44 protein-coding genes, 1 tRNA gene, 1 rRNA gene and 2 pseudogenes (1 of these 48 running past the window's edge) are annotated in these 57,671 nt (G+C 34.6%); 26 read left to right on the top strand and 22 right to left on the bottom strand.

The genetic code is table 11. The features are described from left to right. Positions 1 to 756, bottom strand: the 5' portion of a protein-coding gene (locus A9G35_RS07745) for an ABC-three component system protein (protein ID WP_065636372.1). Its footprint begins 219 nt before the window's first position; the window shows 756 of its 975 coding nt (coding positions 1–756); the start codon lies at positions 754 to 756; its stop codon lies beyond the left edge, outside the window. Positions 757 to 866: 110 nt separating this feature from the next. Next, positions 867 to 1,580 (bottom strand): JAB domain-containing protein, encoded by a 714-nt coding sequence (locus A9G35_RS07740; protein ID WP_065636371.1) that lies wholly within the window; start codon positions 1,578 to 1,580, stop codon positions 867 to 869. A 153-nt stretch (positions 1,581 to 1,733) separates the two neighbouring features. On the opposite strand from A9G35_RS07740, the gene A9G35_RS07735 reads away from it, so the two are divergent. After that, complete coding sequence (locus A9G35_RS07735) at positions 1,734 to 2,480, top strand: hypothetical protein (protein ID WP_065636370.1); 747 nt, start codon at positions 1,734 to 1,736, stop codon at positions 2,478 to 2,480. Positions 2,481 to 2,748: 268 nt separating this feature from the next. Here A9G35_RS07735 and A9G35_RS07730 read toward each other — a convergent pair whose 3' ends face one another. Continuing rightward, entirely contained in the window at positions 2,749 to 3,186 is a 438-nt protein-coding gene (locus A9G35_RS07730; RefSeq protein ID WP_065636369.1) for a hypothetical protein, read from the bottom strand. 628 nt (positions 3,187 to 3,814) lie between these two features. Here A9G35_RS07730 and A9G35_RS07725 point away from each other — a divergent pair. Next, positions 3,815 to 4,570 (top strand): nucleotidyltransferase domain-containing protein, encoded by a 756-nt coding sequence (locus A9G35_RS07725; RefSeq protein ID WP_065636368.1) that lies wholly within the window; start codon positions 3,815 to 3,817, stop codon positions 4,568 to 4,570. A gap of 15 nt (positions 4,571 to 4,585) precedes the next feature. Continuing rightward, a complete protein-coding gene (locus tag A9G35_RS07720) occupies positions 4,586 to 5,650 on the top strand; it encodes a nucleotidyltransferase domain-containing protein (RefSeq protein ID WP_065636367.1) in 1,065 nt (354 codons plus the stop codon). Positions 5,651 to 5,772: 122 nt separating this feature from the next. On the opposite strand, the gene A9G35_RS07715 is transcribed toward A9G35_RS07720, so the two are convergent. The 4 genes from A9G35_RS07715 to treR all read right to left on the bottom strand — a co-directional run bounded on the left by A9G35_RS07715 (position 5,773) and on the right by treR (position 11,206). Further along, positions 5,773 to 6,288 carry a hypothetical protein gene (locus A9G35_RS07715; RefSeq protein WP_065636366.1) on the bottom strand — a complete coding sequence of 172 codons (516 nt, stop codon included), beginning with the start codon at positions 6,286 to 6,288 and terminating at the stop codon, positions 5,773 to 5,775. Positions 6,289 to 6,887: 599 nt separating this feature from the next. Further along, complete coding sequence (treC, locus tag A9G35_RS07710; protein ID WP_065636365.1) at positions 6,888 to 8,561, bottom strand: alpha,alpha-phosphotrehalase; 1,674 nt, start codon at positions 8,559 to 8,561, stop codon at positions 6,888 to 6,890. A gap of 76 nt (positions 8,562 to 8,637) precedes the next feature. After that, complete coding sequence (gene treB, locus A9G35_RS07705; protein ID WP_065636364.1) at positions 8,638 to 10,065, bottom strand: PTS trehalose transporter subunit IIBC; 1,428 nt, start codon at positions 10,063 to 10,065, stop codon at positions 8,638 to 8,640. A gap of 178 nt (positions 10,066 to 10,243) precedes the next feature. Then, positions 10,244 to 11,206, bottom strand: coding sequence for a trehalose operon repressor TreR (treR, locus tag A9G35_RS07700; protein WP_065636363.1), 963 nt, complete (start codon positions 11,204 to 11,206; stop codon positions 10,244 to 10,246). Between the two features lie 254 nt (positions 11,207 to 11,460). Here treR and A9G35_RS07695 point away from each other — a divergent pair, with 254 nt between their 5' ends. Beyond that, positions 11,461 to 12,096, top strand: a complete 636-nt coding sequence (locus A9G35_RS07695) for an NAD(P)-dependent oxidoreductase (protein WP_065636362.1) — start codon at positions 11,461 to 11,463, stop codon at positions 12,094 to 12,096. 156 nt (positions 12,097 to 12,252) lie between these two features. On the opposite strand, the gene A9G35_RS07690 is transcribed toward A9G35_RS07695, so the two are convergent. Further along, entirely contained in the window at positions 12,253 to 13,101 is an 849-nt protein-coding gene (locus A9G35_RS07690) for an enhanced serine sensitivity protein SseB (RefSeq protein ID WP_065636361.1), read from the bottom strand. A gap of 372 nt (positions 13,102 to 13,473) precedes the next feature. Here A9G35_RS07690 and A9G35_RS07685 point away from each other — a divergent pair. From A9G35_RS07685 to A9G35_RS07655, 7 genes and pseudogenes are all read left to right on the top strand, one after another. Continuing rightward, positions 13,474 to 16,054: pseudogene (locus A9G35_RS07685) on the top strand (type I restriction-modification system subunit M). Continuing rightward, the gene (locus A9G35_RS07680) at positions 16,051 to 17,301 is read left to right on the top strand and encodes a restriction endonuclease subunit S (RefSeq protein WP_065636360.1); all 1,251 of its coding nucleotides are present in this window, start codon (positions 16,051 to 16,053) and stop codon (positions 17,299 to 17,301) included. The pseudogene A9G35_RS07685 and the gene A9G35_RS07680 overlap by 4 nt, the downstream one beginning before the upstream one ends. 14 nt (positions 17,302 to 17,315) lie before the next feature. Next, positions 17,316 to 20,396: a type I restriction endonuclease subunit R, EcoR124 family gene (locus tag A9G35_RS07675; RefSeq protein WP_065636359.1), complete on the top strand. Its 3,081-nt coding sequence runs from the start codon at positions 17,316 to 17,318 to the stop codon at positions 20,394 to 20,396. Positions 20,397 to 21,134: 738 nt separating this feature from the next. After that, positions 21,135 to 22,382 (top strand): oligosaccharide MFS transporter, encoded by a 1,248-nt coding sequence (locus tag A9G35_RS07670; RefSeq protein WP_065636358.1) that lies wholly within the window; start codon positions 21,135 to 21,137, stop codon positions 22,380 to 22,382. A gap of 59 nt (positions 22,383 to 22,441) precedes the next feature. Continuing rightward, the gene (locus A9G35_RS07665) at positions 22,442 to 23,560 is read left to right on the top strand and encodes a glycoside hydrolase family 172 protein (protein ID WP_065636357.1); all 1,119 of its coding nucleotides are present in this window, start codon (positions 22,442 to 22,444) and stop codon (positions 23,558 to 23,560) included. 14 nt (positions 23,561 to 23,574) lie between these two features. Beyond that, the gene (locus A9G35_RS07660; protein WP_065636356.1) at positions 23,575 to 24,573 is read left to right on the top strand and encodes a substrate-binding domain-containing protein; all 999 of its coding nucleotides are present in this window, start codon (positions 23,575 to 23,577) and stop codon (positions 24,571 to 24,573) included. 292 nt (positions 24,574 to 24,865) lie between these two features. Next, positions 24,866 to 24,942 (top strand) — tRNA-Met (locus tag A9G35_RS07655). A 40-nt stretch (positions 24,943 to 24,982) separates the two neighbouring features. Here the strand turns inward: A9G35_RS07655 and metF are convergent. The 3 genes from metF to A9G35_RS07640 form a co-directional block, all read right to left on the bottom strand. After that, positions 24,983 to 25,858 carry a methylenetetrahydrofolate reductase [NAD(P)H] gene (gene metF, locus A9G35_RS07650; RefSeq protein ID WP_065636355.1) on the bottom strand — a complete coding sequence of 292 codons (876 nt, stop codon included), beginning with the start codon at positions 25,856 to 25,858 and terminating at the stop codon, positions 24,983 to 24,985. Between the two features lie 134 nt (positions 25,859 to 25,992). Then, on the bottom strand, positions 25,993 to 28,266 hold the full coding sequence (metE, locus tag A9G35_RS07645; protein ID WP_065636354.1) for a 5-methyltetrahydropteroyltriglutamate--homocysteine S-methyltransferase: 2,274 nt from the start codon (positions 28,264 to 28,266) through the stop codon (positions 25,993 to 25,995). Between the two features lie 174 nt (positions 28,267 to 28,440). After that, positions 28,441 to 28,995, bottom strand: coding sequence for a YagU family protein (locus A9G35_RS07640; RefSeq protein ID WP_065636353.1), 555 nt, complete (start codon positions 28,993 to 28,995; stop codon positions 28,441 to 28,443). Between the two features lie 75 nt (positions 28,996 to 29,070). Between A9G35_RS07640 and A9G35_RS07635 the strand changes: the two genes are divergently transcribed. Beyond that, positions 29,071 to 29,331 (top strand): hypothetical protein, encoded by a 261-nt coding sequence (locus tag A9G35_RS07635; protein ID WP_065636352.1) that lies wholly within the window; start codon positions 29,071 to 29,073, stop codon positions 29,329 to 29,331. A 62-nt stretch (positions 29,332 to 29,393) separates the two neighbouring features. On the opposite strand, the gene A9G35_RS07630 is transcribed toward A9G35_RS07635, so the two are convergent. The 6 genes from A9G35_RS07630 to miaB all read right to left on the bottom strand — a co-directional run bounded on the left by A9G35_RS07630 (position 29,394) and on the right by miaB (position 36,704). Beyond that, positions 29,394 to 30,575: a serine hydrolase gene (locus A9G35_RS07630; RefSeq protein WP_065636351.1), complete on the bottom strand. Its 1,182-nt coding sequence runs from the start codon at positions 30,573 to 30,575 to the stop codon at positions 29,394 to 29,396. Between the two features lie 14 nt (positions 30,576 to 30,589). Next, positions 30,590 to 31,696, bottom strand: a complete 1,107-nt coding sequence (gene mrdB, locus A9G35_RS07625; protein ID WP_065636350.1) for a peptidoglycan glycosyltransferase MrdB — start codon at positions 31,694 to 31,696, stop codon at positions 30,590 to 30,592. A gap of 2 nt (positions 31,697 to 31,698) precedes the next feature. After that, positions 31,699 to 33,639, bottom strand: coding sequence for a penicillin-binding protein 2 (gene mrdA / locus A9G35_RS07620; RefSeq protein WP_065636349.1), 1,941 nt, complete (start codon positions 33,637 to 33,639; stop codon positions 31,699 to 31,701). An 18-nt stretch (positions 33,640 to 33,657) separates the two neighbouring features. After that, on the bottom strand, positions 33,658 to 34,692 hold the full coding sequence (locus A9G35_RS07615) for a PhoH family protein (RefSeq protein ID WP_065610013.1): 1,035 nt from the start codon (positions 34,690 to 34,692) through the stop codon (positions 33,658 to 33,660). Between the two features lie 25 nt (positions 34,693 to 34,717). Then, on the bottom strand, positions 34,718 to 35,197 hold the full coding sequence (locus tag A9G35_RS07610; protein WP_034911954.1) for a hypothetical protein: 480 nt from the start codon (positions 35,195 to 35,197) through the stop codon (positions 34,718 to 34,720). A gap of 79 nt (positions 35,198 to 35,276) precedes the next feature. After that, on the bottom strand, positions 35,277 to 36,704 hold the full coding sequence (gene miaB / locus A9G35_RS07605; RefSeq protein ID WP_065636348.1) for a tRNA (N6-isopentenyl adenosine(37)-C2)-methylthiotransferase MiaB: 1,428 nt from the start codon (positions 36,702 to 36,704) through the stop codon (positions 35,277 to 35,279). A 400-nt stretch (positions 36,705 to 37,104) separates the two neighbouring features. On the opposite strand from miaB, the gene A9G35_RS07600 reads away from it, so the two are divergent. After that, on the top strand, positions 37,105 to 38,340 hold the full coding sequence (locus A9G35_RS07600; RefSeq protein ID WP_065636347.1) for an N-acetylmuramoyl-L-alanine amidase: 1,236 nt from the start codon (positions 37,105 to 37,107) through the stop codon (positions 38,338 to 38,340). A gap of 43 nt (positions 38,341 to 38,383) precedes the next feature. On the opposite strand, the gene rsmG is transcribed toward A9G35_RS07600, so the two are convergent. Together rsmG and mnmG are read right to left on the bottom strand one after the other, a co-directional pair. Next, positions 38,384 to 38,983: a 16S rRNA (guanine(527)-N(7))-methyltransferase RsmG gene (rsmG, locus tag A9G35_RS07595; RefSeq protein WP_065636346.1), complete on the bottom strand. Its 600-nt coding sequence runs from the start codon at positions 38,981 to 38,983 to the stop codon at positions 38,384 to 38,386. Then, a complete protein-coding gene (mnmG, locus tag A9G35_RS07590) occupies positions 38,961 to 40,853 on the bottom strand; it encodes a tRNA uridine-5-carboxymethylaminomethyl(34) synthesis enzyme MnmG (protein ID WP_065636345.1) in 1,893 nt (630 codons plus the stop codon). Before mnmG ends, rsmG begins: the two co-directional genes overlap by 23 nt. Before the next feature lie 698 nt (positions 40,854 to 41,551). Between mnmG and hda the strand changes: the two genes are divergently transcribed. Together hda and A9G35_RS07580 are read left to right on the top strand one after the other, a co-directional pair. After that, positions 41,552 to 42,235: a DnaA inactivator Hda gene (hda, locus tag A9G35_RS07585; protein ID WP_081300165.1), complete on the top strand. Its 684-nt coding sequence runs from the start codon at positions 41,552 to 41,554 to the stop codon at positions 42,233 to 42,235. 1 nt (position 42,236) lies between these two features. Continuing rightward, complete coding sequence (locus A9G35_RS07580) at positions 42,237 to 43,016, top strand: Cof-type HAD-IIB family hydrolase (RefSeq protein ID WP_065636343.1); 780 nt, start codon at positions 42,237 to 42,239, stop codon at positions 43,014 to 43,016. 23 nt (positions 43,017 to 43,039) lie between these two features. Here A9G35_RS07580 and A9G35_RS07575 read toward each other — a convergent pair whose 3' ends face one another. The 3 genes from A9G35_RS07575 to tusB all read right to left on the bottom strand — a co-directional run bounded on the left by A9G35_RS07575 (position 43,040) and on the right by tusB (position 45,114). Then, positions 43,040 to 44,146, bottom strand: coding sequence for an anhydro-N-acetylmuramic acid kinase (locus tag A9G35_RS07575; RefSeq protein ID WP_065636342.1), 1,107 nt, complete (start codon positions 44,144 to 44,146; stop codon positions 43,040 to 43,042). 4 nt (positions 44,147 to 44,150) lie between these two features. Further along, positions 44,151 to 44,714 carry a Sua5/YciO/YrdC/YwlC family protein gene (locus A9G35_RS07570; RefSeq protein WP_065636380.1) on the bottom strand — a complete coding sequence of 188 codons (564 nt, stop codon included), beginning with the start codon at positions 44,712 to 44,714 and terminating at the stop codon, positions 44,151 to 44,153. 118 nt (positions 44,715 to 44,832) lie between these two features. Continuing rightward, positions 44,833 to 45,114: a sulfurtransferase complex subunit TusB gene (gene tusB, locus A9G35_RS07565; protein ID WP_065636341.1), complete on the bottom strand. Its 282-nt coding sequence runs from the start codon at positions 45,112 to 45,114 to the stop codon at positions 44,833 to 44,835. Positions 45,115 to 45,241: 127 nt separating this feature from the next. Here tusB and tsaE point away from each other — a divergent pair, with 127 nt between their 5' ends. The 11 genes and pseudogenes from tsaE (at position 45,242) to A9G35_RS07510 (ending at position 57,628) form a co-directional block, all read left to right on the top strand. After that, the gene (tsaE, locus tag A9G35_RS07560) at positions 45,242 to 45,715 is read left to right on the top strand and encodes a tRNA (adenosine(37)-N6)-threonylcarbamoyltransferase complex ATPase subunit type 1 TsaE (protein ID WP_065636379.1); all 474 of its coding nucleotides are present in this window, start codon (positions 45,242 to 45,244) and stop codon (positions 45,713 to 45,715) included. Positions 45,716 to 45,780: 65 nt separating this feature from the next. After that, positions 45,781 to 46,485 (top strand): annotated as a pseudogene (locus tag A9G35_RS07555) (N-acetylmuramoyl-L-alanine amidase); the annotation flags it as partial. 20 nt (positions 46,486 to 46,505) lie between these two features. Continuing rightward, positions 46,506 to 48,362: a DNA mismatch repair endonuclease MutL gene (mutL, locus tag A9G35_RS07550; protein ID WP_065636339.1), complete on the top strand. Its 1,857-nt coding sequence runs from the start codon at positions 46,506 to 46,508 to the stop codon at positions 48,360 to 48,362. After that, positions 48,355 to 49,266, top strand: coding sequence for a tRNA (adenosine(37)-N6)-dimethylallyltransferase MiaA (gene miaA / locus A9G35_RS07545; RefSeq protein WP_065636338.1), 912 nt, complete (start codon positions 48,355 to 48,357; stop codon positions 49,264 to 49,266). The genes mutL and miaA overlap by 8 nt, the downstream gene beginning before the upstream one ends. 206 nt (positions 49,267 to 49,472) lie before the next feature. Next, positions 49,473 to 49,718, top strand: a complete 246-nt coding sequence (gene hfq, locus A9G35_RS07540; protein WP_065636337.1) for an RNA chaperone Hfq — start codon at positions 49,473 to 49,475, stop codon at positions 49,716 to 49,718. A 20-nt stretch (positions 49,719 to 49,738) separates the two neighbouring features. Further along, positions 49,739 to 51,034, top strand: a complete 1,296-nt coding sequence (hflX, locus tag A9G35_RS07535; protein WP_065636336.1) for a ribosome rescue GTPase HflX — start codon at positions 49,739 to 49,741, stop codon at positions 51,032 to 51,034. 7 nt (positions 51,035 to 51,041) lie between these two features. Beyond that, positions 51,042 to 52,274 carry an FtsH protease activity modulator HflK gene (hflK, locus tag A9G35_RS07530; RefSeq protein ID WP_081300164.1) on the top strand — a complete coding sequence of 411 codons (1,233 nt, stop codon included), beginning with the start codon at positions 51,042 to 51,044 and terminating at the stop codon, positions 52,272 to 52,274. 10 nt (positions 52,275 to 52,284) lie between these two features. After that, positions 52,285 to 53,211 (top strand): protease modulator HflC, encoded by a 927-nt coding sequence (gene hflC, locus A9G35_RS07525; protein ID WP_065636334.1) that lies wholly within the window; start codon positions 52,285 to 52,287, stop codon positions 53,209 to 53,211. A 19-nt stretch (positions 53,212 to 53,230) separates the two neighbouring features. Continuing rightward, entirely contained in the window at positions 53,231 to 54,529 is a 1,299-nt protein-coding gene (locus A9G35_RS07520; protein WP_065636333.1) for an adenylosuccinate synthase, read from the top strand. A 79-nt stretch (positions 54,530 to 54,608) separates the two neighbouring features. After that, the gene (gene purT, locus A9G35_RS07515; protein WP_065636332.1) at positions 54,609 to 55,790 is read left to right on the top strand and encodes a formate-dependent phosphoribosylglycinamide formyltransferase; all 1,182 of its coding nucleotides are present in this window, start codon (positions 54,609 to 54,611) and stop codon (positions 55,788 to 55,790) included. A gap of 300 nt (positions 55,791 to 56,090) precedes the next feature. Further along, a 16S ribosomal RNA gene (locus A9G35_RS07510) occupies positions 56,091 to 57,628 on the top strand. The last annotated feature ends 43 nt before the right edge of the window (positions 57,629 to 57,671 follow it).

Here is a 57,671-nt window from a genome sequence, read left to right as displayed (position 1 = left end):
TTCACGTAATTCACTATTTTCAGCTAAAGATAGAAAAGATTCAATTTCATTAACATCTTTGAGGTAACGCCGCTTAAGCTCATTAGCATAAGCCTCAGTCATATTATTTAGCTGATTTTTTCTAGCATAAGTGGTTCGCTCAATATTGATATCGGTTAAACTTCTTTCAAGTGTTCGCGCTTGATTTGCAAATGCCTGGATAACTTCTGCTAAATCGTCAGGACTAACAATTAACGGACTATCGATAGGATCTAGTTCAGCGATTCTCATTATTTCAGGATATCGTTTAAGATAAAGTTCTATCTGATTAATATCTATGATCTTTACTGATACTATATCGACTTCAATATAGTCTGAAATCGTTTTACATATTTCACTCTCTGCATTACCAGTTAAACGACGATTAGTAAACAAGACATAATTATCTAGCTCGCCTTGATCTTTTAACTTTTTGATACGAATCAGTTCACCACCAATCACGGTATTTGGGTTAGTTTTCTTTTCTTTATTATAAAAATCAGATTCAGAGCAATTACGATTATAGCCATTAGTATGTTTGGCTTGAATAATTGTTGTTCCAACCCAAGGTGAACTTCTACTGGGAAATAATTCGGCAGTACCAATAAATTTAGCGTCTCGCCCACCATCAGGCCCCTTAGCAAATCCTTGTGTAGAAATACCCATTATATGTTGGCAGATAACAACAACTAATTTTTCAAATTGCTCATCACTCATATCTTCATAAGCATATTTCATAAAATGTGTATTCCTTGCTACTAAAAATTTCAAATATTATAACTGTGTTTATATACATAACAATAATAAGCTTATTATTTTACGAGACAGTTCACATTTTTTGAAACTCATTACTCTTTCATCGTTTTCTTTTTCAGAATTTTTTGTACTTCTTTAGCATCAATTTCCATAATTGTAGCTATTTGTTCAATGGAACTATCTTTTTGAGATAGTGCATGTACTAACCTTTCTTTTTGCTCTCGTTCATGCTTTGCGACCAGTTTTGCAGTTCTAGCTTTTTCCTCAGCAGTTTTTACTTTATCATTTGCTACCGCCAACTTCTCTTTCGCAATTTGTTTTTCTTGTTTACGAATGCGTTCAACCACTTGGTAAGTCGGAACATATTTCAGGCTTTGTTCGAGTTCTTCCATTAGTTTGATGCTGCGAAAGCTGATATAGGTTTTTGGGGTGATAATTAAATGGTCGGTAAGTTCGATATTTAAAATATGGGCAACTTGAATTAAGCGGTCGGTGATGTCTTTATCCGCCGCTGAGGGGATCAGCGATCGGGACGGGTGATTATGCACCAAAATCACGCGAGAGGCGTTTTTCATCACCGCAACACGAAATACGTTCATTGGCTCAATGTTGACCGATTTATACGATCCAAGCGCAATTAGTTCAATATACAGGATATAACCGGCTTGATTCATACCAATAATCCAAAGATGTTCCTTTTCTTGGTCGATCTTGTTTTCACGCAATAACACACGCTGCATAATACTGTACACGTCGTCCGTGCTTTCAATATAGCGTTTGTCATGTTTGGTTAGTTTAATATCCATCTTATCGCCTTGTAAAATCACACAAAAATAATATAGCATATTCTGTTTATGCAAGGCAGTGGTTAATCAAATAATTCCACCTGTTCAGTTTTTAGGTTATATTATTTGTAAAAAATATTCAGGAGTCTATACCGTTTCAAAGGAGGATTAACAATGTATCACTCTATTTTACCCAACGAGCAGCATTCTGCTGCTGAGCGATTTTTGCAACGAGTGCCAGTGTTAATCGCAACAAGTCCATTATGTCGACGCCTTAAGCCTGTCGCATTACTGATTGATATTGCGCCCATGACATTAATTGCTCTGCCACATAGCTTGATTGCCAATAAATTTAACCTTTCACCACGAGCTGCTCAAAGGCGAGATAACGTTATTCGTCAGTGGTTAGCGCTGTATGAGCCTGATCTTTATCAAGCGGTACTTAACCTTACACAATCGATGCCGGCAGAAGTGTCTCGACAAGCTCAGGCATTTAAGTCATGGCTGGCCGAGCTACTTGATACGTCAGATATGCCTTGCGATTATTGTGGATCGCTAAGCACAGTTCGCATTGGGCACCGTCTTAATTTTCGTTGCCGAACTTGTCGCCGAACGTTTAATCCACTCAAAAAGTATTATCTTGATAAGTTATCTCATTGTGAACGGTGGTTGCCTTTTATTGATTTATTGCTACAAGGTGAAACATTTAAAACCATTAACCAGCAATTGGGAATCAATACCGATACCGCCGCTAAGTGGCAACGTTATTTTTTAGGAATAATGGAATTACAAGGATTTTTAGTATTGGCTAACTATTGTCAAATAAAGCGACGCCAACGTTGCCGTCAAATATGGTTAGACATTCACACAGGTGACACGTTTTTACCAACTGGTAAGTCACATTTTAGATCTAAGTCATAGTAATAATTAATGTGGTTGTAAAAAATATTCAGGAGTCTATACCGTTTCAATTATAACTCATTATGTTCAATCATTTTTTAATGGTAATAGGCAAAGGGCTTTAAAAACCTTAAAAGCGTTAAAAAATTCCGATATTAAAGCAGTAAAGGACAACATACAAACATTGATGAGCTTAAAATAAGACAAGAAATACAGGATGACAATCCAATCAGATGAGTTCCACAGTATAAAATAGTTGAGCGATTTTCTGGCTGATTTAGGCAATTGATTATTGCTTCAAAGTAAGCTTACTTGATATTTTTTGTATCCCACCAATAGAATAATGGCAGCATAATAAAATTGCCGGATATATTATAAAATTAAGGGTTATCATTGATGTGACACCTAACATCTCCATAATAAAATTTAGATTAAAAATCAATTTATTAGTATCTTCCACAATTAACATGAAGAAAATTGGAGACATTAAGGTAATGATAAAACCAATTGGCACTGCACAAATCACTAAACCTATCGGTTGTTTTATTTTATTTAAAAGAAAGATTGAAATCAGAATAAAACAGAAATAACACAAACCATAACATATCAAATAATATAATTCTGGTGTGCGATGTTTTGCGATAATCACTCGATAACACCATTGGTAACTTAGATAGGCACCTATAAAGTTAAACAATACGATAATTAATAAATTAATTATTTTCATTAGTTTTCCCTTTTTTATCTTCAATCTCTTTTACCGCTTCTTCCAAAGAGCTAGGTAACCGATAAAGTTCTTGTAGACCATATTCATGCAAAATGTGTACCTAGTTGTGTGAAATTGTCCATCCTTGTAGTAAATAAATAGCTTCGACATCTTGCTGACTATTTTTTCTACTTTATTGGTTAAATTGTTATATATGTCATTTTTACACCAACAAAAATGGGACTTTGGGTTGCCACTTACGCATAATGATGCCTCTGTTTCTTATTTAAACATGCGTTTGATTATATTGCATTAATTAATCAAATAGCAACTCTATTTTATTGATCTGATGGAGGATAAAAGATATGTGACATTGGCTAACTATTGTCAAATAAAGCGACGCCAACGTTGCCGTCAAATATAGTTAGACGTTCAAGCAGGTACCACATTTTTACCGACTGGTAAGTCGCATTTTAGATCTAAGTCATAGTAATAATTAATAAGGTTGTAAAAAATATTCAGGAGTCTATACCGTTTCAATCATAACTTATTATGTTAAATCATTTTTTAATGGTAATAGCCAAAAGGCTTTAAATGCGTTAAAAATTCAGATATAAAGTAGGGTAAAGAAAATAATAGGATAGCTGTAATGCAAAACCGCATAAAACAAAAATTAGCAGAATTAGCACAACAACATAATATCCATATACTTTATGCTTGCGAATCGGGCAGTCGGGCGTGGGGTTTTCCATCGCCGAATAGTGATTATGATGTGCGTTTTATTTATGTTCACCCGTTGGATAAGTATTTAGCCATTGATAACCCTGCTTCACATTTAACTTTTCCTATTGATGATGAGCTGGATTTGCATGGTTGGGATTTAAAAAAAACTTTACAATTGATCCGCAAATCAAATACTACCCCGTTTGAATGGTTGCAATCACCCATTATTTATCAACAAAATGCACCAATTGCTAATAAATTATGGCAACTTTGTTCCAATTTCTTTAATGCTAGGGGTAATATTTATCACTATTTAGGTATTGCCAAAAGTGCCTTACAAAGCAGTGAAGGACAACAAATCGGTATCAAAAAACTGTTTTATGTATTAAGACCTTTATTAAGTGCCAAATGGTGTTTAGAAAAACAGCAAATCGCCCCCATGGCCATTACGCCATTATTGACACTATTACCTGATGATTTAAGCCAGCAAATCAATGATATTATTGCCTTAAAAGCAACCATGACTGAATCAACGCCTATCACTATTGATCCCAAAATATTATTGTTTATTGAACAATCCATGATTGAGATTGAAAAAAGCGTACAGGCTATTGCTGAACAACATTTTAAGGCCGATAAGTTAGATCACTTTTTTATACAAACATTGATGAGCTTAAAATAAAACAAGGAAGACTAAATGACAATCGACGATTTAAAAGCACAAAACTTAATCTTATTTGAAGTGATCAGCGGTAGCCGTGCATTTGGTTTGGCTACTGAAACATCAGATACCGATATTAAAGGGGTGTTTTATCTACCTAAAAATAAGTTTTATGGACTCGAGTATATTCCGCAAATTAGTAATGAAACTAATGATATCGTCTATTATGAATTAGGTCGCTTTGTTGAGTTATTGCTAAAAAATAATCCGAATATTTTAGAAGTATTGGCTTCTGCATCCGACTGTATTTTATATCAGCATCCAATTATGCAGCAGTTAACCCTTGATCTATTTTTATCCCAACAAACTAAACAAACCTTTGCTCACTATGCTATGTCACAAATTAAAAAAGCTAAAGGATTGAATAAAAAAATCAATAATCCCATTGAGGTGAAACGTAAAACGGTTCTTGATTTTTGTTATATTATTCAAGGTCAGCATGCTTATCCCCTCACCAATTGGTTAAGTGAAAAGCGTTTTGAGCAACATTTATGTGGTTTAGTGAATATTCCACATAGTCGAGATTTATATGCAGTTTTTTATGATGCATCGGGGGATTGTGGCTATCATGGCATTATTCAAAATGATGATTCGACCGAACTTTGCTTGTCGTCGGTGAAAGTAGGCACCACAGTAAATGCTTACTTAAGTTTTAATCGTGATGGTTTTTCATCGCATTGTCGTGATTATAAGGCTTACTGGCAATGGGTTGAAAAGCGAAATGAGCAGCGTTATCAAAGTAATATTAAAAGTGGTAATGATTTTGATGCTAAAAATATGATGCATACTATTCGTTTATTGCAAGTGGCGCATGAAATAATGACTAAAGGCACCATTACCAATAAATGCGCTAATCGTGATGAACTGCTCGCCATTAAAAATGGTCAATTAAGCTATGATGAGATTATGCATATCTCAAAAACATTGTTAAGCAAAATTGAAACCGCATCGCTAACATCATCACTACCTGAACTGCCTGATTCAAATGAAATTATTGCTCGGTTAATTAAAATGCGGGAGTGGTTATATAATCGATATTAAGTAATAAAAAATTATAGAATATATACAATCTAAGAAAGGAAAATCAATTACCAAAATGGTCCAAATTATAAAAATGAAATATCCAAATCATTAAGGTTATATAGAAATAGATCCTTAAATTTTTACCTAAAATGCAAATTTTTGACTTCATAGCGAACACCTGACATATTTAAATTACTAAAAAAATAATCAATTTGGTCATGTGTGTATACTCCACTCATCACCCTTCTTTTTAATTTCACTTTTTTATTTTTAAAAGCTATAAATAATATATATGCAGAATGCCATGTCTCCCTCCTAGGCTTGAAATATCCGATCTTAATGATTTTAACTTCAAGATCCCGGCAAATTGGAATATAAATTTTTGGTCTAAATTTTCGTAAAATAATAATGTTTTGTTTTGTGATGTGGAAAGTTGGAGTCAAACATAGCCATACTAAAATAGTAGCAGGAAAAAACCACACAACGTCCATTAAAAACAATATTTCATCATTACCTATAAATAAATTTATAGCAGCCAGAAAGGTAAAAACTACTAACAAAAGAGACCAAAATAAAACACCAAAAGCCAGTGCGGTTAATATAATTTCTATAAAAGATTTTTTTAATGGTTTATTTTGTTTTCTTCTTGTGTTCATTTTTTTCTATGTTTTTTAACGATGATAAATCTACCATTTTCAATGGTATTCTTACTGATCGAATTATAATTTATAATTTATTATTTTATAATAATTATTTTTATATAGCAAATTCTAAAAATCAAAATTATCCCAATAAATATGATTGAAGAATATTTTTTAGTATAAAACGAATGTATTATTGCTCTATTTCTCGATAGCTTTACTAATTAGATCATTTAACATGCTCTCTATAACACTTTATCTCAAAACAGCCTAATATTGATATTCATCACTTATGCTAATTAATCACTGTTCTAGTTGGATAGATAGACATTCTGATTACCCGTTTTTTATAACAGGAAAGTTATATTTACACATAAAAAGTATGATTTGTCAATCATTTAACGTGATTTAGATTAGCTGTTAATTAACTAACATATAGGAATTGATGACCAATATGAACTATCCACAACTTTTGATGAACAACATATTATTAAGTTTCAATCAAAAAGCCAACGCGATGGTTGGCATTTTCTTATTCCCCAGTTTGTCCAACATTTCTTAATTCAATAGAACAAAATGATTTAGCGTATATTCTAGTAACCTGATGCCACCGATTAACTATTTAGGTGCAACCAATACATAGCCTGATAAGGTTGTAACACCATTTCTGGCTTTAATACAGTTTGGTTTTCATAATTACCTAGTAATCTTTGCCAATGACTATTTTCTAACGCTTTAGGTAATTGCCATTTAACCGTATTTTCGGTCAGATTGGCTATCACGAGTAACGTTTGATTATGCCACCACCTGATATAGCACCAATAATCAGCAATATCTGGCGTTAGATCTTGATAATCACCAAAAATAAAAATCGGGTATTTTTTGCGTAATTTAATTAAGGTTTGATAGCAATAAAATATCGAATCAGGATCATCGAGTGCCGCTTTGACATTAATTTGAGGATAATTATTAGCAACCTCAATCCAAGGCTTACCTTTAGTAAAGCCAGCATTGGCTGAATTATCCCATTGCATTGGCGTTCGGCTATTGTCTCTGGATTTGCTAGCAAGGATTGCTAAAATTTCTGATTTAGGCATACCATCTGCTATTTTTTCTTGATAAATGTTAAGACTTTCCACATCTTTATATTGTGAAATATCAGTAAAATGAGGATTGGTCATACCGATTTCTTCACCTTGATAAAGATAAGGTGTGCCTTGTAAACCATACAGTAGCATGGCTAACATTTTGGCCGATTGTTTGTGATATTGGTTTTCATTACCAAGGCGTGAGACGATACGAGGCTGATCATGATTACACCAAAAAATTGCATTCCAAGCCTTACCGTGCATACCTGTTTGCCAATAGCCAAGGATTTTTTTTAGTTCAAGTAAATCAGGTTTAGCTAGCGTCCATTTTTCCCCATTTGGATAATCAATTTTTAAATGATGAAAATTAAATGTCATGGTCAACTCTTTGCCATCCAATGCGGCATATTTTTGACAGTTTTCTAATGTAGTTGATGACATTTCGCCAACTGTTTTAAGTTGATTGGGTTGAAACACATCACGGCTGATCTCTTGTAAAAATTCATGAATTTTAGGACCATCGGTATAAAATCGACGACCATCGCCATTTTTATCATCAGGAAAATCTTGCTGTTTTGAAACTAAATTAATCACATCAAGCCTAAGCGCATCGACCCCTTTATTCGCCCAAAATTGACACACTTTCTTGATTTCATCACGAACGGTTGGGTTTTCCCAGTTGAGATCGGCTTGTTCTTTAGCAAATAAGTGTAAATAGTATTGCTCCGATGGTTGATGCCATTGCCATGCTTTACCGCCAAATTTTGACCGCCAATTGTTAGGCTCTGAGCCATCAGTTTTAGCGTCTTTCCAAATATAAAATGAGCGATAAGGGCTTGACTTATCTAGGGCCGATTTAAACCATGGGTGCTCTGTTGAAGTATGATTAAACACCATATCCATCATAATGCGAATACCACGCTCGTGCGCTTGTTTAACCAGTAGCTCAAAATCAGCCATTGAGCCATAGCTCGGATCTATATCATAATAATCCGACACATCATAACCGTTATCAATTTGTGGGGATGGATAAATCGGCGTTAACCAAATAGCACTAACCCCTAAATTTTTAAGATAATCGAATCGGCTAATAATGCCTAATAAATCACCTGTTGAACCTACGCCACTGGCTTGGAAACTTTTGGGATAGATCTGGTAAATAGTACCATTTTGCCACCAAGGGATATTAATTTTATTCATTGCTTGCTCTTTATTATTTATTTTTCATAAATTAACCGCTCAATAACAAGAACGGTTAATGGTTATTAGCTCGTGTTTAACGAATATCTAACGTACCTTTTTTAAGTTTTATTTTATACACGATCGAAGTTAAAACAATCGGAACCACAATTGCCACAATCATCGCCAAAGCATAAATCGACCAATATATCGGCTTTATCGATAAAATACCTGGCAAACCGCCAACCCCAATACCATTAGATAACACACCGAATAAACCACAAATTAACCCAGCTAAAGCTGAACCAACCATGGCGCACAGCATTGGGAATTTATAGCGCAAATTAATACCATACATAGCAGGCTCAGTTACCCCAAGATAACCTGATATGGCAGCAGGAACCGACACTTCACGCTCATTATGTTTTTTACTAACTAAAATAATACCCACAACAGCCGAAGCTTGAGCAATATTAGATAAAGCAATAATTGGCCAAATCGGCGTACCGCCCATGCTTTCAGTCATTTGTAAGTCAATTGCAAGGGTTGTATGGTGAATACCAGTAATAACCAATGGTGAATAAAAGAAACCAAAAACAGCAGCGCCAATAAAGGCATAATCACCAGTCATTAAATATTTAACAATAAAAGCAATACCATTACCTAACATTCTTCCAATTGGACCTAAAAGGAAATGTGCTAAAAACACAGAAACAAGAAGCGCAACAATCGGCACAATCACTAGATTCAAGTAATCAGGTACAATTTTGCGTAATCGTGTTTCGATCCAACCCAACGCTAAACCTGCAAAAATAGACGGAATCACCTGCGCTTGATAGCCGACTTTTTCGATACTAAACCAACCAAAATCCCAAACATCAGGTATTTTACTGCCAAGGTCATAAGCGTTCATCAATTGTGGTGAAACCAAAGTGATGCCTAAAACAATACCTAAAATTGGCGATCCTCCCATCTTTTTCACGGTAGACCAACAAATGGCAACTGGTAAAAAGTGGAAAATCGCCTCGCAAGGCAACCAAAGTATACTGTAAATTGGCGCTAGCCAATGATAGGTTTGTATCAGCGGCTTACTATCAATAGTTGGCATTTCGCCAATAATATTACGTAATCCAAGTAATAAACCACCAGCGATTAAAGCTGGTAATAATGGCACAAAAATTTCCGCTAAGTTAGAAATAAACCTTTCAAAAAAAGACATATTCTTTTTAGCTGCAACTTTAGTTTGCTCTTTGCTTGCTTCATCTAAATTTAATTGCTGGATCAATACTTTGTAATAACTATCAACATTGGTACCAATGATAACTTGAAATTGCCCAGCATTATTAAAACAACCTTTCACAAAAGGCAGTTCTTCTATAGATTGGACATCAGCTAGCTTAGGATCAACTAAGGCAAACCTCAATCTTGTTAAACAGTGAGTGACACTGGCAATATTTTCTTTCCCACCAATCAACTCGATTAATTGCATTATCGATTGGCTAGTTAATTGGGAATTTTTAGCCATAAAAGGTCTCCTTTAAATTAGAATTAGCCTTTTTATTTCACTAATAATCTGGCTATTTTAAATATAGATTAAGCATAGATGGAATTAAATAATTAATAAATGGGAACGTTCCCTTTTTTGTGATTAATATCACAAATTAGAGCAAAATAAGCACAAATTAAATAAAAATAACTACTGGTTAGCTTATTAAATGGCAAGGAATAGTGATACTTTTCAGCTCAAACTGATTTTGTAACATATTAAGTAACTCTTGAGCCGCACAACTACCTGCTTTATCAAAACCGAGTTCAACTGCACAAGTCTTAGGGAAAAGAAAACTCAGTAGCTCACTATTACCAATGCTAGCTACGGTAATATGTTCAAGCTGTTTTTCGTGTAAATACTTATTTAATCCTAATGCGATGCTATCTGTTGCACAAACGATAGCCGATGGATTTTTAGTTAACACCAACTGGGCAAGATCATAACCTGAACGATAACTTAATTGACCTAAAACCGCATTGGGGCTAAGTTGATATTGCTGGCAAAAATCCAAATAGGCTTGATAACGCAATGCGCCAGTAGTTTGGTCTTGTTGCTCAACACCAATATAACCAATCTTTTGATGTTGTTGCGATTGATATAAATGAGCAAGCAATAATCTAACTGCACCAATATCATCATAACAAATACAAGTATGATCTTGGAATTTTCTTGCGATCACTACACTATTATTTTGCCAGGTGGATAATAATGACAGCTCTAGTCCAGTAAATGCAAAGATAACTACGCCATCAGCTTGTTTACTTTTAAGCATAGATAAATATTCTTTGACTTTGTCCGTACTAAATTGGCTTTCCATAATGATAGGATCATAACCATGCCGATAAAAAATAGGCAACATACTTTGAACAGCTTGATTTTCAGAAAGAGAATCAAGGCGAGTTACAATAATCCCAATCACTTTATTCCCATAACCACGCATAGCTCTTGCCGATTTAGACGGCGTAAAGTGATACTGTTCAATGATTGCCAAAACTTTATTACGCGTAGCTTCTTTAACCATAGGATCATGATTAATCACTCGAGAAACGGTAGATTTACTTACCGAACAAAGCTTTGCAATATCTTTAATGGTTAAGTTGTTTGAAGATATACTCATAATAATTTAGCCAACAAAAATCAATAAAATCATACTAATCTATTTTATAAAAAATAGCGATTTGAGATTGTTGATATCAGTTTGTTAAATAAGCATTGTTAACTAATAGCTAAAACCAAAATAAGATGTAATATACAATATCAAAAAAACACTATAGCCTTATATTTAGTACCAGCTTTACAGTAGAAAACTAAAGACTAATCTAAAACCATTCTTATATCAGTTAATTCTTAAACGCTTAAAAGGAGCAAAATATGAAAATTGCAGTCATTGGTGCAAGTGGTAAAACAGGGCAGCTTTTAGTAAAAGAGGCGATTTCACGAGGTCATGACGTTACTGCAATTGTGCGTAAGCCAAATCAACATCTTGCTCCAAAAGCAGCAGTGCTAATTAAAGATCTGTTTGAATTAACCTATGCTGATTTAAAACCTTATGATGTGATTATTGATGCATTTGGCACATGGTCACTTGAATCACTGCCATTGCATCAAACCAGTTTAAAACATTTAACTGATATCTTGAGCGGTAAAGCTAATCGCCTATTAGTTGTTGGTGGTGCAGGAAGTTTATACGTTAATCCACAACATTCAATTCGTTTGGTTGATACACCGGATTTTCCTGATGAATTTAAACCATTAGCAACCAATATGGCAAAAGCACTTGATCAGCTTAGAAAATGCAATAATGTGCAATGGACATATTTAAGCCCAGCAATTGAGTTTAACGCTGATGGCGAAAGGACAGGGCATTATATTATAGGGGGCGAAGAAGTGTTATTTAACAGCAAAGGAAAAAGCCAAATTAGTTATGCCGATTATGCCATTGCCATGATTGACGAAGCAGAAACAGCTAAACATATTAAACAACGCTTTACTGTGGCTAGTGAGTGATATTGTTAAGATGTTTAAAAATAACGCATTGTTTACAGTGGTTTCTAAAATTACTTTAAACAATGCGAGTAATTCCTACATCTAATACTAGTTTATTTAAACTTTTCCTAATGCAAACATATGAAAATAGCCATATTTATCGATTTATCTAACAATTTATTTACCAAATAAACGATTAAAAAACCCCTTTCTTTTCTTTTGATAAAATGGTTTTTCATCCTTGATTGCTTGTTGACCAAATTCGGTATCCACGACAATAAAATCAATAAACATATCTTTAGCAAGGAAAGCTTGTGCTGCTTGGCCTAAATCATTAAATATCGCTTTTGTATCTACACCTTTTTGGATATCAACAACAACTAAATAACTTTGTTGCTGATTTTGCACCATTAATCTTAAATAGGCTGCGTTAACTTCTGATTTATTTTGTAAATGCTCTTTGAGCTTACCAACCAATATATGAGGATATTGTTCAGGAGTACCAATAATAACTTCAGTATCTTTAGAAAGATAAATTTCTTTTCCGTTTTCTGTTGAAGGCGAGTTATCAGTAAGTACTTCTGACAACATAGAACGATCTAATTGAAAACTATTGCCAAATGGATTAATAACGACCCCTTTACACCCATCTGAATCGTTAAGTAATGTTTGATAATAGGATAAATCTACAACTAATGTTTGTTGATCTTTAATATTTTGCCATTTTCTTAATTCATTCCAATCAGTAAATGCAGGAAGAGCAGGAAGAGCAGGAAAAAAATTTTTATTTTCAACATTACTGATTGCTACAAAAGAAAGAGTATTGCCTTGTTGCAAGGTAATCGTGTTATCGTCATTACATCCAATATTATCTGGTAAATTCATTGTAATAGGAGCCAATAACTTTGCAGATTTTAAGTGATCAAATAAATTTTTTTTTGTTTCTAACGACGGTGTTTGATTAAATGTTTGTAATGCTTCGATTAATTTTGGATTGGTTACAGGTTGGCTAACATCAAAACTCATAACTTAATTTCCTTATTCATTATTCCTTATTATTTATTAACTGCTCATAACAGAATTTATTTAGTATAATAGAAAAAAGAATATCAACAAATTTTATTTTTTTTCAAAGAATTTATTGTCGATTTTCATTTTTTCAAACTATACAACTTTTCAAACTATATAACAATTCAAGCACCCGATAAAATTTGCTTCCTTGCCTTATAATGTCTAGTTCTATTATGTTTTATACGAATAGGTTTTTTACTTATTTAGCTAGGATTTGAAACTAATTACCGCTAAAATACGACGCTATTGTGTTGGCTATGGGATAAATCAAAAATAAACCGATGATACTTTCATGCCAAAGTAAATGAGTTAATGAGGTTGAACGTTGTGATTACATCTGATGAGATTAAAAGTCGCTTATGGGATGGTGCCAATGAACTGCGTGGTTCGATGGATGCCAGTCGTTATAAAGACTATATGTTAGGTTTAATGTTTTATAAATTTTTAAGCGATAAAACATTATCATCATTTAAAATGATGATAACCAGAGATGAGATCACGCAGTCCGAGCTTATCGCTAATTATCATAAAAGCATGGCTGAACGTGGTCCTCAATTAGAAAGCATACTGCAAAATACACTAGGTTATTATGTTTTACCCGAACACCTTTATCAAACTTGGATTGAAGATATAAATAAAGGCAATTTTGAAGTGCAAAAAGTGATCGACAGCTTAAATCACTTTGAACGTTCAATTGCTAATAGCAAAGATGCCGATGACTTTAAGAATCTGTTTTCTAATTCAACCTTAGATTTAACCGATACCGCACTTGGTAGTAATTTACACGAGCGCAGTAAAAATATTAAAGCTTTAATCTTATTATTTGCCGATCTTGATATGGTCGCTTTACAAAAAGGCGATGTATTAGGCGATGCTTATGAATATCTGATTGGTAAATTTGCTATGGAAGCCGGTAAAAAAGCCGGGGAATTCTATACACCACGCCAAGTAAGTGAAGTAATGGCACAAATTGTTGCCAAAACACCCAATATTCGTTCTATTTATGACCCGACGGTTGGATCTGGCTCATTACTGCTAACAGTTAAAAAAACATCTAACCAAACAAGCGCAACAAAGTTTGACCTATTACGGTCAAGAAAAAAATACCGCTACTTATAATTTGGTGCGGATGAATTTATTACTGCATGAAGTCAAACCCAATAAAATGACCATTAGAAATGGCGATACTTTAGCTCATGATTGGCCTGAAGATCCTGAGCGTCCTAGTGAGGGCGTCCAATTTGATGCGGTAGTCATGAATCCACCTTATTCAGTCAAAAACTGGAATCGCGCAGGATTAAAAGTGAGCGATCCCCGTTTTGAAATAGCAGGCGTATTGCCGCCCGATTCAAAAGGTGACTTTGCCTTTTTATTACATGGACTATTCCATTTAGGACAAAGTGGCACTATGGCAATCGTGTTACCACATGGAATCTTATTCCGTGGTGCAACTGAAGGTGAAATCCGCAAACGATTATTAGAAAAGAATTACATTGATACCGTAATCGGCTTGCCAAGCAACCTGTTTACCAATACAGGCATCCCCGTTGTGGTTTTAGTGTTAAAAAAGAATCGTCAACTGACTGATCCGGTATTAATCATTGATGCATCAAATACCTTTATAAAAGTCGGTAAGCAAAATGTCTTGCAAGAAAAAGACATCGCCAAAATTGTGGATACTTATGTATCACGTCAAGAGCAAACTGGCTATAGCCATTTAGCCACTCGTCAAGAGATTATCGCCAATGAATACAACCTCAATATCCCCCGTTATATTGATGCCATTGATGATGATATTGCTCACGACGTCGAAGGTCATTTATTAGGTGGCATACCACAGCACAATATTGAGCAACTTGCTGTTATCCGTGCCACCACGCCCGACTTATTGCAGGCGGCATTAGCGCCGGTACGTCCGCAATATTTCACCTTAAAAGAAGAGATTAGCGAATTAAGCACTAAAATCTTAAATGATGAACGGATACGACAGCAATCGGCACAATTAGCGCAGCAAACGCAAGCTTATATTGACAGCTATTGGTCACAAATCATTGCAGTTAATGATGCAGAGCAAATTCACCCACTAATGGAAGCGATGTTAAACGACATAAAAAGCCTACTAGCTAGCTTTAATCATCTTGATATCTATGACGGCTATCAGATTATTGCCGAAATTTGGCAAAATGCATTACTCCATGACGCTGAAATTATTGCCGCCACTGATTTTTATACCGCAGCACGTAACCGAGTACCGAATATGGTCAACAAAGGTAGCGGTGCTAAAAAACGGTCTGAGCAAGATGGCTTTATTAGCAGCCTAATTCCAAGCGAATTAATTGCCAGTGAATTATATGCCGATGAGCTAACCAATATCGACAACAATAAACAGCAAATCCAAACGCTAGAAAGCGAACTTGCGGATCTGGTCGAAGCGGCCAAAGTCGAAGACAACCCTGAGTACGATGCGCTGTATGAATCGTTGAAAAAGAACGATGACGACGAACCATTAGACTCATTTGATAATAAAAAACTCAAACAAGAGTTAAAAGATACACCAAAAGATAGTGAAGCCTATGTAATACTTAAAAAAGTCGATAAATTAATCAGCCAAAAATCGACATTAAGTAAAAAAATCAAAACGGAAGAATTGGCATTAAAAGAAGCGGTACAAGAACGGATTTTAAACTTAACGGATCAAGAAATTGACAGGCTAATGTACAAAAAATGGTTTGGCAATACCATTGCGTTACTGAGCGAATTAATTGAAAAACCGATTAAAGCCGAATTAAAAACCCTACAAATGTTAAACGAACGTTATCAAGATACCTTAACTTCGATTGATAAAGAGATCGAACAACTCGAAGCCGAGTTACAAGCGATGATGCAAGATCTGGTGGTAACGCAATGAGTGAAAGTAAAAAATTAATTCCTAGGCGACGGTTTAAGGGGTTTGAGGGTGCTCAAATGTGGGAAAAACTTAGACTTGGTGATCATGCTATTATTAAAGGAAGATTAGGATGGAAAAGTTTAAAACAGGAGGAATATGTAGATCAAGGACCAAGCATGATAGCAGGTAAACATATTACTGAAGGTATCATCAATTGGAATAAAGTTGATCATATTCCACAATGGCGTTATGACGAATCACCTGAAATTATGTTAAAAAATGGAGATATAATTTTTTCAAAAGATGGTTCTTTAGGTAATCCTGCGTTAATAACAAACTTAAATAGTTTAGCAACTATTAACTCTACAATGATGTTAGTTAGATTAAAAAAGAATATTAGTTCAATATTCTTTTATCAGATAATGTTGAGTAGCCAATTTAAAAATCTTATTAGATTAAAAGTATCGGGAAGTAGTATACCTCACTTATTTCAGGCTGATATGACTGAATTTAAATTCAATACACCTGAAGTGAATGAACAAATCCAAATAGGCGAATTTTTAAAAAAACTTGATAACCTTATTAATACTCAACAAAAAAAACTAGAAAAAGCCAAAACCCTAAAATCTGCCTATCTGAGGGAAATGTTTCCAAATGAGGGGGAATTAAAGCCTAGATTGCGGTTTTTATCTTTTACAGAAGACTGGAAATTACAAAATCTAAGGGCTTTGGCACTAATACAAACAGGTTTTCCCTTCAATAGTGATGATTTTAAAATGGATGGTTTATATCTTGTTATTACTAACAGCAATGTTCAACATGAAACCCCTTTTGTTGATAATTCTATAGGTAATCGAATTAATATAAAAAACAAGAATTTTTTTAATAAATACATTCTTAATCAAGGAGATATCCTAATAACTATGGATGGTTCAGTTGGTCGTTCTGCAAAGGTTGCTAATAAAAATATGATTTTAGCCCAACGAGTTGGACGTTTAATTGCTTTTGATAATTCTGAATTCCTTTATCAAGCTTTGAATGCTGGGAGATTTTTAAAATCAATGATTAAAATGGCATGTGGAGGAACAATAAAACATATTTCCCTAGGAGAAATTAGTAGCTTTGAATTATTATCAACTATAAAAGAAGAACAAACCAAAATCGGTAATTTCTTTAAATTACTCGATGATAAAATAGCATTAGAACAAAAAAAATTAGATAAATTAAAAAATATCAAACAAGCTTATTTAAACGAAATGTTTGTATAAAAAGGAGCTAAGGAATGAGTCAGGTTGTAAAAGATGCCGCAGAAAAAACCTTTCAAGAAAATTTTGTCAGGGAATTAGAAAAACAACAATGGCAGGTACCTGACTTTTTAGATGGTAATCGACGTAAAGTAACGGTTAATGATTTAGTCACCCACTGGCGGAGTGAACTTAATCGGCTTAATGCCGATCAACTTGAAGGTGTTGAGTTAACCGATAACGAATTTAACCAAGTAATGGCAAAGGTTAACCAACTACAAAACAGCTACCAAGCGGCAAAATTGCTCGCCATGGAAGAGTCGAAAGGCAAAATCGATGGCATCTATCGCGATGATAATCCGCTTATCACCCGTAAACAAATTACCTTAACTATCTTTAAAAAAGCCGAAGTGCGTGGCGGTGACTCCAGTTATCGCATTGCCCGCGAAGTGCAAACACCTAACGGTAACCGTTTTGATTTGGTGCTGTTAATTAATGGGTTACCGTTAATTAATATCGAACAAAAACGTACCGATAAAAACCTTGACGAGGCATTCGAACAGTTTAAGCGTTATTATCGAGATGGCGAATATAGCAACAATTTTATGGCTTTTTCGCAAATGATGGTAATAAGTAGCGAAATCGAAACCCGTTACTTTGCCACGCCCAAAACAATTAATGACTTTAATCCTAGCTTTGTGTTTCATTGGGCGAATAAATCAAATCAACCGATCAATCATTGGCAACAAGTAATAGAACAATTTTTAATGATCCCAATGGCGCATCAAATGGTGGGCGACTACTTAGTCATTGATGAAGCCAAAGAAGAAGAAAACCGCCGACATATGCTAATGCGCCCTTATCAGGTCTTTGCTTTACAAGCGGTTGAAGGGGCGGCATTTGGTTGGGATAATCCTGACAAAAAACCACATGGCGGATTTGTTTGGCATACTACAGGTTCGGGGAAAACCATCACCAGCTTTAAAACAGCCCTATTTTTATCGACCCGTGCAGGTTTTGATAAAGTGGTCTTTTTGGTGGATCGGCGTGAACTTGATAGCCGTACCAGTGAAAACTTTAAGGCCTATGCCGCTTTTGAGCCAGTAACGGTTGATGATACGCACAGCACCGCGCAGCTTAGAAAACACCTTAGCTCGCCACACAATGGTATTGTGGTAACCACTATCTTTAAACTGCATAATTTGGTTAAAGCCTTAGAGGAAGGCAAGGATAGTCACTTAGCTGATAAAAAAATCGTCTTTATTGTTGACGAAGCGCACCGTTCCACCATGAAAAATATGATGGGCGAAATAAAAAGCCATTTTAGAATAAATGGGCTATTTTTTGGATTTACAGGTACGCCGCTTTTTGACGAAAACAAAATTAAAGGCAAAATAAACGAAAACAGCGAAGTGATTAACACTACCGAAAAGCTATTTGGTCCTAAATTACATCAATATACCATTGATGAAGCCATTGCTGATGGTAACGTGCTTGGATTTCATGTCGATTACATCAATACGGGTGAATTTAGCAGTTATGACAATTTACGCGATAAGCTTATTGAGCGTATAAAAATCGAAAAGCCAGAACAATCCGATCGCGAAATCGCCCGATTAGTACATAGCTGGAGCGAAACCGAAGTTGAAAAGCAAGCCATTGATAAAGCGCTATTAGTTTATCATGATCAAACCCATATACCGCAAGTGGTTACAGAGATTTTAAGCAACTGGCAAGCGCAATCGCAACAGCAACAATTTAATGCTATTTTAACCGTCGCTTATAAAGAGCGGGTGATTGCCTATTATCAGGAATTTAAAAAACAACTTGCAAGCCAACAGCAAAAAATCAATATTGCCATGACCTTTAGCTTTGGTAACGAAAATGATCCAGATAATGTCGATCCCGAAATTATCAGTGCCATGTTTAACGATTACGCTGCATTTACTGGCATTAAGTTTATAGCAGGTGATAAAAAACATGGTGAACAAGCCTATTTTGAGGATGTGGTCGAGCGTGCTACCCGTGGCGGTAGTGGTCGTAATAGTAAGAATATCGATTTAGTGATTGTTGCAGATCAGCTATTGACAGGCTATGATTCTAAACGACTCAATACTCTTTATGTTGACCGCACCTTAAAGCTACAAAATTTAATTCAGGCTTATTCACGCACCAATCGCGTGTTTGGTTCTAGCAAAGAGTTTGGCACAATTGTAAATTTCCAAACCCCTCGCCTAACCGAACAAATGGTTAACCAAGCCCTTGAGCTATATGGTAGTGGTGGTAGCAGTAGCAAAGCGATTGTTGAAACCTATGCCACTGCTGTGCGAATTTTAGCTAACGATTTGGAGCAATTAGTTTTAACCTTAGCCGATCCAACCCAATGGCAATTAATTCAACATGATGATAAAAAACTAACTGAATTTAGCAAAGCATTTAAAATAGCGGCTGATCAGCTTAATATTGTCCAACAATATTATGAATATCAATGGGATAATGCCACTTTTGGTATGACCGAGCACCGTTGGTTGCAATATGTTGGTGCATTTAAAAACTTAACCGCTAAAGAAACTACCACTAAAACGCCAACCATTGTGCCCACTTTAATTGGTAAAACCAAATTAGCAGGCACACAGGTGATTGATGCTGCGCATATCCTTAGCTTAATTGGATCTAAAGTGTCGCATGTTGATGGTGTACAAACCATTAACGACGAAACTAGGCGCATTATCTACGAACAAATTCAAGAATTAAGCCAAATGGGCGAAGATCAGCAAGCAAAAATATTAAAGGAATTTGTCGATACCGAATTATTAACCGGTCGCCTATCTAGCCAAGTCCATTTTGATCAAGCATTTACCAATTGGAAAAACGATAAAATCAAACATGCCGCAAACGAATTTGCCAACGAATGGGGTATTGATAGCAAGCTATTATTACAAGCAATAACGGAGTTTGAACTATCAAAATCAGACATTGTGCCTTATTTTGCTGAAATTATTCAAACGATTGACTTAAGCAAAGCGAATAAAGATATTGATAACTTATTTATGCTAAATTTAGCCTTACATGACGAACTTCCACGTTGGATGACCGAGATTAAACAGCAATTTAGCTAATTACGTTAAAATAAAATCAAACAATTAAAAGTAAAGTTAAAGCTGGTGATATTTTTAGGCGTTTTTCCTTAAATCGCTTAAGCTTTTGTTTTCTCTCTTTTGCACCACTAAATATTTGTTGATTATGCATATCTCAATTCAACGTTCGTATCACGCTTTCGGCTTTTCCATTAGTTTATAGGCTGGTGATTTTTGTCAAAAAGTTTCAGGAGTGCCCTGCGTTTATGTAAAAATGTTAAAAAATCAAATAAATAATAAAAAACAAATATTCTCTAGTTTGCGGTTTTGTTTACCGTCTAAATTTATTTTTAATAGATTTTTTATTTTAAACAAACATTTAAAACCCTAACTCATGGTTTTATAACGTTCATTTTTACTACTTAAAGGGACAAAAATTTCAGCCGGCTTTCTTTAACACGTTATAAATGGTCTAACAACCATTATGCGCTTAGCTAAATTAGTGACAGTTATTTTTCTTTATGATATCAGTGCCCTATTGCTTGTTTGTGATAGAGCGTTAATTTTATTTTTATGGTATTTATAACACGAATTTTTCAAATTACTGTAAATAACCTCATAACTTCCTACATTTAAAATAATAAAAACGCAGATATTTCACTATTACATTGAACAAAATAAATTTGATGCTGATCACATTTATCCAATAAACCTTTTAAAGCTAAATTTTTAGCTCTGCATACTCAGTTGTGTAGTGGTTCACTCTTTCAAGGATAAATTATGACAAATGTATTTTATAATAAACCAACTTATTGGTTTGCTTCATGTTATAGCTTTATATATTACGCAGCTGGTAGCTTTGTGTTTTCTTTTTATGCCATTTGGCTTAGTAAAGAAATTGGGTTAACAGCAAAGCAGACTGGCATCATTTATTCATTTAACTATTTTATTTCATTAATCATTATGATTATTTACGGAATTTATCAAGATAAGTTAGTACTAAAAAAACATCTTATCTGGTTTCAAAGTATCATAATTACCTGTGCTGCACCTGCATTAATTTATGTTTATGAGCCATTATTACGACATAGTTTTTATATTGGTGTAATTTTTGGTAGCTTCTTTTTAGGTTTTGGATGGGTTGCGGGTATGGGGTTAATTGATTCATATTGTGAAAAAATTAGCCGAGCATTTGGATTTGAATTTGGTCAGTGTCGAACTTGGGGGTGTATTGCTTATGCGGTGAGTACTTTTATAGCTGGTATTTTAATTAGTATCAATCCTCATCTTAATTTTTGGGCTGCTTCGATAGTTGGTGTCTGTTTTATGATTCTAAATCTGAATTTTAAACCAGATCTCAGTAAAACATCTGATGTTATATTTCAAAAGAAAGATAAACTAACCTTTAATGAAATTATTTCAGTCTTTACCTTAAAAAAATTCTGGATATTTGTAATTTATGTATTAGGCACTTACAGCCTTTATAATATTTATGATCAGCAATTATTTCCTGTATATTTTACCCAACAATTTAATGATGTGAATGATGGTTATCGTTTGTATGGATTATTAAACTCTTTTCAAGTTTTTTTAGAGGCGGCCGTCATGTTTTGTGTGCCGTTTGTGGTCAATCGTGTTGGTGCTAAAAATGCATTAATTTTTGCAGCATTTATTTCAGCTTCCCGTATTTTCTTAACTGGTCATGTCAATAGTATTGTAATAATTTCTATTATCAAACTCATGCATTGTCTTGAAATTTCAACAATTTTGGTATCAGTGTTTAAATATATTGATAACAATTTCAATGCTCGTCTTTCTGCAACAGTGTTTTTAATTGGTTATCAAGTTGCTGGATCTGTTGGTGTGATTTTGTTCTCAACTTATGTGGGTAATACTTACGATACATCTGGTGCAGCAACAACATTCAATAATCTTGGCTTGGTAGTTTTAGGATTTATGATTTTTGCCATTATCTTTTTAAACCGTGATAGAAAATTGGTTAATCAAAACATAAGCAATATTAAATAAAACAAATCACTTTTAGACATGAATAAATAGAATTTAATAACACTTACTAAGGATTTAAAATGAACATATTTAATTCAGTAACACAATTTAATTTTGAGCAAACTAGAACAATTTCGCCAGAAAATCTGACTGGTGATAAAGGTAAATCATGTATGAAAGCTAGTGTTTTAGGTCCAAGTCGAAAAGGGCAAGGGTATATTTCAATTCCTGCAGGTAAAACTGTAACTATTGCTGAAATAACTGGGCCTGGTGAAATCCGTCATATGTGGTTTACCTTAACAGATAGGACTCATCATGGTAGTTTTGTGCTACGTGATGTTGTAATTCGGATTTATTGGGATGATGAAAAAATACCTTCGGTCGAAAGCCCAATAGGAGATTTTTTTTGTAATGGTTTTGGGGCAAGATGTGATATTAATTCACTACCAATAGTGGTTAATCCAACCGGTGGTTTTAATAGCTATTTTAGAATGCCATTTAATAAAAAAGCAAGAATCGAAATCCAAAATGAGCATGAAGGTGATTTGCAACATTTCTTTTTTACAATTAATTATGCTGTGATGCCTAAACCGTTTGAACAACCTCTATATTTCCATGCTCAGTGGCGACGACAACGCATGACAAATTATGCGCAAGATTATGTCATACTTAATAATGTTCAAGGGTATGGTTACTATGTTGGAACTTACCTTGCTTTGACTGCGTTAGAGCGTTATTGGTGGGGAGAAGGTGAATTTAAATTCTATCTTGATGATGATAGTGATTATCCAACTCAACATTCCACTGGTTCTGAAGACTATTTTGGTGGTGCTTGGGCATTTCATAATCGTGATAGTCAAGGTAAACCAAAAGCAAAATGTTTTCAAACATTATTTATGGGCTACCCTTACCAAACTAATCGAGACGCAACACGTGACTTTTTCCAAACGGGTGATTCAAATCCTGTGCATGGTTTTGGAGATGATGGTTTACCTTCACATGGTTTATATCGCTGGCATTTACCAGATCCTATTGCTTTCCACAAAAATATCAAGCTAGCCTTTCAACAAATTGGGAATGATGATATAAGATTATATGAACGTAGTGATGATATTGCGAGTGTTGCATATTGGTATCAAAATCCGTCAGTTAATCACAATCCAATATTTCCAAACAAGCAACAGCGTACTCCACGGTAATTTTAAGGTGATGTATGGCGAGTAATAAATTAAAAATCAATGATATTGCTCGTTTGGCTGGCGTGTCGGCAACAACCGTCAGTCATATCTTTAATAAACGGGATAAAAAATATCGTATTTCACCACTAACAAGGCAACGAGTTTTATCTATTGCTCAGCAATATAGTAATCAATCTCATATTCGCCGATATTTAATTAAGGCCAATAGTACCAATACTGTTGGCGTAATTGTTCCAGATATGTCAAATTCGTTTTTCTCGATGTTTTTGTACCATCTAGAATCATCCTTTCGTCATAAAAATATCCAATTATTAATTACTTGTAGCCATTATAATAGAGAGGTTGAAGTCAAAGTAGCACAAAATTTAGTTGAACGTAAAGTTGATGCAATGATTGTGGTGACTTCATTAGATAGTGATAAATTTTATGCCGATATTAACCAAAATACACCCGTTCTATTTTTTGATCGCTATTTGAAAAACACAAAATTACCTTTTATAACAAGTGAAGCTTCACAATCGGTTGCTAAATTAATTGAACCATATGCAAAACAGTTTGATGAATTTTATTTTATTGGTTGTGATATTGGGCTAACCTCTATTCAGGCACGATTAGAAGGTTTTAAGCAGGGACTTGAAAACGCAGGTTTAGTGGTTAATCCTGATTGGTTGGTGAGTGATGTTTATTGTCCTGATAAAGGATATGATTTACTCAAAAATGTGCATAAGAAATTAGGTCGATTACCTAAAGCTATTTTTACTCCGTCATGTAATTTATTACAAGAAGTACTTAACTATCTGGTTGCTGTTAATGCTGATCCCAAACAGGTTTGTTTATGCTCTTACGATTATAATATTTATTTTGATTACTCGTACTATCCAATAGATGCAATAGCTCAAGATTTTGAAAATATGGCCAATGCTTGTGTTAATATGATTTATAATTTATTGAATTTTGAAGAATTAAAATGTTCTGCACTATTTATTGAGCCTAAGATAAAACGCCATAGATGAGTCATAAAGAAAAATAACCGTTACTGATTTAGCTAAATGCTTTATGGTTACTACAAGCCATTTATAACTCGCTAAAAAACCAGATTAAAGCTTTTTTCTTTTAACCTACTGAATATTTGAGCTATCTTTGGCGTTAGTGAAAGGCTAAAGTTATTGTTAAAAAATCTTATTTAATTTTGTATTTATGTAAGAAAATAATCTATATTCACTTAAGAATGTTTAAAAATATGCCGTTTAAGTTAAATGGGTATTGCTTTATTATTTAATTACTATAATATGGTCACCTCTTTGACGCGGGGTGGAGCAGCTTGGTAGCTCGTCGGGCTCATAACCCGAAGGTCGTTGGTTCAAATCCAGCCCCCGCAACCAATTCTAAATCATTGTTTATACTTTCCTGTTTTTATATTCACTATTCCGATTTTGGCACCGCTAGCAATGTAGATACCGCTTCGCTAATGCGTCTTGCTATATAGCTATTGTTCATAGTGTATAAGTGAATTCCATTGACATTTTGCGAAACCAAATCAACAATCTGATCGATTGCATAAGCAATACCGGCATCACGAAATGCTTCTGGATGGTGTTCGTATTTTTCCATCATTTGTTTGAATTTTTTAGGTAAATTCACCCCACACATAGACACCATGCGCTCAATTTGGTTTTTATTGGTTACTGGCATAATGCCTGCTTCTATTGGAACATTAATGCCAATATCGCGAGCTTTATCTAAAAATGTATAAAAATAGTCATTATCAAAAAATAGCTGTGAAATAAGTTGATCGGTACCTGCATTGACCTTTTCTTTTAAGTGAATTAGATCTTGTTTTAGGGTTGATGCTTCAAGGTGTCCTTCAGGATAACATGCACCAATCACGTTAAAATCACTGTTTTCTTTAATGAATGTCACCAGTTCGCTGGCGTATCGAAAATCATCTTTAGGTTGCACATTTGGGCTGATGTCACCACGTAAAGCAAGCACATTATCAATTCCTGCACATTTAAGATCGTGTAGGATTTTTTGCATTTCAGCTTTATCAAAATTGATCCCCGGCAAGTGAGCGACGCTTTCAATGCCATAAGTGTGCTTGACTGAGTGGGCAATATCAATTGTGGTTTGGCCATTTAAGCTACCACCTGCACCATAAGTGACACTGATAAAGTCAGGTTTGAAGTAGCCAAGTTCCCGTAAGGTGCTATAAATTGTCTCTAATGGCGAGGTTTTTTTAGGCGGAAAAACTTCAAAAGAGAATACGGTTTTTTTATTAAATAATAGATTTGTTTTCATTTATTTTATCCATTGGTTAGGTCGCTTATTTCCCTTATTGACGTTTCCGCCGCCCAAATAGGCGGCGGAAGTGTAAAGCTAGGCAAAGTTCAACGTCTTTATAAAAAAGCACAACAACTTTGTAAAAACAGTGCCTAATTCAGTGTTTTTCTAACTTCTAAAGTAGCTTGAACAAGGTGTTGCAAGCTTTCAACCACTTCTTTTTCGCCACGAGTTTTTAAACCGCAATCTGGGTTGATCCATAATTTTTGGTTATCAATCTTCGCTAGTAACTTTTCAATCGTTGCTTTGATTTCAGCTACTGGTGGTACACGTGGTGAATGGATGTCGTAAACCCCTGGCCCCACTTCGGTTTTAAAATTGTTTGCATTTAGTACGTCAATCAATTGTAAATTAGAGCGAGAAGCCTCGAACGAAATAACATCAGCGTCCATTGCATCAATATCTTTAATAATGTCAGCAAATTCGCTATAACACATGTGGGTGTGGATTTGGGTATCAGCTTGTACTTTGCTGTGTACCAATCTAAATGCAGGAATCGCCCAATCAAGGTATTCACTGTTCCAATCGGCTTTACGTAGTGGTAGTTTTTCTTTTAATGCAGCTTCGTCAATTTGAATAACTTTAATACCTGCAGCTTCAAGATCTAACACTTCATCACCAATGGCTAATCCAATTTGGAATACTGATTCTTTTTGTGAAATATCTTCCCGTGGGAATGACCAATTTAGAATAGTCACAGGGCCGGTTAACATGCCTTTTACTGGTTTATCAGTCAGGCTTTGTGCGTATTTTGAATATTCAACGGTAATCGGTTTAGAGCGCGAAATATCACCCCAAACAATTGGTGGCTTAACGCAACGCGTACCATAAGATTGTACCCATGCTTTTTCAGTAAAGACAAAGCCATTTAAACTTTCGCCAAAATATTCGACCATGTCATTACGTTCAAATTCACCATGAACTAACACATCAATGCCTATTTCTTCTTGTAATTTGATGCACTGCGCAATTTTTTGTTTATTAAATTCGGTATATTCATTTAAGCAAATTTCGCCTTTTTTGAATTTTGCACGATTTAAACGTACATCAGGCGTTTGTGGGAATGATCCAATTGTAGTGGTTGGTAATAGTGGCAAATTAAAGGCCTTTTTCTGCGCCGCTTCACGCACTGAAAATTCAGGTAAACGAGTAAAGTCCGAATCTTTTAATGCAGCCACTTTTTGGCGTACCGCTTGGTTTGCGCCCTCACGCTCACGAGTAAATAATGTTTGGTTAGCTTTATAAGCGGCATTATTTTCAGAGTTTGCTTCTTTAAATAATTGACCAAGTTCAGCAAGTTCTTGTAGCTTTTCTTGAGCAAAAGCAAAATAAGCACGTTGTTGAATGGTTAATTTGGTCTCATTTTGCAATGTATAAGGAACATGCAGTAATGAGCATGAAGTATTTATCACAATATTTGCGGCTTTTTGTTTGATTTTACCTAGTAATGCTAAGGTTTTTTGGTAATTGTTTTTCCAAATATTTTTGCCATTAACCACACCTGCAAATAACACTTTATCAGCAGGGAAGCCATTATTTTCAAGCAAAGTTAATGACTGTTTACCTTCAACAAAATCAAGTCCAATACCATCAAAAGGTAAAGCGATAAGTTCTTTATAACAATCACGTACATCACCAAAATAAGTTTGTAAAACAATCTTAGTTTGTCCTTTTACCGATAAAATGGCTTGATAAAGTTCGGTAAATAAAGCGATATCGTCTTTATTTAGATCCGTCACTAAAATGGGTTCGTCAATTTGGACCCATTCAGCACCAAGCGTTGTAAATTTTTGGATGATGTCTTTATAAGCTTTAATAATATCGGCTTTAAAATCACCAAGCTGTTTTTTACCTAAATACTGCGCTAATTTAAAAAATGTTAATGGCCCAACCACAACTGGTTTGGTTTGAATGCCTAGTGCTTTAGCTTCTTGATATTCGTCAAATGGTTTACAGCCCGCTAATTTGATTTGTACTGAATCTTCAATTTCAGGTACTAAATAGTGGTAATTGGTGTTAAACCATTTTTTCATAGCCAGCGCGCGCACATCACCTTTTTCGCCCTGATAACCACGTGCCATGGCAAAATAACGGTCAAGTTCAGGTAAACCTAAATCTTGGTAACGTTTTGGAATAACATTAAGTAAACATGCTGTATCTAACACCGCATCATAGAATGAAAAATCATTAGATGAGATAAAAGCAATTTTTTGAGCAGCTTGTTGTTTTAAATGCTCAGCTCGTAACGCTTTGGCTTCGTTTAATAATTCGGCTTGAGTTTTATTACCTTTAAAATAGGCTTCTGTTGCAAATTTAAGTTCACGAAGTTTACCAACTCGAGGATATCCAATAACAGCAGTATTCATTTTTTATTTCCTTTTTATCGTTTTTCTTTAGTGATAAAAAAGATAACAAAAAAAATTGATATTGAATAATTCTTGTTTTTTATTGGTTGATATAGTTTTTTTTTATATCAAATAAAATAAAAAATCCCACTATCACTAAATAGTAGGATTTATTATTAATTCTATAACTTTAAATCATTTTTGACGCCATTCACCATGAATAGGTCTTGAAAAGTGGGCAAGTACCGCAATCATACAAATTTCAATTGAAACGCCCCAATAGATATGACCTAAAATTTCGCTCCAAAGCTCATAACCATTTAAATTCCATAACCAACCAACTGTGCCTTCGGCATCATAAGCAGGGTGACGAAAACCAAGTAATGGAATTAAAAAACCATGCATCACAACCGTAATAACTATGCCATAAAGTGCACCGTACCATAATCGAATTTTATTACAATAATATGCACCAGCCACATAAACAAAGGCAAAAGCAAAACTAAATAACCAGTGGTAAAGCGTAACAGCACCAGAAACAGTTGCTGTTTGATAAATATAATCAAGTGAATGAGAATCAATTCCAAGCCAGCCAAGCCATGCATCGATATGTGCCGCTGGAGGCGAAATTTCACCTGGTACTCGTGGAGGCATATTAACTTCTGATCCCCATTTAACTAAAGCACTAATAAAGCCACCAATGATTGTTGTCCAAATAATGACTTGACGATTTGTTTTATTACCAAACATACCTAGGTTTCCATTGTTATAATAAATATATATCCAAATTATACTCCTGTGTAATTTTGGATAAAAGAAGAATAAATGAGATTAAAGGGGGTAAAATTTATTGTAATAATTGGTGGAATTATTGATAAAATGCTTCGGGATAGAAATTTAGATGAAAAATTGCCAAAGAAGATGCTAGTCGGCGAAAACATTTCACCAATAAAAAAATGTTATGATTTTTTAAAAATTATTTTAATCATCAAGTATAAACAACTCGGTGTTTTCCTACTACTTAAACGTTATACTTTCCTGAAACTTTTTGACAGACTTGGTCTATTTTTTTATTCTGTTGATTAGATAATATTATTTTGATAAGGTTGTTCTGTAAGCTTATTTTTACAGAACAACGATAATGAAAACTAGTTAAATAACTTATGGAACTGCAAACCTATCCAATCCCATATTTCACCAAAGAATCCTGTTTCTTCAATATCCTGTAAAGCAACAAGCGGTTGTTCGTTAATAACTTTTCCGTCTAATAAAAACTGCATTTTACCCACTGCATTGCCTTTAGTGATTGGAGCATAGATATAACCATCAATTTTATATTCAACTTGTACATCGGCAGCGCGTCCTTTTGGTACGGTAATAAATGCTCCATTAACGGCACCAAGTTGGATTTTATTTTGATTACCATACCAAATTGATTCAGTAACAACTGGATTACCTGCTTTTACTGGATTTGCGGTTTCAAAAAATCGAAATCCCCAAACTAAGAGTTTTTTACTTTCTGCTTCACGACCTTTAAATGTACGCCCTCCCAGTACTGCTGAAATTAAGCGAGTGTTGCCTTCTACCGCTGAGGCAACTAAATTGTAGCCTGCGGCATTAGTATGACCCGTTTTTATACCATCAACGTTTAATGTTGTGTCCCAAAGTAATCCATTTCGGTTTAATTGTGGTTTGGACAAAGTGTAGGTAAATTCTTTTTGTTTATAAATAGAATATTCTTCGGGTAAGTCGCGAATTAATGCTTGCCCTAAATATGCCATATCTTTGGCTGTGGTGTATTGTCCTGGCGCATCAAGTCCGTGTACAGTTTCAAAATGTGTATGGTTTAGTCCAATTTTTTTTGCATAATCATTCATTAGGTTAACAAATGCACCTTGACTACCTGCTACATGTTCAGCCATGGCAATACAAGCATCATTGCCTGATTGAATAATTATGCCTTTGTTAAGATCAGAAACAGAAACCGTTTTACCGACTTCTAAAAACATTAATGATGACCCTTTTAATACTGGGTTACCCGTTGCCCAAGCATCTTTACTAACAACAACCATATCATCATTTTTTATGCGTCCTGATCGTAACGCTTGACCAACCACATAACTGGTCATCATTTTAGTTAAACTTGCCGGATCGCGCTGCTGCTCAGCATTATATTGTGCTAAAATTTCGCCTGATTTTGCATCAATTAAAATATAAGCTTCTGCGTCTAATTGTGGAATAGCAGGAATAGGGAAAGGCATTTGAGCTGATACTGATGAACAAATTGTAAGCGCTAATAAAGCAAAAGATAATTTAAATTTCTTTTTCATTTATTTAAATTCCGTTAAATATTTTTAGATAACATATATCGATGAGTATGAATAGACATAATAATGCCAAAACCGGCCATTAATACCACTAAAGAAGAGCCACCATAACTTATTAGCGGTAATGGTACACCAACTACTGGCAAGATTCCACTGACCATACCAATATTAATGAACACATAAATAAAAAATACTAAAATAAGCCCGCCAGAAAGGATTCGACCAAAGGTAGTTTGCGCCCGTGCAGCAATAAACAGCCCACGCACAATTAGGCATAAAAACAGAATTAATAAAATGATGGAGCCAATAAAACCAAACTCTTCAGCAATAACTGAAAAGATAAAGTCAGTATGGCGTTCAGGTAAAAACTCTAGTTGTGACTGCGTGCCTTCAAGCCAACCTTTTCCCCATATACCGCCCGATCCAATTGCTGTTTTAGATTGAATAATATGATAGCCAGCTCCATTTGGATCAAGTTCAGGATTAATAAGCATAAGTACACGTGTTTGCTGATAATCATGCATTAAACAAAACCACATAATCGGTAAAAATATAGCAATTAAAATAAGCGCAATAAGAATATAACGCCAATTTATACCTGCTAAAAAAATAATAAAAATACCAGACATGACAATCAAAATAGCTGTTCCTAAATCAGGTTGCATAGCAACCAGTAATGTCGGTACGCCAATGATAACAAGTGTTTGTAGCGTAGTTTTTAATGGTGGTGGACATCCATCACGATGAATGAATTTAGCAACCATTAGTGGTACGGCAATTTTAGCAATTTCAGAGGGTTGAAATCGCAATATACCTAAATCTAGCCATCGCTGGGCACCTTTGCTGGTATAACCAAAAATATCCACCAGTAATAAGATTAAAATACAAACGACATACAAATAAGGCGCCCACTTCTCGTAAGTTCGGGGAGAAAACTGCGCCAATACAATCATGACTACAAAACCAAGCAATATTTGTATTACTCGCTTTTCTAGCATATCAATATTTTTTCCTGTTGCACTCCAAAGAATATAAAGACTATAACCAAGTAATAATGTAATGAATAAAAAGAACAGGGGATCAATATGTATTTTTTGCCAAAAACTTTTTTTTATATTATTCATTATTAGTCCTCTGTTCCTGTATTGGATGATAATTCATTAATAAGCTCGGTGGAATTATTGCCTAATAGGTAAAAATCTAAGATTTTACGCGCCACAGCGCCACCATTCGAGCTGCCTCCTCCTCCGTTTTCTAAAACAATGGCTAATGCGATTTTTGGTTTATCATAAGGGGCGTAAGCAATAAACAATGCATGATCACGCAAGTGCTCTGGAATTTTATGGGCGTTATAGATTTCATCTTGCTTTAAGCCATAAACTTGTGCTGTTCCCGATTTTCCTGCTGCTTGATATTTTGCATCAGCATAAATTTTACGTGCTGTTCCTCGTGCACCAAACATAACTCGATGCATACCTTCTTTAGCTAGATTCCAATAATCTGATTTAATATTAACTAAACTATTATCTTCTAGATATTTTTCAGGATTAATTGTTGGTTGATGTTCATTTGAATTTAAAATATCACTCCTTTTATATAATAAAAAATGAGGAGTATAAGTTTTACCATTATTAATTAATGTCGTTAATGCTTTAGCCATTTGGATAGGCGTTGCAGTCCAATAACCTTGTCCTATACCAACTGGAATAGTATCGCCTTGTAACCAAGACTTTTTATGTCGTTTTATTTTCCATTCACGACTAGGCATAACTGCTCGTGTTTCTTCATTTGATGATATATCAATGCCAGTTCGCTGACCATAACCAAATTTACTCATCCATAAATTTAGGCGATCAATGCCCATATCATAAGCGACTTGGTAAAAATAGGTATCAACCGATTCTTCAATTGCTCTTAATACATCAACTCGACCATGTCCCCATTTTAACCAATCACGATAACGCCGTTCAGTACCAGGTAGTTGCCACCAACCAGGATCATTAACCACGCTTTTTGGTGTAACCACGCCTTCACTTAAAGCGGCAATAGAAATAAATGGTTTAACAGTAGAAGCGGGAGGGTAAGCACCCAGTAAAGCGCGATTAAAAAGAGGTTTGCTTGGATCTTTAAGCAATTCACTATATTTAGTGCTTGATATTCCTCCTACAAAAAGGTTGGAGTCATAACTTGGGCTTGAAACTAAGGCTAAAATTTCACCATTATTGGGATCAATAGCCACTACAGCAGCTTTACGCCCAGCCAATAATTGCTCAATATAGAGTTGCAATTTAAGGTTGATAGATAAATAGATATCTTCACCTGATTGAGGTGATTTTTTATTCAACTGTCGAACAATGCGTCCTCGACTATTGACTTCAACCTTTTCATAACCAGGGGTTCCGTGTAATACGTCTTCGTAGTACTTTTCTATTCCCATTTTACCAATATTAAAAGTTGCCACATAATCACTTGCTTTATTTTCATCTTCTAATCGCTGTTTATCTTGGCTATTAATTTTAGAGATATAGCCAAGAATATGGGTCAGTGATGATCCATAAGGATAATAACGATGCTGTATACCTACAATAGAAACAAACGGAAAACGATGTTGATCTACAACAAAACGAGCTATTTGTTTTTCGGTTAAATTATCTTTTAGCGGTACTGGACGATGAGCTCTATAATTGCGTCGTTCTTTTTGAAATGTTTCAATATCTTCATCTGTCAAATCAACAATTTTTTTTAATTGCTCAAATTGTTCATTGAGGTTTTTAGTTTTATCAGGAATAATATTTAATTGATATGTAATATTATTAATCGCTAATGGCGTACCATTACGATCATAAATCATGCCACGATTAGGTGGAATAGGAATAATTTCAATACGATTATCATTAGATTTAGTAGTGTAATAGCTATAATTCAAAATCTGTAAACCAGCTAAGTTTGCAATCAATATGATAATTAAAATAATAATGACAATAAAAGAAAACAGTGCTCGGCGTAAAAACAAATTTGCTTCCGCGGAATGATCTCGAATCTTAGTTTTCTTTTTTTTACTTGAGATAGAGATAATAGTACTCCTCTAAATACTTCTTTCTGTATGCTGCAACTTATGTTGCATATGTTGCTGTTCTTCCCATTTTTCGTAAGCATTAACAATTCTAGCAACTACTGGGTGGCGCACGACATCTTCACTATTAAAAAAATTAAAACTAATTTCATCAACTTGGCTTAATACTTCTATTGCATGACGTAACCCAGATTTTTGATTACGCGGTAAATCGATTTGAGTAATATCACCTGTTATTACCGCTTTCGAATTAAAACCAATTCGAGTTAAAAACATTTTCATTTGTTCAATCGTTGTATTTTGGCTTTCATCAAGAATAATAAATGCATCATTTAATGTTCGTCCACGCATATAAGCGAGTGGCGCCACTTCAATCACACTTTTTTCAATTAATTTTTCGACTTTTTCAAAACCTAACATTTCAAATAAAGCATCATAAAGTGGACGTAAGTAAGGATCCACTTTTTGGCTTAAATCGCCTGGTAAAAAGCCAAGTTTTTCACCAGCTTCGACTGCTGGTCGAGTTAGTACAATACGACGAATCTGTTGTTTTTCGAGCGCATCAACTGCAGCGGCTACCGCTAAATAAGTTTTACCTGTTCCAGCAGGCCCTATACCAAAAGAAATGTCGTAATCCAAAACATGAGCTATGTATTGTGCTTGGTTCGCTGTTCGGGGTTTAATTATACCTCGCTTAGTTTTTATCATCACTAGCTTTCCGCCTTGATGATCAACATAACTAGGTAAGTGTTCACTCACTTTTTCAAGCGCACCTGTCTCTTTGATAGCTAAATGAATTTGTTCTGGTTCAATATCAATTATTTTGTCTTTGATTTTGGTTTGTTTATAAAGAGATTGCAAAATATCAATAGTCGCTCGAACACAAATATCATCACCAGTTATTGAAAATAAATTACCTCGATGATTAATTTCAATACCAAGCCGACGTTCTAACTGTTTTATATTGTCATTATAAGGACCACAAAGACTATTAAGCCGCTGATTATCAGCGGGCTCAAGTATGGTTTCTTGTGTTGTAATATTCAAAAATAAAACCTCTATTCAATTAATTTTAATTGCTCAGACGCTGTTCACATAAAGAACATTTTTCAACGCCTTTTATAAAATCCATTTTACATTGATGACAAGAAACTATATTTCCGTTAACAACATTATTTACTGCACTTGTTGATTGATTTTCATCAAATCCTTGTGATTTCAATTTATTAACCAACATTGAAATAGGTGTTCCACTTTTTAACTCTTGTTCAACATATGAAGCTATTTGTTCTTCAAATGTTGGCGGTACATAGTCGAGCACATTTTCGTTATAATCGTTATTGCATTGATTACATTTTATATAACGACCTAAGGTAGAGTAACTAAAAATAGGAATAAAAAATAATGTAAAATATTTTGCTACTTTTATTTGTGTGTATTTCTGTTGTTTTTCGTCAGTAGTAATATTTTGTTGTGAGCAACAATTAGGACAATTAAATTGTCCACCACGTTCGTTGACTTCTCTTCCACGAGTACCAAAAATAATAAACATTTTTTCTTTCCTATTTTCTTATTTAATAACTTTTTAATTTCTATTTAAAATAAATAACTAAATATTTTACGTTTTGTTTTTATGGTTGATAAATACCAACACCTAAATCATTTTCCTTTCGGGTTCGAGATATAACTGACATTGGTGATTCGCTTACGCGTAGATCCATTTCATCTTCAGTTCTAACTACTTTGCCACGCAATGAATTTGGATAAACATCGGTAATTTCAACATCAACAAATTTACCAATCATTTCAGGGCGACCTTCAAAGTTAACAATTCTATTATTTTCAGTTCGGCCTGTTAATTCCATAAGATCTTTTTTGGATGGACCTTCAACCAAAATACGTTGCACGGTATTTAACATACGACGGCTAAATTGCATAGCTTGTTGGTTAATTCGCTCTTGAAGAATGTATAGTCTTTGTTTTTTTTCTTCTTCCGAAACATTATCTTCCATTTCAGCAGCTGGCGTACCTGGACGTGCTGAATAGACAAAACTGTAACTTAAATCAAAATTAACATCGGCAATTAACTTCATGGTTTGTTCAAAGTCTTCTTGTGTTTCACCTGGGAAACCAACAATAAAATCGGAGCTAATTTGAATATCTGGTCGTACTTTGCGTAGTTTTCGAATAATTGATTTATATTCAAGTGCAGTATGCGTACGTTTCATTAAGTTTAATACACGATCTGATCCACTTTGTACTGGTAAATGTAAAAAATTTACTAGTTCTGGTGTGTCACGATAAACATCAATAATATCATCTGTAAATTCGATTGGATGGCTAGTTGTAAAACGAATACGATCTATACCATCAATGGCTGCAACTAAGCGTAGTAATTCAGCAAAGGAACAGATATCACCATCGAATGTCGGTCCACGATATGCATTTACATTTTGACCTAATAGATTGACTTCACGTACACCTTGCTCAGCAAGCTGAGCTATTTCATAAATAACATCATCACAAGGTCGACTAACTTCTTCACCTCGAGTGTAAGGAACTACGCAATAAGTACAATATTTATTACATCCTTCCATAATTGAAACAAATGCTGTTGGACCTTCACTACGTGGTTCAGGCAATCGATCAAACTTTTCTATTTCTGGAAAGCTAACATCAACCACATGATTACCGTTACCACTTTTTATTTGTTCTATCATTTCAGGCAATCGATGAAATGTTTGTGGTCCAAAAATAATATCTACAAATGGTGCTCGTTTGCGTATATGTGCGCCTTCTTGTGATGCTACACAACCGCCTACACCTATAATGATATTTGGATTATGCTGTTTTAAGTTTTTCCAACGACCTAACTGGTGGAAGACTTTTTCTTGAGCTTTTTCTCTAATAGAACAAGTGTTAAGTAATAAGATATCAGCTTCTTCAGCGTTGTCTGTTAAGGTTAATCCGTGAGTAGATTCAAGGAGATCAGCCATTTTTGTCGAATCATATTCGTTCATTTGGCAGCCCCAAGTTTTGATATGTAATTTTTTGCTCATCAATAACTCAGCTATATTAATTGTTAAAATGAAAACGGGTTTAAATCCGCGATTTTAGCGTGCCATATTGTAATCTTTTGTTATTGTAGGGTCTATAATAAATTAGAAAATTACAATACAAAACGCTAGATAGCTTTTTTGAGTTCTTTTTTTATAGGTTTTTTTATTTATGTTATTACGAAATGTATTTTTAATGCTAAACTAAATAAAACTAATAAAATCAAAAGTATTAAAATGATAGAATTTTTTATTAAATATTAATTTAGCTATAGCATAAAATATCGATCTATTATTTATAAAAATATTAGACGAAGATAAGAATCATTCTTTTTAAGATCTTTATCTTTTATGTTATTATTCGCGACTAACTCATATAGAAAGTAAAGTGTTTAGATCAAGTATGTCAAAGACATTTAGTCCTACAAAGCGCCTATTAGTTAAAGGTATTATTGCGACTTGTTTATTATCTGTCACTCGTATAGGCTTTGCTGCAACAATGGCACAAGTTATTGCTGTACGTGTGTGGCCTTCATCAACCTATACAAGAATCACTTTAGAATCAAATATTAGCTTAAAATACAAACACTTTTTATTGAGTAATCCTAATAGAATCGCTATTGATATCAACAATATTAATTTGAATCCAATATTAAAAAATATCTCTTCAAAAGTATTAAAGCATGATCCTTATATTAAATCGATACGCGTTGTTCAACGTGATCCAAAAACAGTTAGAATTTTGATCGAATTAAAACAGGGTGTTAAGCCTAATACTTTTACTTTATCCCCGATAGCAAAATTTAAACATCGGTTAGTGATGGATCTTTATCCTTCTAAACCAGCTTCAAGCACCGATGACGACCCTTTACTTGCGCTTTTAGAAGAATATAAAAAAGGTGATCTCAATAAAAAGCAATCTGGTATAAAAACACCAACCAATAAGAGTAAAAATGCTCCCGTTATTGTCGTGCTTGATCCTGGACACGGTGGAGAAGATCCTGGCGCTATTGGCTACAATAAAACACGTGAAAAAGATATTGTTTTGCAAATTGCACGTCGTACTTATAATTTACTTAAGAAAGAACCGAATATAAAAGTCTACATGACCCGTAATGAAGATGTTTTTATCCCATTAAAAGTACGAGTTGCTAAAGCTCGTTCACTCCATGCAGATCTATTTATTTCTATTCATGCAGATGCTTTTGCTAATCGTTCTGTCGGTGGTTCATCTGTGTTTGCATTATCAACAGGTGGAGCAAGTAGTTCTGCAGCCAGTTATTTGGCCCAAACTCAAAATGAAGCAGATCAAATAGGCGGTGTTAGCCGTAGTGGCGATAAATATTTAGATAATACCATTTTAGATTTGGTTCAAAAAACAACATTAAATAATGGTGTATTACTTGGTAATGCTATTTTAAATCGAATGAAAAGAGTCAATAAGTTACATAAACCATCACTTGAAAAAGCAGGTTTTGCGGTGTTAAAAGCACCCGATATTCCATCTGTTTTAGTCGAAACAGCCTTTATTAGTAATATTACTGAAGAAAAAAAATTAAAGACTGTTTCATTCCAAAATCAAGTATCTAAATCAATTGTTGATGGTATTAAAGATTATCTGAAAAAACGCAAGAATTAAATTTATAAAAAGTTTCAGAACAGCTTGTATTTAATTACAAAAACTATTGTATAATAATTAAACACCTTTCAGCATCTAATTCTGGTATAGTCAATTTTATATTTTGTTTAAGTGTAAAACCATCAGCAATAGGATCTATATCGCTTCCTTTTAGAGCATAAAAAACTCCTTGTTCATTAGGAAGATGTTTACACCAACTAAGCATGTCTTGCAATGAAGCAAATGCTCGGCTAATAACTCCATCAAACTTTTTATCGTTATATTCTTCTATTCGGCTTTGTATTGGGTTTATATTAGTTAGCTTTAATTCAAACTGAACTTGTTTTAAAAATCGAATACGCTTACCTAAACTATCCACCAAATCAAATTGTTTATCTGGGTTAATAATTGCTAGTGGAACGCCTGGTAAACCAGGACCGGTTCCAACATCAATAAAAGTTTTGCCAGTTAAGTAGGGCGATACAACTAAGCTATCCATGATATGTTTGATTAACATTTCATTAGGATCTCGTACTGCTGTTAAGTTGTAAGTCTTATTCCATTTGTTAAGAATTTCAACATAATGGATCAATTGATCTATTTGTGATTCTGAGATCAAAAGATCCGTTTGATCTATTAGATTAATGAGTTTCTTTTTTAACATAATTTTTCTTTTTTAAATAAACTAGTAACATTGAAATCGCAGCAGGAGTAATTCCTGATATACGCGAAGCTTGTCCTATTGAAATAGGTTTATGTTGTTTTAATTTAGCCACAACTTCGTTCGATAAACCCGATATTTCAGCATAATCAATATGCTCAGGAATAAGCGTTTCTTCATTGCGTTTTTGACGTTCAATTTCTTCTATTTGCAGTTTTATATATCCATCATATTTAACTTGAATTTCAACCTGTTCCGCAGCCTGTGCGTCGGACAATCCAGGAGCAAATAATGAAAGCGATTTCAATGTGTTATAACTCATTTCAGGTCGCTTAAGTAGCTCTTCTCCATTGGCTTCTTTAGTCAAATTAGCACTTAACACGGCATTTACTTCGTCAATGCTTTCAATATGAGGATGTACCCATATATCACGTAATCTTGCTCTTTCTTGTTCAATAGCTTCAAATTTTTCGTTAAAACGTTGCCAGCGATAATCATCAACCATACCTAGCTTGCGGCCAATCTCAGTTAAGCGAATATCAGCATTGTCTTCACGTAACATTAAACGATATTCAGCACGCGAGGTAAACATGCGATAAGGTTCGTTAGTACCAAGAGTACAAAGATCATCAACTAATACCCCTAAATAGGCTTGATCACGGCTTGGATACCATTGATCTTGATCATATGCAAAACGTGCTGCATTTAAACCAGCAAGCATTCCTTGAGCTGCGGCTTCTTCATAGCCAGTTGTTCCGTTGATCTGTCCTGCTAAAAAGAGACCTTTAATAACTTTACTTTCAAGTGTTGGTTTAAGATCCCTTGGATCAAAATAATCATATTCGATCGCATAACCAGGTCTGACAATATTAGCATTTTCTAATCCTTTCATACTGCGTACAAATGCTAATTGTGTATCAAATGGTAAACTTGTTGAGATCCCATTTGGATATATTTCGTTGCTATCTAATCCTTCAGGTTCTAAATAGATCTGATGAGAATTACGATCCGCAAAACGCATAATTTTGTCTTCAATAGATGGGCAGTATCTTGGACCAACTCCTTCTATAACACCTGTATACATGGGACTACGATCTAAACTATTTCGGATGATCTCGTGCGTTGTTTCGTTAGTGCTTGTTATATAGCAAGGAATTTGTTTAGGATGTTCGTTTGCATTACCTAAAAATGAGAATACAGGAACAGGATCATCACCATATTGTGTACCTAATTTTGAAAAATCAATTGTTCTCGCATCAATTCGTGGTGGGGTACCAGTTTTTAATCGTCCCATTCTAAATGGATATTGATGAAGTGATTTTGATAAGCCGATCGAAGCAGGATCGCCTGTACGTCCACCACTGTAATTATTAAGTCCTATATGGATCTTTCCGTCTAAAAAGGTGCCTGTTGTTAATACGACTGTTTTAGCTTTAAAGCATACTCCCATTTGGGTTTTTACACCTACGATCTGATCGTTTTCGATGATCACATCTTCAACAGATTGTTGAAAAAGCATTAAATTTTCTTGATTTTCAAGTGTAGTTCGGATCACTTTGCAATATAGTGATCGATCTGCTTGTGCTCTTGTAGCCCTAACTGCAGGTCCTTTACTGCTATTTAAGATCCTAAATTGGATCCCAGCATGATCGATAGCGTGTGCCATTAAGCCACCCATTGCATCAATTTCTTTTACCAAATGACCTTTGCCTATACCACCAATGGCAGGATTACAAGACATTTGTCCTAATGTATTGATATTATGGGTTAAAAGTAGTGTTTTTCGCCCCATTCTTGCTGATGCCATTGCTGCTTCTGTTCCTGCATGACCGCCACCAACAATGATGACATCAAAAAGATCTGGATAAAACATAAAAAGCCTCGTATTTATTTTGTGTACAGGTGATCTCTATTTTAGATCGGGTGATTTGATTTATTTAGCGTAGGGAATTTTACTCATCTTTTTGATTACGTCAAATGATCTATTTTGATCGCGCTTTAAATAAAATAAGATCTTTTAGATTATCTTTTTATTTTTATTATTATTAATTTGGATCGTTTCTGTGGATAAAATAATTTTATCTTTATTTTATTGGATCTTAACGATCACTAAATTATGTTAGTTGATCGGATCTTTTTTGTTTTAATTCTGTTTATAAGTACTATTGTTATTCACAGTTCTTTTTGTTTCTTAGGTTGTTAATAGGCTTATAACAACTTATGATCTCGTTTTATCACAGAGTTATCCACAAAAAATAAATTTGTTTGCTTAAATTTTTAGCTTTTACTGTCTTTATTTTATACTCATCTGAGTGATCTATTCTTTTTTATGATCTTATTATTTACATAAAATGATTTTATAAAGTTCAACATTATTCTTTTTGTATAGTTGGATAACTTGGTTAGTTTTATTTTTTTATTAATAGATAAATTAATTTATATTTGTGTTACTTAAAATACATATTGAGTGATTTAGAAAGTATGATGTTTTTCTTTTCTATAAAAGTGATTGATTTTTATAAAAGCAAATTTATACTTAATATGATTTTATTTGTATTGTGAGGTTACTTTATTACTCTTTCACAGTTACCTTTGCCTTTTCCATTATCTAATAATGAAACTTTTGATAGTTTTTATGTAGGTAATAATCGGTTGTTGTTTGATTCATTGCAAACCTTGTTAGATAAAGAGGGGTTTAATGTCTTTTATATATGGGCGGCTAGCGTTGCAGGCCGAACTCACCTTTTACATGCGTCAAGCCAAAATAAATTAGCTAGTTATATTCCATTAAAACAGCATTACCATTTGGTACCTGAAATTTTACAGGGATTAGAAAATTATGATTTAGTCTGTTTAGATGATATTGATGCAATAGCAGGTCATAGGGATTGGGAAGAGGCTATTTTCGATTTATTTAATCGTTTGACAGAAAAAAATGTGAGTAAATTATTGATAACTGCAAATGCTCCACCTAAACAAATTTCTTTTATATTGCCTGATTTAGTTTCTAGATTATCTTGGGGGCAGGTTTATCAATTAAAAGAACTTAGCGATGATGACAAGCTTAAAGCTTTGCAATTGAGAGCGCAATTAAGTGGATTTGAACTATCAACAGATGTTGGGTTATTTTTATTAAAACGTGTTAATCGCGATATGCGTACATTATTTTCTTTATTAGAAAAGTTTGAAGTAGCAACGTTAGCACAACAACGAAAGCTAACTATTCCTTTTATTAAAAATATTTTGGATTTGTAATATGAGTCATAAACCTGAAGCTATTGTTTTTTTTGATTTAGATGGGACATTGTTTAATAGTCAAATTGATGTATTGTCCAGTTCCCTTAATGCTATAAAAAAATTAAAACATAATAATATTATTCCAGTGATAGCAACTGGTCGAACACCTTGTGAAGTTGCTGATTTAATGCAAAAGACTCAAATTGATTCAATTATTGGTATGAATGGGCAAGTAGTTTTATACAAAGGCGAAAAGGTTTTTACTAATAATATTGATAAAGATGTGATAATGAGAATACATCAGTATTCTAAGCAAAAAACGAATATTCCTTTATCTTTTTATAATGATGAAATGATGTGTATATCTGAGTATAGTCAACCAGCCGAGAAGTTTTATCATTACCTTAAGCAACCAGTTCCTCCTGTTGATGATCAGGTTTATTTAAAATCACCTATCCAGATGCTTTTATTACTTTGTGAATCTGGAGAAGATCTTTATCGAGATGTTTTTCCTGAACTAACCTTTATTCGTAATACCCCTTACTGTGTTGATGTTTTTAATCATGGTGGCTCTAAAGGTTATGGTATTACTCAGTTATTAAAAAATAAAGGGTTCACTGATGTGTCTACTTATGCATTTGGTGATGGTATGAATGATTTTGAAATGTTCCTAACCGTTGATCATCCTATTGCTATGGGTAATGCAGTTGATGAATTAAAAGCAAAAGCCGAGTTTGTTACAGATACTAATAATAATGATGGTATTGCTAAAGCGTTACAAAAATTTGGGTTGATTTGATCGATATTTATATATTTTTTAGTTTATTGATAAATAACCCCCAAACACACAGCTTGGCTTGCGCCAGTTACTTCAGGAATATTTGATGGAATATTGTTGATTCGGCAATAAGCAAGCCAAGCAAAGGCTATTGCCTCCATATCGTCTCCATTTATACCTTTTGTATCGGTTGTTAATACTGACCATGATGGTAATAATGCTGATAATCTTTGCATAATAAGTGGATTTTTAGCACCTCCGCCACAGACTAAAAGTTCGCAAGGTAATTTTTTTAATATAGATAATTTTTTGATTTCATTTGCAATTGATAAAGAGGTTAATTCAACGAGCGTTGCTTGAATATCTTCTGCTTTAAAATCCGTCCCTATTAATTTTTTATGTAACCATGGTAAATTAAATAACTCTCTACCTGTACTTTTAGGTGCTGGTATTTTGAAATAATCTTCATCAAATAATTTATTCAATAAGTCTTGATTAACTTTTCCTGTTTTTGCCCACAGTCCATTTTTATCATAGCTTTTACTTAGGTTTTGATTTATCCAGCAATCAAGCAGTACGTTTCCTGGACCTGTATCGTAACCAATAACAGTATGGTTAGGAATTAATACTGAAATGTTACTAATTCCTCCTATATTCAATACTACACGATTAATTTGTGGATCTTGTAGCACCGCTTTATGAAAAGCGGGGACTAGTGGTGCTCCTTGCCCTCCATAAGCCATATCTTTTCGACGAAAATCAGCTATGGTGGTTATGCTTGTTTTTGCTGCGATAATATTGGCATCGGCAATTTGTAAGGTGAATGGATTTTTACCGTTTGGTGCATGGTAAATAGTTTGTCCGTGGCAACCAATTGCTTTTATTTGTTGTTTATCAATTTTATTGTCTTTTAAAAATTGATTAATACTATCGGCAAATAATTCACCAAGTTGATGATCTAATTCACCCAAATTTTGTAATGTGGTTTGCTTTGTTTCACATAATGTTAATAGTTGCTGTTTTAAGTTGGTGGGCATTGGGTAGCAACTACTAGCTATTGATGTGACATTTTTTGCGGTAATATTAATTATAGCAATATCAATTCCATCCATGCTGGTTCCCGACATTACGCCAATATATAAATTTTGCATATATCTATCCTTGTCGAATAATGTTACCTGTTTGAATATTTCTGATTTGAGATGGCTGTAATCTATTACCTGTTTGTCCTTGTAATATTGGAAAATTTTCACCAAATTGGCTAACGACATCACTTGCTGTTTTACAAGGTGGATAATTCGATAAATTAGCACTGGTTGAAACTATTGGTTTGCCATAAAGATCGCATAGTTTACAAACTAAGGGGTGATTGGTGACTCGTACTGCTATGGTGTCGAATTTACCAGTCAAAAAATAAGGTGTTTTTGTATTTTTAGGAAAAACCCAAGTAACAGGACCTGGCCAGCTAGTAAGTGCTAACTGTTTTTGTTCATTAGTAATAGCTAATTCATCTATATAAGGGATCAGTTGTTGGTAATGGCTGGCAATTAAAATTAAGCCTTTATCTACTGAACGCTGTTTTAGTTGTAACAGTTTTAATACGGCTGATTCACAATCTGGATCACACCCTAGACCGAAAACAGCCTCGGTAGGGTAAGCAATCACTTCACCATTTTTTAAATAATTATTGATTTCCGATAGCGTTAATAAATTAGCCATAAATTTGAATACGAGCTGAGTACAATTGAGATTTATATTAAACTTAGGTTTTAGGTTTTGCAAATTTGCATGATTCATGCTTTTTAAAACTGGGTAGTTTTAGCATTATGCCCTATGGTCATTCCCAGTTTATTTGTGGAAAATGGTTAGTTGTAAGTTCAACAACTTGTTGCATATTGATAATTTTAAGCCTTGAATCAATAATTTTGCTTATTCCTCGGGCTTCTATATCGCTGTTGATGACGTAACAGTGTTTAGTTTTTTTTATAATATTATTTAATAATGGATTATTTTGTATAGCCAGAATAACGCCATTTTGCCAGAACAATACAACATCTTGAGCTGATATTAATTGTGGATTTATGGCTGATTGGTTTGCTGTTGATATAGTATGTAGCATTATTTTCACTTTTTATACTGAAACGTATAGTTACCTGAAACTTTTTTACAAAATCAAGCTCATTTTGGTTAGTACATCTTTGATGTTATTAGTATATAATAAGAACTATTTATTGAGCAAAGAATTCATCATGAAACCAGTTATTTTAAGCAATGAGCAACAAACGATTTTGTTTGGTAGTAAACTTGCCAAACTATGTTTAAACTATTTGTCCAAGCATGATGATACAATTGTTATCTATTTAATTGGCGATCTTGGTGCAGGTAAAACAACTTTTAGTCGTGGTTTTTTGCAACAATTAGGTCATGTAGGTAACGTAAAAAGTCCAACTTATACATTAGTTGAACCCTATCAATTTGATGATTTTTCAGTTTACCATTTTGATTTATATCGGCTTTGCGATCCAGAAGAATTAGAGTATATGGGGATTCGTGAATATTTTTCTTCGCGATCAATTTGTTTGATTGAGTGGCCACAGCAAGCAAATGGGATCTTGCCAAGCGCGGATCTTGAAATTCATTTGACTTATTTGGCGCTTGAACGTACTGCTTGCGTTCAGGCAATAAGCGAAAAAGGCAGCGAGATTATTAATCTATCATAATTGAAATAAACAATATAAAGACAATGAAAAAACTATTCACTTTTTTTATCTTATTACTGCTTTGTAGTTCTGCCTATGCAGCTAAAGTTGTGATTGCCGTTGATGCAGGGCATGGTGGTAAAGATTCCGGCGCAATAGGGAAAAATAAGTTATATGAAAAAACAGTTACGCTTTCTATTGCTAAAAAACTTACCAATTTATTAAATAAAGATCCTAATTTTAAAGGGGTGTTAACCCGTAGTAGTGATAATTTTATTTCTGTTTCACAACGCTCTGAAATCGCTAGAAAAAATAAAGCTAATTTGTTAGTTTCAGTTCACGCCGATGCTGCACCAAATCGGAATGCAACTGGTGCTTCGATCTGGGTATTGTCAACTAAGCGAGCGGACACAGAACTTGGTCGTTGGCTTGAACAAGATGAAAAACAGTCACAGTTACTTGGTGGGGCAGGTGATGCGCTTAGCGATGATCATGATCCTCATTTAAGTCAAGCCGTATTAGATCTGCAATTTTCTTATTCTCAACGAGTGGGATATGAGTTAGCAAAACAAGTATTAAAAGAAATGAAAGGGATAACAAAGCTACATAAATCTGCTCCAGAACATGCAAGCTTAGGGGTATTACGTTCACCAGATATTCCATCGATTTTAGTTGAAGTTGGTTTTATCTCTAACGAAGGTGAAGAACGCTTACTAAGTAGTAATACTCATCAAGATAAGATTGCTAAAGCTATCTATCAAGGTATAAAAAATTACGTTAAACAAAATCCAAAATTTGGAGAACAGCATTAATGGTAATTCATATTCTTTCTCCTCAATTAGCAAATCAAATTGCTGCTGGTGAGGTGGTAGAACGACCAGCATCAGTCATTAAAGAGTTGGTTGAAAATAGCCTTGATGCGGGAAGTACTCAAATTGATATTGATCTTGAGCAAGGTGGCTGTAAATTAATTCGTATTAGAGATAATGGTTGCGGTATTGCTAAAGATGAATTAGCACTGGCGCTTGCTCGTCATGCGACAAGTAAAATCAGCAAGTTAGATGATTTAGATTCTATTATTAGTCTTGGATTTCGTGGTGAGGCGCTGGCGAGTATAAGTTCAGTTGCAAGATTGACATTAACTTCACGCACAGCAGAACAAACTGAAGCTTGGCAAGTTTATGCTGAAGGGCGAGATATGGAACCGGTGATTAAACCTGCTGCACATCCTGTTGGCTCGACTGTTGAAGTACTTGATTTGTTTTACAATACGCCTGCAAGACGCCGTTTTTTAAAAACAGAAAAAACTGAATTTATGCATATTGAGGAATTCGTTCGGCGTATTGCGCTAGCACGTCCTGATGTTACTTTTAATTTGCAGCATAATAGTAAACTTGTTAAGCAGTACCGTTCATCTACCCTTGAAAAAAGGGTAGAATTGGTATGTGGGCGAGTATTTATGCAAAAAGCAGTCAAATTAGATTGGCAACATGATGATTTGTTCATTCAAGGTTGGGTAACAAGTAGTGAAGTTAGTAATTTGCAATATTTTTATGTTAATGGTCGAGTTATCAAAGATAAATTACTTAATCATGCATTGCGACAAGCCTATATAAGACATGCGAATGAACAACAAAGTTATGTGGTGTTTTTACAAATAGATCCAAAACAAGTTGATGTTAATGTTCACCCTGCTAAACATGAAGTCCGTTTTCATGAGGCAAGATTGGTTCATGATTTCGTTTATCAAGCTATAGTTATGGCTCTTGAATCGGATTTATCTGTAACAGATGAAAAAGTAACAATAACACCTAATCGGCAAGCAGCTGGAGAAAATATCTTTAATAAACAGACGATTTCTAAGCCTTATCAAGCTAGTAACCAATTACCTAAAAAAACTAGTAATTATGCTAAAGAAAATGCGTTGTATGGTCAGTTAATTAGCGTTGAATCTTCTTCTCAAAATATTGTACAACTTGAGCCAGAAAAGCCATTTTTATCGGTAGAAGAAAATGAAATAACTGAACCACAAAAAGCGGTTATTGAATCATTATTTCCTAAACAAAATTTACCATTGCAATCATTACAACAGCAGCTTGATAATTCGTTATTAGTGACATTTGGACGGGTGTTAACTATTATTCAACCTGATATTGCATTGCTTGAAAAAAATGAAGATAATCAACAAAAATTAATGTTGATGAAGTTGCCTATTGCTCAACAAAAATTCGTTGCTATTAAGTTATTGTCACAAGATTCTGAAAAATTGCTTATCCCATTAACAATTTTAATTAATAATAAGGAGCAGAAAGTCCTTTCTTCTTATCAGCCACAACTAAATTTTTTAGGTTTTGATTTTTATATTGATAAAGCGAAGCTGTATTTGCAAAATGTTCCTAAAATGTTGCGTACTATCAATTGGCAACAATTATTGCCGGCTTTAATTGCTTTTATTTCTGATTCAAAAAATGAAGTTTTAGATCCAACGCAAATAGCGGCTTGGTTAGCTAATCAGTATTATGATAGTGTTACGATGAACTGGAGTGTAGTAAAAGCCATTCAGTTACTAGCTCAATTAGAACAAGTGGATATTAATCTGTTACAACAAGATTCATTTTTATACCCAATTGACATGCAATCTTTAACTCAATCGATTTATCATGAATAAACCAAAAATTATTTCGTTAATGGGGCCAACAGCATCTGGTAAAACGGCATTTGCTATGGCGCTTTATGATCGTTATCCTATTGATATTATTAGCGTCGATTCAGCTCTAATTTATCGTGGTATGGACATTGGTACTGCAAAACCGACTAAAGAAGAGCAACAAAAGTATCCACATAAATTGATTGATATTTGTGATCCAGCAGAAAGTTATTCAGCTGCAAATTTCCGACAGGATGCATTGATTGAAATTGAAAAATCATTGGAGAAGGGGCGAGTTCCTCTATTAGTAGGCGGTACAATGCTCTATTTTAAAGCTTTAATTGAAGGGCTTTCACCGCTCCCTGCTGCCAATAGTGAAATTCGTGAGCAAATAGAGGAAAAAGCTAATAAATTAGGGTGGAAAGCGATTCATGAAGAATTAAAAAAAGTTGATCCAATTTCAGCTGAACGAATTCATCCTAACGATCCTCAGCGGCTTAATAGAGCTTTAGAAGTTTATTTAATTTCAGGTAAAAGCTTAACAGAACTTACACGAGAAAGTGGTAAAGCATTACCATATGATATTATGCAATTTGCTATTATGCCACAAGATAGGTCACAATTACATGAACGCATTGAGCAGCGTTTTTTACAAATGCTCGATACTGGATTTGAAAATGAAGTTAAAGCGCTCAGGCAGAGGGCTGATTTGCATTTAAATTTGCCTTCTATGCGTTGTGTTGGATATCGTCAAATGTGGGAATATTTAAATGGCGATATAAGTTATGATGAAATGGTTTTTAAAGGTATTTGTGCTACACGGCAATTAGCTAAAAGACAAATAACATGGCTTCGTGGTTGGAAGCAACCTATAACATGGCTAAATAATGATAATATAGAATTAATCTTCCAGAAAATTTTATAGAAAGTCGTTTTTATAAATATTTATAAATAGTAGTAAAAATTTAGTTATTTGTGCATAAATTTTGGTTGATTGGTTCAAGAGACGTGCTTTTTATGTTATTTTGGTGGATACTAATAATGTATTTAAAAATGGGATGCCAAAATACATTAATTACTTATAATCATTTTATTTTATATTCATTTAATTATTTTTAAAAGGATAAACTTATGTCAAAAGGGCAGTCATTACAAGATCCTTATTTAAATTTGCTTCGTCGCGAGCATATTCCAGTATCTATTTATTTAGTTAATGGTATTAAATTACAAGGTCAAATAGAGTCTTTCGATCAGTTTGTTATTTTGTTAAAAAATACAGTAAGCCAAATGGTATATAAACATGCCATCTCAACAGTTGTACCATCTAGGCCTATTTCTGGATTGTTATCTCAATCTGAAGAGGAAGGTGAAAGTTGATATTTTGGTGGAGAATCTGATTGTTTGAGAGATATAAAGGCGGTGAAACTGCCTTATTAGTTCATGTATTCTTCCCTCAAGAAAGCGATATCGAGGATCTTAAAGAGTTTGAGGTTTTGGTTTCTTCTGCTCAAATAGATATTCTCGATATTGTTACAACCTCAAAAAAAGCGCCTCAGAGCAAATATTTTATTGGTGAAGGTAAAGCGCAAGAACTAGCTGAAAAAGTTAAACAACTCGATGCTTCTGTTATTTTAGTAAATCACACTTTAACTCCCTCCCAAGAACGTAATCTAGAGCAATTGTGCAAATGTCGTGTTGTTGATAGAACAGGATTAATTCTTGATATCTTTGCCCAAAGAGCTAGGACACATGAGGGTAAATTACAAGTTGAGTTAGCACAGTTACAACATCTTTCGACTCGTTTAGTTCGAGGTTGGACGCATTTAGAACGTCAAAAAGGTGGGATAGGTTTACGTGGTCCAGGTGAAACTCAATTAGAAACTGATAGAAGGTTGATTCGTCAACGGATTCAATTAATTTTATCAAGACTTGCTAAAGTTGAAAAACAGCGAAATCAAAATCGTCAATCACGAAATAAAGCAGATCTATCAACAGTCTCTTTTGTTGGCTACACGAATGCAGGTAAATCAACATTATTTAATGCATTAACAAATGCTGATGTATATGCTGCTAATCAGTTATTTGCTACACTCGATCCAACACTTCGTCGAATTATTGTTGATGATGTAGGTGAAGTTGTTTTAGCTGATACTGTAGGCTTTATTCGTCATTTACCTCATGATCTTATTGCGGCTTTTAAAGCAACATTACTTGAAACACAAGAAGCAACATTGTTACTACATGTCATTGATGCAGCAGATCCTAATTTATTGGATAATATGCATGCTGTTGATGAAGTGCTGCTTGAAATTAATGCTCATGAAATTCCTACATTACTTGTTATGAATAAAATTGATTTAATAGAAGGTAAGCAATCAACTATTGATCGAGATGAACATGGTATGCCAATTCGAGTTTGGATTTCAGCGCAAAATAGTTTAGGATTAGATCTTTTATTTATTGCATTAAAAGAAAGACTTTCTAAACAAATTCAAGTTTGTCAATTGAGCTTACCATCTTATTTAGCAAGGCTTAGAAGCCGTTTTTATCAGCTAAATGCGGTAGAGCATGAATTTATTAATGATGATGGTAGTTTTCATTTAGATGTGAGAATACCTTTAATTGAATGGAATCGTCTCTGTAAACAAGAGCCAGATCTGTTATACTTAATCAATAAGCAAAATAGCAACTAATTGTTAAATGGAGCATATAAATATGGCGTGGAATCAGCCCGGTAACAACGGACAAGATAATGATCCATGGGGTAATAATAACAAAAAACCAACTAATAATTCGTTTAATGGTTTATTTGATAAAGTTAAAGAATTCTTTAAAAAAAGTAGTTTTGGCAATAATAGAGGTGGATCGGGAATTAAATTACCGATGGATACCACTAAAATTATTCTATTTGTAGTTGTTTTACTAGTTATAATTTGGGGAATGAGTGGTTTTTACACTATCAATCAAAATGAACGTGGAGTAATTACTCGTTTTGGTAAAGTTCAACCCGAAATTATTCAACCTGGATTAAATTGGAATCTACCTTTAATTGACAAAGTGTATAAAGTTGATACACAAAGCACGCGCAATTTTAATCTAGATGGTTTTATGATAACAACTGGTGATGATTTAGGCTTTGTTGAAATGAAGGTAGAATATAGTATCAGCGATCCTATTAAATATTTATTTAATGTCACTAATGTTAAAGATAGTCTACAACAAGCAGCAGATAGTGCTTTGCGTACTGAATTTGATCAATCTGGAATGAATGATGTTTTTACTAATGGCAGTTCAGTGTTAGTAAATCGTATAAAAGATGAATTAACTAATATTATCAGTAATTATAATATGGGAATTAGTATAGTAGATATTAGTTTCCAATCAGTTAGCTCTTCTAAAGCTGTACAAGAAGCTTTTAATGATGTTATGAAAGCTCAAGAAGATAAAAAACAAAAAATAGATAACGCTACAAGTAATAAGAACAAACAAATTGAAGAAGCAAAAGCTCAATCTGCTATTACCCTAGCTAATGCAAATGCATATAAAGTAAAAGTGGAGCTTGAAGCGGCTGGTGATGTTGCTCGTTTTGAAAAAATCTTACCACAATATAAAGTAGCGCCAGAACTTACAAAAGAATATTTATATATTGAAACAATGGAAAGAATATTAGCTAAAACCAGCAAAATTATAGTTAATGATAAAAGTGGGAGTTTAATGGTTTTACCAGTAGAACAGCTATTAAAAAATAAAAATGAAGAAAATTATAAGTCGGGCTCTTTATCAAACTCAAATAGTAAAGATATGCCGAATTCTTCTGAAGTAGTAAAAGATCAGTCTCAGGCAACACAGGAATTATCTAAAGAGACTAAAGACAGTACCAATAAATCCAATGTTGGCAATACTGCGCGGACTCCGCGATTTATGAGAAAGTAAGGAGATGAATATGCGCAAATTATTAATTCCTATAATATTGATTTTAGTTGGTATGTTTTTTTCTAGTGCCTATGTTGTCGAAGAAGGAACTCGTGGTGTTATTTTACGATTTAATAAAATTATAAAATTATCTGATCCTGGATTACATTTTAGAATTCCAGGAATGGATAAGGTCAAAATTATAGATGCTAAAATTCAAACTATTAATAATTCAAATAATATAGATCAGGATCAAAAATTCATAACTCGTGAAAATAAAGATTTAGTTGTTAATTATTTTGTGCAATGGAGAGTTGTTGATTTTAATCGATACTACGAAGCAATTACAAGAAATAATAACATTGAAAATTTATTGTTCGCTCGATTAACTAGTTGTTTAAAATCTGAAATTAGCAAACTAAATACTATTGATATTCTTAATGATTCTCATAATTCTATCTTGACGACCATCAAAAATACTTTAAATAGTCCTATTCAGGAAACTGTTGAAAATAAATCAGTAGAAAATATTACCAATGAGGCTAAAAAAGATTTTGAAAGTAATAAAATAAGCATGAAATCTTTTGGTATTGAAGTTGTTGATATTCGTATAAAGAAAATTGATTTTCCTCGAGATGAGTCTAAATTTATTTATGATAAAATGAAAGATAATCAATATTCTCAAGATGCTAAGAGAGCGAATGAAATACAGGCAGAAGCTACACTAGAAGTAGCAAAAATATTATCTGAAGCTGAACGACAATCTCAAGCTATTCGTGGTGAAGGAGATGCTAATGCGGCTAAAATTTATGCTGATGCCTTTAGCAACGATGTAGAATTTTTTAGTTTTATCCGTAGTTTGAAAGCTTATGAACAAAGCTTTACTGGTAATGATGTCATGGTTATTAGCTCTGACAGTAAGTTTTTGCAGTATATGAAATTAAAATCTAATAATTAAGTGAGTGAGTAGATAATCTATGAGTAATAATGTTGTTGTGTTAGGTACACAATGGGGTGATGAAGGCAAAGGTAAAGTTGTTGATTTACTCACAGAAAAAGCAAAGTATGTTGTTCGTTATCAAGGTGGGCATAATGCAGGCCATACATTAGTTATTAATGGTGAAAAAACAGTATTACATTTAATTCCATCAGGAATTTTACGTAATGATGTTATTAGCATTATTGCTAATGGTGTAGTGCTTTGTCCTGATGCTTTGATGAAAGAGATGAAAGAGTTAGAAAATAGTGGTATTCCTGTTAGGGAAAGACTCCTTATCTCTGAATCATGTCCTCTAATTTTGCCTTACCATATTGCATTAGATCAAGCTCGAGAAAAAGCTCGTGGCAATAAAGCTATTGGAACAACAGGGCGTGGTATTGGTCCTGCTTATGAGGATAAAGTTGCTCGCCGTGGACTTCGAGTTGGTGATTTACGTGATCGTCAAGCTTTTTCTGAAAAACTAAAAGATGTGATGGAATATCATAATTTCCAATTAGTCAATTATTATAAAACCGAAGCTGTAGATTATCAAAAAGTTTTAGATGCTACATTAGCTATAGCTGATATTTTAGTTGCTATGATTGCCGATATTCCTGCGCTTTTAGAAGATGCACGAAGAAAAGGCGAAAGAATTATGTTCGAAGGTGCACAAGGCACATTACTTGATATCGATCATGGTACTTATCCTTTTGTAACTTCTTCTAATACTACTGCTGGTGGTGTGGCAACGGGATCTGGTTTTGGTCCGCGTTATGTTGGCTATGTGTTAGGTATTGTTAAAGCTTACTCTACACGAGTTGGTGCAGGCCCTTTCCCTACCGAGCTATTTGATGAAGTTGGTGAATATCTTTGCAAACAAGGTAATGAATTTGGTGCAACAACTGGTCGTCGTCGTCGCACTGGATGGCTTGATACAGTTGCTGTGCGTAAAGCGGTACAACTTAATTCTGTTTCAGGATTTTGTTTAACTAAACTTGATGTGTTAGATGGGCTTAAAGAAGTAAAAATTTGTGTCGGATACCAATTACCAAATGGTGATGTCATTAAAAATGCTCCAGCTGCTGCTGAAGAGTGGGGCTTAGTTAAACCTGTTTATGAAATTATGCCAGGTTGGAGTGAATCAACTTTTGGTATTAAAAGCTATGATGCACTGCCACAAGCAGCAAAAGCTTATATCAAAAGAATTGAAGAGTTAACCGAAACACCAATTGATATTATTTCAACAGGTCCGGATCGCAATGAAACCATGATTTTACGTGATCCTTATCAAGCTTAATATTGATTAAAAAAATCGGGATAATTTTCCCGATTTTTTATTTTTTGAGATATAACGATTAACTGTGTATGAGGAAATTATGGCTAAATTAGGTACTCCTTTATCACCGACTGCAACTAAAGTATTACTTTGTGGTGCAGGAGAACTAGCTAAAGAAGTGGCGATTGAATTACAACGTTTTGGCTGTGAAGTTATTGCAGTTGATCGCTATGCTAATGCGCCAGCAATGCAAGTAGCTCATCGGTATCATACTGTTAATATGCTTGATGGGGATGCTCTAAAAAAAATCATTGAAATGGAAAATCCCGATTATATTGTTCCAGAAATTGAAGCTATTGCCACATCTACACTAGTTGAGTTGGAAAAAGAAGGATTTACTGTTATTCCAACAGCAAAAGCAACGCAATTAACAATGAATCGTGAGGGGATTCGTCGTCTTGCTGCAGAAGAATTAAAACTACCCACTTCACCTTATCGTTTCGCCGAAAACGAATTTGAATATGAACAAATGGTAAAAGAGATAGGTTTTCCATGTTTGGTTAAGCCAGTTATGAGCTCTTCGGGTAAAGGTCAATCTTTATTGCGTAGTGAAGCAGATATTAAATCTTCATGGATATATGCTCAAGAGGGAGGGCGCTCTGGTGGGGGTAAAGTAATCATAGAAGGTTTTGTTGATTTTGATTACGAGATTACTTTACTGACGGTTAGGCATATTAACGGAGTTTCATTTTGTGAACCAATTGGCCATCGTCAAGAAAAAGGTGATTATCGAGAATCTTGGCAACCTCAGCAGATGCCTGAAAAAGCATTGAAAAAAGCGAAAAATATTGCAACTAAAATAACAGAAGCATTAGGTGGGCGAGGAGTATTTGGTGTTGAATTATTTGTTAAAGGGGAGCAAGTATGGTTTAGTGAAGTATCACCTCGCCCCCATGATACCGGTATGGTGACATTAATTTCACAAAACTTATCTGAGTTTGCATTACATGCTAGAGCAATATTAGGATTGCCAATTCCAATTATAGAACAATATGGTGCTTGTGCATCATCTGTCTTATTAATAGAAGGTAATTCCAAACAAATAATTTTTGCTAATATTGATAAAGCATTAAACAAACCGCAAACTGATTTACGTTTGTTTGGTAAACCAGAAGTAAAAGGAACACGAAGAATGGGTGTTGCATTAGCTAGAGCATCGACAGTTAAAGAGGCCATTAATAAAGCAATTGATGTGACAAAACAACTAAAGATAATCCTATAACGCATAAATTTGTGTAAAAAGTAGTCACTCAATACAAAAAAATAAAAAATTCTAAAATAGGGGTTGACGTTCACAAGTGAAGTGAGTAACATACGCAACCCTTAAGACAGCGAACTAAATCAACGAAAGGTTGATGAGGGAGATAAGCTGTTAGCTCTTTAAAAAGAAGAAACAGACAATCTGTGTGGGCACTTGCGAGACGAAAGATTAAAGTCTACGGACTAAAAAAATTAAGTCTTGATAAGTGACACTGAAGATTTATTTGAATATGTCAGAGAAAGTTATCGAGCATCAAACTTTAAATTGAAGAGTTTGATCATGGCTCAGATTGAACGCTGGCGGCAGGCTTAACACATGCAAGTCGAACGGTAACATGAGTGCTTGCACTTGATGACGAGTGGCGGACGGGTGAGTAATGTATGGGGATCTGCCGAATGGTGGGGGACAACAGTTGGAAACGACTGCTAATACCGCATAAAGTTGAGAAACCAAAGTACGGTTCCGCGAGGACGTACGCCATTTGATGAACCCATATGGGATTAGCTAGTTGGTAGGGTAAAGGCTTACCAAGGCGACGATCTCTAGCTGGTCTGAGAGGATGACCAGCCACACTGGAACTGAGACACGGTCCAGACTCCTACGGGAGGCAGCAGTGGGGAATATTGCACAATGGGGGGAACCCTGATGCAGCCATGCCGCGTGTATGAAGAAGGCCTTCGGGTTGTAAAGTACTTTCGGTAGTGAGGAAGTTTTGGGTATGAAAAGTGCCTAGAATTGACGTTAGTTACAGAAGAAGCACCGGCTAACTCCGTGCCAGCAGCCGCGGTAATACGGAGGGTGCGAGCGTTAATCGGAATGACTGGGCGTAAAGGGCATGTAGGCGGATAATTAAGTTAGGTGTGAAATCCCTGGGCTCAACCTAGGAATTGCATTTAAAACTGGTTATCTGGAGTATTGTAGAGGAAGGTAGAATTCCACGTGTAGCGGTGAAATGCGTAGAGATGTGGAGGAATACCGGTGGCGAAGGCGGCCTTCTGGACAGATACTGACGCTGAGATGCGAAAGCGTGGGGAGCAAACAGGATTAGATACCCTGGTAGTCCACGCTGTAAACGATGTCGATTTGGAGTTTGTTGCCTAGAGTGATGGGCTCCGAAGCTAACGCGATAAATCGACCGCCTGGGGAGTACGGCCGCAAGGTTAAAACTCAAATGAATTGACGGGGGCCCGCACAAGCGGTGGAGCATGTGGTTTAATTCGATGCAACGCGAAGAACCTTACCTGGTCTTGACATCCACAGAATCTTGTAGAGATATGAGAGTGCCTTCGGGAACTGTGAGACAGGTGCTGCATGGCTGTCGTCAGCTCGTGTTGTGAAATGTTGGGTTAAGTCCCGCAACGAGCGCAACCCTTATCCTTTGTTGCCATCGATTCGGTCGGGAACTCAAAGGAGACTGCCGTTGATAAAGCGGAGGAAGGTGGGGACGACGTCAAGTCATCATGGCCCTTACGACCAGGGCTACACACGTGCTACAATGGCGTATACAAAGGGAGGCGACCTCGCGAGAGTAAGCGGACCTCATAAAATACGTCTAAGTCCGGATTGGAGTCTGCAACTCGACTCCATGAAGTCGGAATCGCTAGTAATCGTGAATCAGAATGTCACGGTGAATACGTTCCCGGGCCTTGTACACACCGCCCGTCACACCATGGGAGTGGGTTGCACCAGAAGTAGATAGCTTAACCTTCGGGAGGGCGTTTACCACGGTGTGGTTCATGACTGGGGTGAAGTCGTAACAAGGTAACCGTAGGGGAACCTGCGGTTGGATCACCTCCTTACGAAGTGCTCGTAAGTGTTCACACAGATTGTTTGTTTAGAAGA

The sequence above is a fragment of the Gilliamella sp. Choc5-1 genome, from assembly GCF_001690595.1.
GTDB lineage: Bacteria > Pseudomonadota > Gammaproteobacteria > Enterobacterales > Orbaceae > Gilliamella > Gilliamella apicola_M.
This window is presented reverse-complemented; position numbering and strand designations above follow the sequence as displayed.

Coding starts and splice junctions, on each gene's coding strand:
- rsmG (WP_065636346.1), bottom strand. CDS start 38,983: ATGTTAAAAAAGAAACTCATTAATCTAATAGATCAAACGGATCTTTTG.
- A9G35_RS07610 (WP_034911954.1), bottom strand. CDS start 35,197: ATGTTTATTATTTTTGGTACTCGTGGAAGAGAAGTCAACGAACGTGGT.
- metF (WP_065636355.1), bottom strand. CDS start 25,858: ATGAAAACAAATCTATTATTTAATAAAAAAACCGTATTCTCTTTTGAA.
- A9G35_RS07690 (WP_065636361.1), bottom strand. CDS start 13,101: ATGAGTTTTGATGTTAGCCAACCTGTAACCAATCCAAAATTAATCGAA.
- A9G35_RS07730 (WP_065636369.1), bottom strand. CDS start 3,186: ATGAAAATAATTAATTTATTAATTATCGTATTGTTTAACTTTATAGGT.
- A9G35_RS07735 (WP_065636370.1), top strand. CDS start 1,734: ATGTATCACTCTATTTTACCCAACGAGCAGCATTCTGCTGCTGAGCGA.
- A9G35_RS07580 (WP_065636343.1), top strand. CDS start 42,237: ATGAGTCATAAACCTGAAGCTATTGTTTTTTTTGATTTAGATGGGACA.
- miaB (WP_065636348.1), bottom strand. CDS start 36,704: ATGAGCAAAAAATTACATATCAAAACTTGGGGCTGCCAAATGAACGAA.
- A9G35_RS07675 (WP_065636359.1), top strand. CDS start 17,316: ATGAGTCAGGTTGTAAAAGATGCCGCAGAAAAAACCTTTCAAGAAAAT.
- treR (WP_065636363.1), bottom strand. CDS start 11,206: ATGAGTATATCTTCAAACAACTTAACCATTAAAGATATTGCAAAGCTT.
- A9G35_RS07520 (WP_065636333.1), top strand. CDS start 53,231: ATGAGTAATAATGTTGTTGTGTTAGGTACACAATGGGGTGATGAAGGC.
- A9G35_RS07670 (WP_065636358.1), top strand. CDS start 21,135: ATGACAAATGTATTTTATAATAAACCAACTTATTGGTTTGCTTCATGT.
- A9G35_RS07665 (WP_065636357.1), top strand. CDS start 22,442: ATGAACATATTTAATTCAGTAACACAATTTAATTTTGAGCAAACTAGA.
- treC (WP_065636365.1), bottom strand. CDS start 8,561: ATGAATAAAATTAATATCCCTTGGTGGCAAAATGGTACTATTTACCAG.
- A9G35_RS07640 (WP_065636353.1), bottom strand. CDS start 28,995: ATGTTTGGTAATAAAACAAATCGTCAAGTCATTATTTGGACAACAATC.
- treB (WP_065636364.1), bottom strand. CDS start 10,065: ATGGCTAAAAATTCCCAATTAACTAGCCAATCGATAATGCAATTAATC.
- A9G35_RS07720 (WP_065636367.1), top strand. CDS start 4,586: ATGACAATCGACGATTTAAAAGCACAAAACTTAATCTTATTTGAAGTG.
- A9G35_RS07630 (WP_065636351.1), bottom strand. CDS start 30,575: ATGAAAAAGAAATTTAAATTATCTTTTGCTTTATTAGCGCTTACAATT.
- miaA (WP_065636338.1), top strand. CDS start 48,355: ATGAATAAACCAAAAATTATTTCGTTAATGGGGCCAACAGCATCTGGT.
- hflC (WP_065636334.1), top strand. CDS start 52,285: ATGCGCAAATTATTAATTCCTATAATATTGATTTTAGTTGGTATGTTT.
- mutL (WP_065636339.1), top strand. CDS start 46,506: ATGGTAATTCATATTCTTTCTCCTCAATTAGCAAATCAAATTGCTGCT.
- hflK (WP_081300164.1), top strand. CDS start 51,042: ATGGAGCATATAAATATGGCGTGGAATCAGCCCGGTAACAACGGACAA.
- mrdB (WP_065636350.1), bottom strand. CDS start 31,696: ATGAATAATATAAAAAAAAGTTTTTGGCAAAAAATACATATTGATCCC.
- purT (WP_065636332.1), top strand. CDS start 54,609: ATGGCTAAATTAGGTACTCCTTTATCACCGACTGCAACTAAAGTATTA.
- A9G35_RS07725 (WP_065636368.1), top strand. CDS start 3,815: ATGCAAAACCGCATAAAACAAAAATTAGCAGAATTAGCACAACAACAT.
- A9G35_RS07570 (WP_065636380.1), bottom strand. CDS start 44,714: ATGGCTAATTTATTAACGCTATCGGAAATCAATAATTATTTAAAAAAT.
- hfq (WP_065636337.1), top strand. CDS start 49,473: ATGTCAAAAGGGCAGTCATTACAAGATCCTTATTTAAATTTGCTTCGT.
- mnmG (WP_065636345.1), bottom strand. CDS start 40,853: ATGTTTTATCCAGATCTTTTTGATGTCATCATTGTTGGTGGCGGTCAT.
- A9G35_RS07635 (WP_065636352.1), top strand. CDS start 29,071: ATGAGATTAAAGGGGGTAAAATTTATTGTAATAATTGGTGGAATTATT.
- A9G35_RS07575 (WP_065636342.1), bottom strand. CDS start 44,146: ATGCAAAATTTATATATTGGCGTAATGTCGGGAACCAGCATGGATGGA.
- tusB (WP_065636341.1), bottom strand. CDS start 45,114: ATGCTACATACTATATCAACAGCAAACCAATCAGCCATAAATCCACAA.
- metE (WP_065636354.1), bottom strand. CDS start 28,266: ATGAATACTGCTGTTATTGGATATCCTCGAGTTGGTAAACTTCGTGAA.
- A9G35_RS07715 (WP_065636366.1), bottom strand. CDS start 6,288: ATGAACACAAGAAGAAAACAAAATAAACCATTAAAAAAATCTTTTATA.
- A9G35_RS07600 (WP_065636347.1), top strand. CDS start 37,105: ATGTCAAAGACATTTAGTCCTACAAAGCGCCTATTAGTTAAAGGTATT.
- A9G35_RS07695 (WP_065636362.1), top strand. CDS start 11,461: ATGAAAATTGCAGTCATTGGTGCAAGTGGTAAAACAGGGCAGCTTTTA.
- A9G35_RS07740 (WP_065636371.1), bottom strand. CDS start 1,580: ATGGATATTAAACTAACCAAACATGACAAACGCTATATTGAAAGCACG.
- A9G35_RS07680 (WP_065636360.1), top strand. CDS start 16,051: ATGAGTGAAAGTAAAAAATTAATTCCTAGGCGACGGTTTAAGGGGTTT.
- A9G35_RS07660 (WP_065636356.1), top strand. CDS start 23,575: ATGGCGAGTAATAAATTAAAAATCAATGATATTGCTCGTTTGGCTGGC.